Here is a 41,025-nt window from a genome sequence, read left to right as displayed (position 1 = left end):
TAAAATATGATGTAATTTTTGACAATATCTGTTAGACTATCTTCAGTTATGTTTCTCCACTTATTAAGATAGAAGGTTTCAGACTTGAGAACAGAGTGAAACCATCCGATACAGCCATTATCTGCTATTTCGCCTCTTTTCTGAGAATTCTTACACTCCTGTTTCCAGCGATAAAGGTGGAGCGTTTGACGCCGAAACATTCTAAAATAATCGATACAGGGCACGTTTTCTTATACTCTTCTACTAGCTTGATAAGACTTACTTTGTCGATTCTCTTATCAAGTTCTGATACTTTTTTAGTAATTCTACCTGCAAACGTAACTGTTCTACTTCAGATAATTGTTTCATCCCTTTACCATAAGTATATTGTTTCCCCACAGGTTGGTGGAAACGGTACAATTCATCATTCTGATACCATTGCCACCAAGTCTTGGCCTGACTAACATTTTTGATACCGAGGGTATCCATGATAAACTTGTTTGATTTGCCTGTCTTCTTCATTTCGATACAGGCTAGCTTAGTTTCTACCGAATATGCTTCTTTGACCATAACAAAACACTCCTGTTTCTAGTTTACCAGATTTCAACAGGAGTGTTTTTCTTGTGTCTCATTTTATGGGTGCAGTGCCGACCCTAGGGATTCTTTCGTTCTCATATATACGTCATTAGTATAGGCTAATTTGATTTAAATTCCAAGAGAAATAACATTTTACATAAAAATCAGTGGGTATTTTACAATTTTTGCATATAATAGAGCTAAAAAACAACTGGTTTTAAGAATTCTTATCTGAAACATTCGGAAATTCCCCTTAACCGTAGCGGAAAGTTGTTTTCTTCTCCTATTTATAATAGACTATCACTAACATTAGATGAAAAGGTGACTCTATGACTATAAATCAACTGCTTCAAAAGCTGGATCCTACTAGCCCTATCCTTCAAGCTAACTTTGGAATTGAACGAGAAAGTCTTCGTGTCGATAGACAGGGAAAATTAGCACATACGCCTCACCCTTCCTGCCTAGGAGCTCGAAGTTTCCACCCTTATATTCAAACAGATTTTTGTGAGTTTCAGATGGAACTCATCACACCAGTTGCTAAATCTACCACTGAGGCTCGTCGATTTCTTGGAGCCATTACCGATGTAGCTGGACGTTCCATCAGTAAAGATGAACTTCTCTGGCCCTTGTCCATGCCTCCTCGTATCAACGCCCAAGAAATCCAAGTTGCCCAACTGGAAAATGAATTTGAACGCCATTATCGTAACTACCTGGCCGAAAAATACGGAACTAAACTACAAGCTATCTCAGGTATCCACTATAATATGGAACTAGGGAAAGATTTGGTTGAAGCCCTATTCCAAGAAAGTGACCAGATTGATATAATTGCTTTCAAAAACGCCCTCTATCTTAAGCTGGCTCAGAACTATTTGCGCTATCGTTGGGTGATTACCTATCTCTTTGGTGCTGCACCTGTTGCTGAGCAAGGCTTCTTCGACCAAGAAGTGCCAGAACTCGTGCGTTCCTTCCGAAACAGCGACCATGGTTATGTCAATAAGGAAGAAATACAAGTATCTTTTGCAAGCCTAGAAGACTATGTCTCTGCCATCGAAAACTATATCGAACAAGGTGATTTGATTGCGGAAAAGGAATTTTACTCGGCTGTTCGTTTCCGTGGACAAAAGGTTAATCGCTCCTTCCTTGACAAGGGAATCACCTACCTAGAATTCCGTAACTTCGACCTCAACCCCTTTGAGCGTATCGGTATTAGCCAAACTACCATGGATACCGTACACCTACTCCTTCTAGCCTTCCTCTGGCTGGATGCCCCTGAAAATGTTGATCAGGCTCTGGCTCAAGGTCACGCGCTGAATGAAAAAATTGCCCTCTCTCATCCTTTAGAACCTCTACCTTCTGAAGCTGAAACTCAGAACATTACGACAGCTCTAGACCAACTGGTGCAACATTTTGGGCTTGGTGACTATCATCAAGGTCTGGTCAAACAAGTTAAAGATGCCTTTGCAGATCCCAGTCAGACACTAGCTGCTCAACTTCTTCCTCATATCAAAGACAAGTCCCTTTCTGACTTTGCCCTTGACAAGGCGCTTGCCTATCATGATTACGACTGGACTGCCCACTATGCCCTTAAGGGTTATGAGGAGATGGAACTTTCTACCCAGATGCTGCTCTTTGATGCCATTCAAAAAGGGCTTCATTTTGAAATCCTAGATGAGCAGGATCAATTCCTTAAACTCTGGCATAAAGATCATGTTGAGTACGTCAAAAATGGTAACATGACCTCAAAAGACAACTATGTAGTTCCTCTTGCCATGGCTAATAAAACCGTGACCAAAAAAATCCTGGCTGATGCTGGCTTCCCTGTCCCTGCCGGCGACGAATTTACCAGTCTAGAACAAGGTCTAGCCTACTATCCTCTTATCAAGGGCAAGCAAATTGTGGTTAAACCAAAATCAACCAACTTCGGTCTGGGCATTTCCATTTTCCAAGAGCCTGCCAGCCTTGATAACTATAAGAAAGCTCTCGAGATTGCCTTTGCAGAAGATACAGCTGTTCTTGTTGAAGAATTTATCCCAGGAACCGAATACCGTTTCTTCATTCTGGACGGGCGTTGTGAGTCTGTCCTCCTTCGTGTCGCTGCTAATGTTGTCGGTGATGGCAAACACACCATTCGTGAATTAGTCGCTCAGAAAAATGCCAATCCATTGCGAGGCCGTGACCACCGCTCACCTCTGGAAATCATTAAGCTAGGAGACATCGAACAATTGATGTTGACTCAGCAAAGTTATGCACCTGATGATATTCTCCCAGAAGGGAAAAAGGTCAATCTCCGCCGTAACTCCAACATTTCTACGGGTGGTGACTCTATTGATGTCACTGAGACAATAGATTCCTCTTACCAAGAATTGGCAGCAGCTATGGCAACTAGCATGGGGGCCTGGGCTTGCGGGGTTGACCTCATCATTCCAGATAAAACTCAGCCTGCTAGCAAGGAAAAACCTCATTTCACTTGTATCGAGCTCAACTTCAATCCCGCTATGTATATTCACACCTATTGTGCTGAAGGTCCTGGACAAGCTATCACTCCAAAAATCCTAGACAAGCTTTTTCCAGAAGTTGCCACAAGTCAAACCTAAAACCTAATTCTTAGGAACAAACAAATCACCTTTATCTCGATGATATGATACCTCTTAAGTAGACAAGGTAAATACCTAAAATCTACGGCTCTTTGTCAACTTTAGTGGGTTGAAGAAAAGCTAAGCTCGAGAAAGGACAAATTTCGTCCTTTCTTTTTTGATATTCAGAGCGATGAAAATTCGCTTCTTGAAGTTTTCAAAGTTCCGAAAACCAAAGGCATTGCGTTTGATAAGTTTGATGAGATTATTAGTCGCTTCCAATTTTGCGTTGGAATAGGATAACTGAAGGGCATTGATGATTTTCCCTTTGTCCTTTAGAAATGTTTTAAAGACAGTCTGAAAAAGAGAATGAACCTTCTTTATATTGTCTTCAATGAGTCCAAAAAATTTCTCTGGTTCCTTATTCTGAAGGTGAAAAAGCAAGAGCTGATAGAGATTATAGTGGTATTTCAAGTCTTCTGAATAGCTCAAAAGCTTGTCTAGGATTTCTTTATTGCCTAAATTGTCAAATTAAGTTAGACTTTTCAAGTAACTCAGAAAAACTTGGTAGGGTGATTGAAATAGTTCTAATGGTAATTCATAAACCACACGCTGAGGGGCAATTCCTCCCTCCTCATCAACATAATAAAGATGATTACCATCTCTCCAGACATGCTGACCGTATCCTTTTACCTCTTCAAAATGGATAACATCTTCCCATTGTAGTCTTGTTGATTTTATTTTATACCTCTTTTACTTAAGTGGTGATACATAATCATCTGGAAGTTTGCCTTCAGATTCAATCCACTGTTTCTCCGCAATTGGAATCAATTCTTCAAGTTCTTCCTTAGAGAACAGTTTCCTATTTTTAGGGACATCTATCAAAGAAGCTGGATATTTACTTATAAATTTTCTTCTAGACTCTTTTCTCTCTTCTTCCGTCGGTGGCCAAGAGTCATTCTGAACTTTCCAGGAAACTTCTTGGAACGTTCTCTCCCCACTCTCTAATAGAGCAAATAATTCTTGTGGGAGTTCATAGATTACTAACCAAGAAGCTACGGTGCCTTCTTCTAAAACTAAATAATATTTGTCCTCATTTTTCCAAATGGATTTTCCATATCCTTCAATTTCCTCAAATTGGGTAACATCTTCCCATTCAAATTTTGTTGGTTTCATTTTATACGTTCCTTACTTAAGCTGCGATTCATAATCATCTGGAAGTTTGCTTCCTCAATCCACATTTACTTAGCAATCTGAATTATATAAATTATGAATGCTCTCTTTCGTACCATGATGTATATAATGGGCTGATCTTTTCAAATAATTCCTTTTCATATCTATATCTATTCTCTTTTACTTTCTCAACCAATTGACTAACTTTTTCAAATTCATTATTTTTGATCAATTTATCAATTAAATCTACATCTTTTTCATCAATGTTATGTGATGAAATATTTTTAATGATTATCTTTAAAATTTGATAAATTACCTCGTTATCATCTAATTTAGAAATCTCAGATCTTATTTCCCCTCGTTCAGTAAAAGCCAGATTATATCTTCCATTTCCATCCTCTATTACAGAAATTCCTTCTGGAAAGTAGGGAGGTTGTTCGGAAAAATAAATTCCAAATTCATCTAATTTTAAATTTCCAATTTTTGCAACTTCGGATTCAATTTTGTTTTTTTAATTTTATTATCATTTTATTATTTCTATTTCAATCTAAGTAAAAATCTACTTTTTTAATTCATAAATCGAGTTCTAATTTTAATGGCTTTACATAATTCGTTAATATCAGCAAAGGTTACCGTTCCAATAAATAATTAGCAATAATCATCGTTAATTCAGCAATAGTCTCGTTAGTCTGTTTTCTTATTTCAATATCATTATTCCAATAGTAAATGTCAGATAATCCCCCATGTGGTGGAAAAAGGGCTTGATAAATTGTCAATTTATCCCTTAAACTCATTTCTTTATTAGTATTTACATATTCTTTCAAAATATGTAGCTCATCCACTTGTGGACCAATATTTTTAATATTATATTTGTCAATGATAGACAACAAATGATCGATCGCTTCTAAAAAAGTTTCTTTCATACTACTGTTCATCATTAGAAAAACCTCATTAACTACTGCTATTTTTCATACAACAGTTAAGTTAAATTTCTTTAATCTCACTTTTGTTTAAATCCTATTCTACCAAAATATGGCCATGAATTCATACTAAAACAAAAAGAGAGCAGCAAACTGAACTGCTCTCCTTTTTGTTTATTTTTCGACCATACCGCCCTTGATAAGACTGTCTTTCGTTACTGAATAACTGACTGTTTTGTCATCTAGGGGATTAAAGCCTGGGACGATTTCTTTTAATTTATTAAAATCGATTTTTGTGTAATCAATGGTATTGCGGATATAAAAGATTCCGTCCTTGTATTCTGATGTCAGTTCAAATCCATGGCCCATCAGATCTTTGAATTTTTCTTGGCTCTTAGCAACGGCTTCTTTCATAGATTCAAGAGGGTTCTCACCAGGCACTTTTGAGACGTCGTAATCATCAACTTTTTCTTGTAATAACAAGGTATCTCCCTTGTAATACAAGGTTACAGTGGACTTACCTGCTTCATCACTCGTTTCGAGAACGGTTTTTTGTGCACCTGCTAGTGCATCCTCTTTTTTACTTTCATCAGTTGATGACTCTTTTGTCTTTTCTTTAGCGGATGATTTGCTTGTTGCTTTACTCGTCGCTTTAGTGGACGATGGACTAGTAGATTTCGTACTCTCTTTTTGTCCGCAACCAGCTAAAAGAAGACCCGCTGTCAAGAAGACGGCTAACAATTTTGTGGTTTTATTCATTTTGAATCCCTCACTATTTTATGATGGTTAAGGAAATGACTGACGTCTGAAATGAGTCATGTAGCAAGATCAACTGTCGTTTTAGATGTTATTAGAAAAGCCTCAAAAATGATGGTCGCAGTCCCCTCCTTATCGATCATTGTAGCCATCTGGGTGGCTGGAATGCCATGCCCAGGCTGTTTGGATGATGGTTTCGATATTATCAAATTTTGGTTGCCAGCCGAGAATTGCACGCGCTTTCTCAGAGGATGCGATTAAGGTATCTGGATCTCCTGGTCTGCGATCGGCCAGCTCAAGTAGGATCGGATGTCCTGTCACCTTGCGGGCTGCTTCAACGATTTGAAGATTGGAGAATCCAGTCGATGAGCCCAGATTAAAGGCAGTAGATGGGTTGCCATTTCGGAGATACTCCACTGCTAAAAGATGGGCATCTGCCAAGTCAAATGGATGGACATAGTCCCGAACATTGGTGCCATCTGGTGTCTTGTAGTCATCCCCAAAAATAGCGATCTTCTCGCGTTTGCCTTGGGCTACTTGTAAGACGATCGGCAAGAGATGGGTCTCTGGTCCATGGTCTTCTCCGATGGATCCATCTGGCTTAGCACCCGCTACATTAAAGTAACGAAGGGGCACGTACTTGATGCCGTAGGCTTGATCAGCCCAGCGCATGATGGTTTCCATCATGAGCTTGCTTTCCCCGTAAGGATTAATCGGCTTTTGTGGAGTGGTTTCAAGAATCGGAATTTCTTCTGGAATGCCGTAGGTGGCAGCAGTTGAAGAAAAGACGATGTAGTGCACCCCACATTCATGCATGACTTCCAAGAGTTTGACCATGCCTGCTGTATTGTTATCAAAATATTTCAATGGATCGGCCATGGACTCAGCAACCAGTGAATAGGCCGCAAAGTGGATGACCGCATCGATATCGGCATGTTCCTTAAAAACAGTGCGCATAAAGTCTTGATCCGCCAGGTCTCCTTGGTAAAAGACGGCATCTGGATGCACCGCTGCACGGTGGCCTGTGACCAGACTATCAACCACGACGACTTTTTCCTGTCCTTCATTGACCAAGCGGTCCACCATGTGGGAACCGATATAGCCAGCTCCTCCGAGTACGAGTATTGCCATTTGTTTTCCTTTCGCTTCTTGTCTTCTCTCTTATTGTACCAAATTTCTGCCGCTTCTCCACACTTAAAGTGTCGCAACAAAGCGTCTAAAGGCAGCTTGTCCTTCTGCTGTTCTCTTGTAGACTCCAGCATCTTCCAGCACGCGCGCAAAGATCTGGCCAACCGATTCACGGACAAGGGCCTCTGCCTCTGCTTCTTCTGTGATGGCTGGGTGAGTGGCTTTCAAATCATCTGCCCAAGCCTGGTGGTAGGTTGCCACTGTATTCTCACGTCCAAGCAAATATTCTTGAACCTGCTTGAGCTCTTCCTTGAGGCGAGGTGGCAAAATGGCCAAGCCCATGACTTCGATCAGGCCGATATTTTCTTTTTTGATGTGTTGCACATCCGCGTGCGGGTGGTAAATGCCATCGGGATGCTCTGGTGAGGTTTGGTTGTCACGGAGCACCAAGTCCAATTCATAATGCCCATCACGAATCCGTGCAATGGGGGTAATGGTATGGTGGGGCTGACCATCGGATGCTGCTAAGACCTGAACAGCTGGATCCGAGTAGCCTCGCCAGGCTGTGAGGATATGGTCTGCCAGGGCAATCAATTGCGCCTTGTCATCTGATTGCAGACGAAGAACTGACATGGGCCAGTTGACAATCCCTACCGATACAGCCTCAAATCCCTCAACGCTAAAGCTTTCCTCAACAGGAGCCAGCTCCATAGGGAAGGTATGTCGTCCGCCTTGGTAATGATCATGAGTCAGAATGGACCCCCCTACAATGGGCAGATCTGCATTGGACCCTGCAAAATAGCCTGGAAAAGTCTCGACAATGGTCAAGAGTCGCTCAAAGGTCTTGCGGCTAATGGCCATGGGAACATGCTGGCTATCGAGGAAAATGCAGTGTTCATTGAAGTAGGCATAAGGGGAATATTGAAAGCCCCAATCATGACCGTCCATATCAAAGCGAATAATCCTGTGATTAGCCCGGGCTGGATGGTCTAGGCGACCTTGATAGCCTTCATTTTCAAAACACAATTGGCAGGCTGGATAATGACTAGCTTTGGCAAGCTTGGCCGCCGCAATGTCTTTAGGATCTTTTTCAGGTTTTGACAGATTGATGGTGATTTCAAGAGAACCGTAGGGAGTTTCTGCCTCAAAGGCAATGTTTTGCGCAATCGCTTTGACCTTAATGTAATCATTGCGCATAGAGAGGGCATAGAAATCTGCAATCGCGTCTTCTTTGGACTGACGGTAGGTCTCCCAAAAGCGATGGTTGACCTGACTAGGGCTAGGGGTGATCCAATCCATCAACTCCGCACCCAAACTGTCTTTTGCGGCCATACCATCCTGGATCTTGCTATTTGCAACAGCGATCTCTACCAGCTGATCTTTGAGTGCGATCAACTCTTCTTTTTGGGCTGGAGCATCTAGCCCTTCTTCTCCAACGCGACTCATGATGCGATTTTTTAGATAAATCCGATCCATCTCTTCGTAGTCACTTGCCGCAATGACGGCTGTGACAAATGCATCTAATACCTGTTCTGTCATCCTATCTCCTTTTTAATCAAGTACCCGTGTTCCTGCCGCAACTTCTGCAATATAAAAGCTAGGCGCATAGCCAACGACTTCTTCATAGCGTTTGCCGACAGCTTCTTTAAATGCTTCAACCTTATCTTTGTTTACGAGGGCAATGGCGCAACCACCAAAGCCTGCTCCTGTCATACGAGCGCCCAAGACGCCTTCTTGTTCCCAGGCTGTATGCACCAAGGTATCCAATTCTAGACCTGTCACTTCGTAGTCATGCTCCAAGGATACGTGGGAAGCATTCATGAGACGGCCAAAGCCTTCCAAATCACCTGCTTCAAGGGCCTTACGAGCTTGGAGAGTTCGTTGGTTTTCAAGTACAGCATGGCGAGCTCGTTTGATGCGATTTTCATCCTTGATCAAGTAGCTGTAGGCATCAAAAGCCCAGAGATCCAGTTCCCCTAAGGTTTGGATATCCAATTTTTCTTGGAGTTCAGAGACGGCGGTTTCACATTCTGAACGACGTTCATTGTATTTTGAATCCGCTAATTCCCGGCGTTTGTTGGTATTCATGATGACTACGACATTGTCTTTGAGGTCCAGCGGTACCAGATCATACTCTAGGGTGTTGGTATCGAGATAAATAGCCCGTTGATCAGCTCCCATACCGATGGCAAATTGGTCCATGATCCCAGAGTTAACTCCGATGAAGTGATTTTCGGTTTGTTTTCCGATCTTGACCAGATCTAGACGATCTAACTGAAGATCATATAGTTTCTCAGCGATGACGCCAATCAAGAGCTCAAGGGAAGCTGAAGAAGAAAGACCGGATCCATTTGGAATATTGCCGTAGACATAGACGTCCATTCCGCTATCAATGACATGACCAGCTTCTTGCAAGAAGTGGAGTACGCCTTTTGGATAGTTGGTCCAGTTGTGTTCTTTTTCAAAGTGGAGGTTTTCAAGCGGAACTTCAATGATCCCCTTGTCTTCAAAGTTTCCTGAGAAGAAACGCAAGACCTTGTCCTCACGCTTTCTTGCCGCTCCGTAGGTACCAAGTGTAATGGCTGCTGGGAAGACATGCCCACCATTATAGTCCGTGTGTTCACCGATCAAATTAATCCGTCCTGGTGAAAAGAAGGTATGATCAGCCTTCTCGCCAAAGACAGCCTGAAACTTTTCTTGTAGATCTTGAGACGTGATTGATGTAGTCATGAGAAACTCCTTTTAGTTTTGTAAACGTTTTTATACTTTTATTATAATCGATTAAAAGTAAAACTTCAAGTATTTTTAGTAAAATTTTATTTAATTTTTATTTTATATTTAAAAAGCCTACAATATAGGTTTTTAAACATATTTCATTTCCAACTAACTTGCTATTGTTCGAGTTGATTTTAGTAAAACTTTACCAAAAAATCTCAATTGGGTCACTCCCAATTGAGATTCTTCATTCCTTAGTTTTTCTTTCTTGGATAGACAAAAGATCCAAGGAAGGTTAAGAGGCTGACACCCATAAGGGCTAGGAGGTTCTCGGTTTGACCGGTCTTTGGCAATACCGATGAAGCAGGACTAGCGGATATACTTGCAGGAGCCTGAGCAGTGTCATGTGACACAGAGACCGGAGTAACTTGTGGACCACCAAGAGAGCTTGCGTTTTCTTGCTTGCTAAGAAGGACCTGTGTCTCTGTGTTTCCAACCACTACTGGTTTTGTCTGATGGGTTGGATCTAGAACTGGTGAAGTTGGGTCTTGGGCTTCTGGTGTTGGTAATGGTGCTGGTAATGGAGCCGGTGCTGGATAGAAGAGACCATGACCAATACGGTAAGCGTACTCTGTTTCCGACATTTTTCCATCTACAATTTTTGGAATATCCACCGGTAAGGTACCTAGGTGTTCCTTGCCATTGAAGATGACTTCCACTCCTGCAGGAATATTAGGACCGAAAGCATTATCTGGTTTGAGGGATTCTGTTGGATCCATTCCCTTATTCCCATAGACTGCTAGAATAGCTTTGGCTGCTGGATAGTTGGCTACATCATAAGGTTTCGAGATGGAAAGGACAGCTGCCTTCTTATGGTTGGTGTTGGCATAATGGACGATTTCTGTTGGGATTTTGGTCCGCCAGAAATCTTTATCCAGTTGCCCTTCATAACCGATCTCTGAAATCACTACGATGTGAGTAGCTTTTTCGAGGTCTTCTTTTAGACTATCAAGGGTAGATTCTTTAGTGAAGTTCTTGGCCACAAAGGAGGTATCTTTTGGAAGCACTCCATCCGCGATTAAGCGACGCATGCCCAAATTTAGTCCAGGGACTTCATTTTCAAAAGCTCCTAGGAGGAGGACATGATCTCCTTTTTGCACCTTAAATGGCAAGGTTTGGTCTTCATTTTTTACAACCGTCACCGCTGCTGCCGCAATCTTGCGTTCCAAATCACGATTAAGGGTAGAGCCGACTGCTTCTTCTGCTTTTTCAGGTGTCCGAGCACTCGGATCAAAATTCAGGACCCCCCGTTTTTCTTTGAGGGTGAGAATCCGACGAACTGACTCATTTAAACGTTCTTCTGAGATGTCACCGGTTTTCACGGCATCTACCACTGCATTGACAATGGTATCAATCTTGCTTAAATCGGTTTTACTGCGAAGGGGCGTTGGCATCAAGACTAAATCAACTCCTGCTTTGATGGCCATTTTTACAGCCTCGACTTCACCGAAGTTCTTAGCGATAGCATCCATTCCCATGGCGTCCGAAACAATCACGCCCTTATAGCCGTATTTCTTCCGTACCAAGCCCGTTAAAATATCATCAGAGAGTGTCGCTGGAACATAAATTTTCTCACCGGTTTCTTTTGACACAACCTGATCTTTTTCAATTTGTGGGTATTGGATATGGACCGTCATCAAGAGGTCTACGCCAGCATCCATGGCTTTTTTGAATGGAAGGAGTTCCAATTTTTCAAGCTCGGTAAGAGATTTATCCACCAATGGGAGACCTGTATGGGAATCGACCGCTGTATCTCCATGACCTGGGAAATGCTTAGCAGCTACAGCGACATTGTAGTCTTGAATCCCTTTCATCATTGGAATACCTAAGTAAGCAACACGGTTTGGATCAGAAGAGAAGGAACGAAGCCCAATAACAGGGTTTTGAGGATTGTTATTTGTATCCAATACAGGTGCGAAGTCCACATTCAAACCTAGTGCAGAAAGTTCACGTCCGATGATTTGACCTGCCTCTTTAGCTAGTTTAGGATCATTGGTTGCTCCAATGGCCATATTTCCGGGGAGAGCTGTACCGCTACCCAATCGATAGACGATACCCCCTTCTTGGTCAATCGCTAACAAGAGCGGAATCTTCCCGTTATTGGCCTTGTTTTCAATCGCTGCCTTTTGCATATCTTGGGTCAGAGCCAGTGTCTGCTTGGTTTCTTTGACGTTTTCAGCAAAAAGAATGACGCCTCCAAAATCATATTTATCGATCGCATCTGCTACTTCAGCATTGACCTTGGTGAGATCCTGTGGCGACTCCTGACCTGCCTCCTGCCACTTACGGAAGTCCGGCATGATCATTTGCGTAACCTTTTGCTTGAGAGGCATGTCTTCAAGCAGTTTTTCCACTTGAGGAGATGCCGTCTCCGTTGTTGTTTCCGTTGGAGAAGCTGCTGGGACTGCTTGACGATCAGTCACAGTTGGCGTTTCTGCCACTTCTTCCTGATTTTTTGTGGTGGTTTCCGGCGTTAGAGAAGCCACAACCTCTTCGACTGTCGCTGCCGGTTCATTGCCTTGATCCGGTGCTTGAGCTGTGTCTGCTTTTGCCGTTTGGACGGACAATAGAGCAAAAGCTGTTAATAGGGCCGCAGATGGATACATGATTTTTTTCATAAAGCGACCTCCTTTCTTCATAGATATTGTACCATTGTTTTATAGTTTTGTAAACGGTTGCAATTTCTGAAATAAAAAATAGGATAAGCGCTTTTTCACTTATCCTTTAGTTCATTCATATGTTTCTAAAACACAATGTTTTGACCGTTTTCTGTCACTTGGTAAGTCCCGTCAGCAAGATTGATTCGGGCTACTGCTGTGGCGGTCTGGTCCTTGTTTTGGCGCGTGATGACAATGGTATGTTCATCTGGTGTTTCCACTTCAATGCTTCCTTCTAGATCAAAAGCTTGCGAGTTGTTCCGGAAACTAAAGAGCTTGAGAAGGGATTGCACAACTGGACGCTCTACTTCTTGAGCAATTTCTTCATTGCTATAGTAATGACGGTTGATATTGCGGCCTTCTTTGGTGTTTTCTAAAAGTTCCAAATCATTCTTCCCAGCTAGAAATCCAACATAATAGACTTGTGGAATACCTGGCGCAAATGCCTGAATCAAGCGGGCTAGGAAGTACTTGCTATCGTCATCTCCAAGCGCTGAATAGTAGGTCGAATTGATTTGGTAGATGTCCAAGTTGTTGTACTCTGCTGTTGAATATTTGCGTTTCACATTTGCTCCTACCTTGTAGAGCTCATTTGATGCATAGTCAATTTCTTCATCTGTCAAGATATCCTTGACATCAACCACTCCAATCCCGTCATGGGTATCGAGTGTCGTGAATAGCTTCATCGGACTCATCTTCAACCACTTAGCAAGGCGCTCCACTTTTAAACTATAGAGGGTATAGAGGGTTACCATTGGAAGGGCGAAGTCATAGACATAATAGTCGTGATCGGCAATCTTAAATTGGATGGAATAGTGCTCATGAATCTCTGGAAGAAGCTCAGCACCGTAGCCTGCCGCCATATCGCGCACCTTATCCAACAAATCCCAAATGTCTGGCTCCACGAAGAAATCATTGGTGTCCAATTTCTTGACTGCATAGGCAAAGGCGTCCAAACGAATGAGGTCACAGCCATTGCTCGCCAGGTGTTCGATGGTCTTGCGAATAAAGTCCATGGTCACGTCCTTGGTCACGTCTAGGTCAATCTGCTCTTCCCCGAAGGTATTCCAGAGATGCTCGGTCGTCCCATCCGCAAAAGTGATGGCTTGTTTAGGAGCTCGGTCTTTGCGCTTATATATTAAGTCAACGTCTGCTTGAGTCGGACGATTCTCCGGCCAGAACTTGTCCCAGTTCAGGAAGAGATCTTTGTAGGCACTTTGGTCGTGCTTTTCTTGGTAGTCCTTGTAGTATTTAGATTGACGAGAAATGTGATTGATCATAAAGTCAAACATAAGATAATACTTGTCGCCCAAGCGTTTGACATCTTCCCAATCCCCAAAGGCTGGATCCACTTGGTCATAGTCCACAGGCGCAAAGCCACGGTCACCAGTTGATGGGAAAAATGGCAAGAGGTGAACTCCACCTACTGCATCTCCAAAATATTTCTCCAGATTTTCATAGAGATCCTTAAGGTTATTTCCTAAGCTATCTGAGTAAGTAATTAACATGGTTTTGTTTTGAATTGGCATAATGGTTCCCTTTCTTTTTTGAAAGCCAAGTCTTTGAGGACCTGGCTTTCATGAGTTTTTATATTTTAGAATTACTTCCTAGGATACGATTGAAATCAGTAAGCTGAATCGTCCCTTTGTATCTGGAATTGAACACGCCCTAAGCTCTGTGTGAAAAAGATGAATCTTCCAAGAAGCCAAGGCTTCTTATTCAGATTCCCTATTTTCACTGTGAGCTTTTGACGGGCTTTGTATCTTGTTATTTCACTGCGCCGTTGCTCATTCCTGCGATGATATGGCGTTGGAAGAAGAGATAGACAATGGTGATACTGATAATACCGACCACGTAAGAGGCAAAGCTTGGTCCGTAGTCGTTGAAATATTGGCCTGCATAGTTGTATTGGAACAAAGGCAAGGTCCACATTTTGGAATCCCGGTTCAAGACAAGGAGTGGCAACATGAAGTCATTCCAGAACCAAAGGGCATTGATAATCATGGTTGTCGCATGCATCGGTTTCATCATTGGGAAGATGATGCGGAAATAGGTTGTGAATTTATTAGCCCCATCGATCTCTGCTGCTTCATCCAAACTTTCTGGAATCGAGATTTTGATATACCCTACATAGAGAAAGAGGGTCTGTGGAATCGCATAGGTCAAGTAAAGCAAGATCAATCCAAAGGTATTAGCCAAACCGAGTTTACTCATCATAACCGTAATCGGAATCATGATGACTTGGAAAGGTACAAAGATCCCAAGGATCAAGAGGGTGTACATGATGGTAAAGGCTTTTCTCTTACTCATATTGCGAGCGATAGAGTAGGCTGCCATGGGGATAAAGATCATTACTGCAAGTAAAGACAAGACAGTGATGACGACTGAGTTCCAATAATAGCCTCCGATTCCATCAGCCAAGAGACGGCTAAAGTTGTCCCATGTGAAGTTCGTCGGGAATCCAAAGAAATTATCTACAATATCTTTGGTGGGTTTAAAGGAACTAAAGAGGGTGGCAAGGAGTGGCACTAAAATCAGAACCGATCCTAGAATCAATAGAATATATTTGCCAATCAAGGCTTTTCTTTCATCTTGTTTCATCGTGCTTCTCCTCTTAAATTTCAAATTTCTTAGATACTCTCAATTGGATGATCGAAATCACTACAATCAAGAAGAACAAGATTACGGCAATGGCATTGGCATAACCGAATTGGTTGTTTTTAAAGGCGTAATTATAAACCAAGAGCCCAAGTGAGGTTGTGGCATTGTTTGGACCACCACCAGTCATGGCAAAGACTTGGTCAAAGGCGGTAAGCCCACCTTTTAGGGCTAGGATAAAGACCATAGAGACACTTGGTAGCAAGTAAGGCAATTCAACATTCCAGAAGACTTGCTTGCTCGTTGCACCATCGATTCTGGCTGCTTCTGTAATCTCAGTTGGAATAGATTGCAGACCTGCTAGGAAGATAATGATAGGCATAGCCACCCCTTGCCAAAGAAGGACAAAGACAGCCGCAAAGATCGCTCCCCACTTAGTCCCTAAAAGACTAGTTTGAAGAAACTCGATATGAAGGGCATTCCCAATCGCTGGTAGACCGTAGTTGAAGACTTGTTTGAAGATCAAAGCCACTGTCAAACCAGACAAAACAGCTGGGAAGAAGAACCACGCACGGAAGAAGGTTTGGCCTTTGATTTTAGAGTTCAAGACACGCGCAATGAAGATCCCAAGGGCAATCTCACCAACTACCATAGCAATCGTGATGATCGCAGTAAAGCCAATAGCATTCATGAATTTTGGATCCATAAAGAGGAGCTTAAAGTTGTTCAAGCCAACAAACTTGTAGTTATAGGTCAAACCTGTCCAGTTGGTAAAACTGTAAAAGGCTCCTTGGAACATTGGCACATAGAAGAAAATTGCTTGTAATAAGAGGGGAATGACCACAAAAGCCCATGCCCAATATTTTTGTAATACTTTTTTCATTGTCTCTCTACTCCTAATCCACATCCGCTTTCATCGGGTTAAAGAAGGCATTCAAATCATTGACCATTCCTTGTTTATCACCTGTCAAGACATAGTTCATCGTCAAGGTATGGAAGTCTGCTTCACTGGTCCAGTATTGTTGCAACCACACCAAGTGACGATCCGTAAAGGCATATTTGGTCATCCCAGCAAGCGGTGAATCCTCTCCTGCTTGTTTGACCCCTTCGATCGCTGTTGGAGATCCGTCCACATCATAGTACTTTTGCATGACTTCTGGACGGGTCATGTATTCCACAAAGGCATTGGCTTCTTTTGGATGTTTGGTAGTAGCGGAGATAGACCATGCTAAGTCTCCCGCACCAACGGTTAAGCTTTGTCCTTTTTCTTTCCCTGGAATCATGAAGGTCCCAATCTTAAATTTCGGTTTTTGTTCATTGATCGCTGTTATAGCCCAAGACCCATTTGGTGTCATGAGGACATCTCCACGCGCGAAGGCTCCGATAACGTCTGTATAGCCAGCGCCTTCCCAGTTCTTTTGCTTCGAACCTTTAATGCGAAGAATATCCATCACCTTGATGTCATCTTTCATAATCGGATCAGTCAATTTAATAGCATTTGGTTGAGAATAACGAAGGTATTGATTGGCTTCTTTTCCTCCACCTGCTGCTGTCGCAAAGGCTAATTGATTATACCCATTGAGTGTCCAAGCATCTGCACCTGCAATTCCAAATGGTGTTTGTCCTTTGGCAACGATGTCTTTGACTAACTGTTCAAATTCATCCCAGGTTTCAGGAACCTTCAAGCCCAGTTCTTCGAATTTATCTTTGTTGTAGTAGATTCCGTAAGCATTGGCTGTGAAAGGAACGTTGTAGACTTTTCCGTTCACGGCATATTTTTCAGCGTAACCGTTTTTCACGCGTTTGAGATAGTCTTTATTGCTTAAATCTTCGAAGACACCCGCTTTTGCCCATTCTTGCAGTTCGATAGACTGTGGGTAAATATTAACCACATCTGGCACATCTCCTGCGAGGACACGTGTTTTCAATACTTCACCACCGTTCGGTACATTGACAACTTTGACCTTGACCTTTGGGTTTTCCTTTTCAAAATCACGCGCGATTTCTTCTAAAGTTTTGGTCATTTCTTTTTTCTGGTTGAAATACTCGATGGTCACTGTGCCATCCGCAGATTTTCCATCGTTGGAGCAAGCACCGAGCCCAAACAAGGCTAGGCCTGTAGTCGCAAGAAGTCCGATTTTTTTATACCATTTCATTTGGCTGTCTCCTTTTATTTTTTGACAAAAACATATTGTTTGCTGAGGAAATCTCCCTGAGGAAGAACGACGGTTAAGCCGGCATACATGAGCTCAGCTCCTGAATAGACTTGGTTCGTCCCTTCTAAGCGATAGAGCGCATCTTCTTCCAATCCTTTGAGTTTCAGGGTCGGCTCGATCTCCTCAACCGTTGATAAGACCCGTACATAGGTTACAACCGTGCGGTCTTGATAAGTGAACTGGACGGCTGCTTGATTGCTACCTTGGCTTGGATTGATCAAGCGGCAGTGTTTTCCGAACTGAACAAGTGGTCGAATCGTTTTGTAATGAGCGACTTGAGCTGCGATCCGATCCAACTCTTCTTGCGGAAGACTGGTTAGATCTAATTCATAGCCCAGATTTCCCATCATGGCTACATGACCTCTCGTTTCAAGTGGTGTCATCCGTCCCATCTGGTGATTTGGCACCGCTGATACGTGAGCTCCCATAGAAATGGTTGGATAGAGATAACTAGATCCATACTGGATGGGAAGTCTGGCCATGGCATCCGTATTGTCACTTGCCCACACTTGAGGGAAGTAACGCATCATACCAAGGTCATTGCGACCACCACCACCGGAGCAGGACTCAAAGAGGATGTTGTCGTACTTCTCCGTCAAGTAGGAAACCACTTCATAGAGGCCCAAGATATACGCATGGGATTGCATCTTGGTTTCAAGGTAGGTTTTCCCATTTCCAAGCTTGGTGATATTGCGGTTCATATCCCATTTGATATAGTCGATCTCATGGTTTCCAAGTAAGTCATCCAAGACCTGCTTGATATAGTCCACTACTTCTCTATTTGAGAAATCGAGTACCAGTTGATTTCGTGAATAGGTGTGTTCGTAGCCTGGGACTTGAATAGCCCAGTCCGGATGAGCCCGATAGAGGTCGCTATCAACAGAAATCATTTCTGGCTCCACCCAAAGGCCAAATTGAAGTCCCTTGTCGTGGATGCCTTGGATCAATTCTGCTAGGCTTCCCCCTAATTTTTCTTCATTAACGGTCCAGTCACCGAGGGCCCGATTGTCATCATACCGATTGCCAAACCAACCATCATCAAGAACAAAGAGTTCGATGCCCACTTTTTGAGCTTCGTCTGCTAGCTCCAATAATTTGTCTTTTTTGAAATCAAAGTAGGTGGCTTCCCAGTTATTGATCAGGATCGGACGTTCTTTATAAGCAAACGGTGCTGGAATAATATGGCTTTGAACAAAAGCTTGGCTCTCTTGGCTAAGACCGGTCAATCCCTGATGGGAGTATGTGATCATGGCCACTGGCGTATCAAAACTCTGATTTGCTTCCAATTCCCAGGCGAAGTTTTCAGGATTGATTCCTAGTCCAACCCGAACTTCATTGAGTTGATTTTTCTGAACAAAAGCTTCAAAATTTCCACTGTAGAGCAGTTGGAAGGCAAGAGCAGAACCCGCATCTTCTGTCACTTCATGATCAGCGAGAATAAGGGCTGGGGTCTGGGCGTGTCCAGAAGCACCACGGTTAGAGCTGATGGAGAAGATTCCTTGCTCCACTTGCTGACGGCGGACTGTTTTTTCTCTCGCATAGGCCCCTTGAAGGGTGATGACATCATAGTCACCTGCTGGGACATCTGCCATCACACTAAGAGCCTTGTGAATCACGACGGTTTCGTCACCATAGTTTTCAATCTTAGAAAAGCTAGTGATAGTAGCCTGATCCTCGTAGGCGGTGTAGTAGAGGGTCAAACGAAGGGCTGCTTGATCATCTTCAAAGACCAAGGCCAAGGTTTCAGCCTGATCTCCTGTATGTGGATTCGGAAGACCGGTCGCCTCGACACTACCAGAGTAGATATTGGCTCCGACATAGAGGAAATCCGTCACCTCTGTGGCTCCGTGCTGGATCTGGATAGACGGTTTTCGAAAATCTCCTAGTCCGTGCTGGCCCAAGACCTGTCGCTGGGTATCCAAGCTAAAGGTTCGATTGTCAGGTGTGAGATTTCCTGAGAAAGCATGGTCCTTCTCATGCACTGTATTGGAAAAATGATAAGACGGGATCGGACGCCCCAGATGCTTAAGCATCAGGTAGCCATCGCGATTTTCAAGGATCAGGCTCAGTCCCTTACTTTCTACATAGAACAAATTTTGTTCGATACGAATTGCCATATCTTCCTCCATTGGATCCTATAAAATATCACTATGTATTTTTAAATTCGGTTCCAATAACTTTCTTTTTTAGCATGTCTTTATTTTACTCATTGTAAACGCTTCCGAAAATAGAATTTTGTTGCACATATATGGTAAAATGTTAGGTAGGAGGTTCAACCATGTCAGTCTTTTCTGAATACCAAACCGATACCATTGACCTAGCCCTTGATTTTTATGGCTACGAAGATTGCCCGAAGAACTATGAATTTGGCCCTAGCGTCCGAGATAATTTTGTCCTGCATTTTATTACAGAAGGGAAGGGAGTCTTCCACTTCAATAAAAAAGAAATCCACCTAGAGGCTGGGGATCTCTTTCTCCTCCCTAAAAATATGGTGACCTACTACAAGGCCGATGCCGAAGAACCTTGGTCCTACTACTGGATTGGCATCAGTGGCACCAAGGTGAGTGATTTCATGCGTTTTTCAACCCTGCATGAAAAAGGTTTTCTAAAGAAAACAGAGGTGGAAACAGAAAAGATTGGCCAGTTTATGGAGCAACTCGTCCACAAAGCAGAGGCTTCAAAGATGACTTCGCACTACCAACTCCACCTTCTCTCTCAGATCTATGAACTGCTATTTCTTATCAGTGAAGTGGCTCCCGATATCCATCGGAGCCATCCATCTCCCACCTATCAGCTCTATCTGACCTGCAAGCATATGATTGAGACGCATTACAATAAAGATCATCTAAGTATTCAAGAGATCGCCGATGACCTCAATGTCCATCGGTCTTACCTAACAACTGTTTTTAAGGAGTTTCACCAGATCTCTCCCAAAGAATTCCTGCACTCGGTCCGCATGCAGCGAGCCCAGCAATTGCTGGCCAACACAGACGAGAGCATCAAGATTGTAGCTTACTCAGTGGGTTTTTCAGATCCCCTCTATTTTTCAAAGGCTTTTAAGGCCTATAGCCAACTGACTCCTAGCCAATATCGTAGCAAACATAAAATTTAGTAAAATTTTATTTCTTTTTACTAGTTTTTAGAGTATACTGGAAGTAGAAATCAATAAAGGATGAACTATGGCAACGATTAAAGACATTGCGGAAAAAGCAGGCGTTTCTCAGGCAACGGTCTCTCGCGTCCTCAACCAGGATGCAACCTTATCGGTCGGTGAAGACACGCGCAGTCGGATTCTTCGCATCGCTGAAGACTTGCATTACCAAAAGAAAAACCGCAAAACAGGGCCTCAACCAGTTGAGGATTTTCATAAAATCGTCATCTTTGAATGGTACACGCGTGAAGAAGAATTAGATGACCTCTACTACTATGCCATTCGGATGGGGTTGGAAAAACAAGCCCAGGAATTAGGCTATGAGATCTTTCGTATCTTCAATAATGACGATTGGTCCTTGATTCAAGAGGCAGACGGCATTATCGCTCTTGGGAAATTCAGTCCCAAGACCATTCGAGATCTAGAAAGCTACGGCAAACCCCTGATCTTTGTCGATAGCAATACCCTCTATTTAGGGCATTCCTGTGTGACGACCGATCTAGAAGATTCTGTCATCACCGCTCTCGAGTATTTCCTTGAGCATGGCCACAAGGAGATCGGGCTCTTGGTCGGGCAGGAAGAGACGGCAGATGCGACACCGCTACAGATGGATCCCCGTCAACGGACCTTTCAACAGTTTCTCACGGAAAAAGGACTTTATGAGGAGCGCTTTGTCTCTGTTGGGCAATTCTCGACCGAGTCGGGTTATCAGATGATGGAGCAACTGATTCAAGCATTGGGCGACGACTTGCCAACTGCCTTTTTCATGGCCAGTGATGCCTTAGCTGTCGGAGCTCTTCGGTCCCTTCAGGAGCATCAAATCGCAGTTCCTGAGCGCGTCAGCCTCATTTCCTTCAATGATACTTCCATCGCCAAGTACGTCTTTCCTGCCCTCTCTACAGTAACCGTCTATACAGAAGAAATGGGTAAGCAAGCCATTCAAATGTTGCGACAGACCTTTCAAGGGAATCAACCAAGTGTTCCCTATATGGTCAAATTAGCTACCAAACTAACTATTCGAGACAGCAGTCGCTAGGAGGTACTATGAAAACACATGAAATCCTCTTTCAAACCCTTTCTCAGGCAGATGATTATGTCAACGGGGAGCAGCTGGCGCAAGAACTAGGCGTTTCCCGTACCTCTATCTGGAAGGCCATCCAACGACTAGAAAAAGATGGGGTCGTCATCGAGTCCCTCAAAAAGAAGGGCTACAAACTGGTCTCAGGCGATATTCTGCTTCCTGAAGTGATCGCAAAAAATACCCAATTGACTGTTTCCTTAAACGAACAATGTAGCTCCACCCAATTGGATGCCAAATTAGGCATAGAAAGCCATCAAGAAGGCAAGGCGCTCTATCTGGCCAATTCGCAGGCTGCTGGAAAAGGCCGCTTTGGTCGGGACTACTACTGTCCCGATCAAGGGGGCATCTACATGTCCCTTCATCTCAAGCCTCAACTGCCCCCTGCAGAGCTCCCTCCTTATACCCTCATGGTCGCTGGAGCCATCTACAAGGCTATTAAAAACCTGACCCTGATCGATATCGATATCAAATGGGTCAATGATATTTACTACCGCCATAAAAAAATTGGGGGAATCCTCACCGAAGCTATCACCTCGATTGAAACCGGTCTTGTCACGGATGTCATTATCGGAGTCGGTCTCAATTTAGCCATCCCTACTTTCCCAGAAGAGCTAGAAAGTAAGGCTGGTTCCTTATTTGAAGGACCTTGTCCCATCACCCGCAATGACCTCATCAGTGAGATCTGGAAAGAATTCTTCCAAACGGATGTCGATGAACTGGTCTACCTCTATAAAGAACGCTCCTTGGTCTTAGGACGAACTGTCACTTTTGAGCAGAACCAACAGACCTATCAAGGCCTTGCCAAAGACATCTCTGATACCGGCCAACTCTTGGTCCAATTAGACAATCAAGAAGAAATCTGGCTCAATAGCGGAGAAATCTCCCTCAAGCAGTGGAATCTATAAAACAGAGATCACAACTCACAAAAGAGTCTGAGACAAAACGCTGTCTCAGACTCTTTTGTGTGAAGAAATATCAAAAATTTTTAAACCAATTCTTGATAAATTCTAAGCATATATCTAGTAGGAATTTGATAAATAATAATACAATTCCAATCTTCACAAACATGTAATATTTAAATGTGGTGTCATCAAATTCACTAACAAAAATCGGAAAGGTGAGAATTTTAGATGGACTGATAAGAAAATAAAGTGAGATACAAATGGATAAAACCAGCGCTACTATAAAAATTTTTTTATGTATTTGCATTTTTTACCTTTTCCTTTCTTGGTTTACAACATTAAATACCAATCACCAATTTTATATAGCCTGATTAATTCTTTCATTCCCCTTTCTAACAGGCTATTTTATAGTTCTTACACCTTCATCATATACAAATTTCAAAATAATACAAGTCTGTTTTTCTAATTATTTTCATGACATAATAATAAAGTTTGAATATAAACAAAAAAACTCAGTAACTATTCCAACAAACTCTATAAAATTAACTTTTTAGATAGCGCCATGATATATTTAAGCTACTAAACAGTTCACTTCAGTATGTTTTTTGCCCTACTTTTTAATCATGATATTGTAAATACCTAAAAGCGCCTTCCGAAATTCAATTAAATTTCAACATTTTTAATTACTCTCAATATGAAAGTTCTTTCCAAATCCATGCAGGGGGCATCTAAATCAACAGGAAAAGCCTTGAAATCAAGGCTTTTTTTTCTTGTCTATAGCAGATTTATTTTTGTATTCATTAACAATTAATAATTGAGAATCAAATTGAACACAGTAAACAAATACGATTCCTTCATACTCTACCAAACACCATCCCCCTATTATCCCTCCACTTATGGTATGATGATAGAGTATGTTTAGGTGCCAAGCTACTTGAGCACCTCCGTGCTAAAAGGAGAACGAATATGAAAATCGCATGGAATGAAATGAAATACCAACCCAAGAAGTTTATCCTGACTGAACTCCTCATTACCATCCTCATGTTTATGGTGGTGTTCTTGTCCGGTCTGACAAATGGACTGGGGCGTTCAGTATCGGCCCAAATCGATAACTATGGGGCCCTGCACTACATCCTTTCGACGGATTCAGAAGGGATTATCCCCTTTTCAACTATTACGGCGAAGGATTTAGATGAGGTCCAAAAGATAGAGGGGATGGACTATTCGGGTTTGTCCATCCAGCGGGCAACCGTCTCAAAATCAGAGGATTCCAACACTCTGGATATCACCTACTTCGCGACCGATCACAATGAAGAAGAAATCCTCAATCCAATCATGGAAGATACAGACCTCAAGATCTCCGACTTAAAGAAAAACGAGGTCATTCTGGATAGTTCTTTCAAAGAGGACGAGGGAATCCAAGTCGGCGATCAAGTGATCGATAAAACCTCTAAGCAAAAACTCAAGGTCGTGGCCTTCGCGAAAAATGCCAAATACGGCTACAGCGAGATTGGCTTTATCAGCTCTGAAACCTACACAGGCCTGCGGCAAAAAACAGATCCAAGCTATCAATGGCAAGCCCAAACCCTTGTGACCAAGAAAAGCATCCCTTCTAGTGATCTAGCCAGCAATTTGATGGTGGCGGATAAGAAGCAGGTGATCGATAAAATCCCTGGCTACAAGGCTCAAAATCTGACGCTACGGATGATCACGTGGGTGCTCTTACTCGCTTCTTCTGCTATCCTAGGGGTCTTCTTCTATATCCTCACCCTGCAGAAGTTGAAACAGTTCGGTGTCTTGAAGGCTATTGGCATGTCCATGAGCCAGATTACCTATGTCCAACTATCCCAGCTCACCATTATCTCCCTCATCGGAGTGCTGCTGGGACTTGGCTTGGCAACCATAATGGCGCCATTTTTACCCAATAGCGTCCCTTCCTTTATGACCCTGAAGGACAATCTCACCATCTCGGTTAGCTTTATCCTGACTTCTATTTTGTGTGGTGCCTTGTCCCTTGTCAAAATAAAAAAAGTAGATCCAATCGAAGTCATTGGTGGAAATGGAGAATAAGATGGCCATTATTGCATTAGAAAATATCAGAAAATCCTACGCCGATGGTAGCCAGATGCACCATGTCCTCAACCAGCTTAATTTAAGCGTCGAACCCAACGAATTCGTCGCCATCTTGGGCCCTTCAGGATCCGGTAAATCCACTCTCTTAGCTATCGCTGGCTTGCTTTTATCAGCGGATGAGGGGCAGATTCGTATCGCTGGCCAAGACTTGACCGGCCTCAACCAAGGCCAGTGGACGCAAAAACGGCTGGAATTGCTCGGCTTTATCTTTCAAGACCACCAGCTCCTCTCCTATATGAAAATCGGTGACCAGTTAGAACTGGTGGCCAAATTAAAAGGGGAAAAGGACAAGAAAAAACGCCAAGAGGAAGTCAAAGCCTTGTTGGCAGATCTTGGCATCGAAGCTTGTTACCACCAATATCCGAATCAGATGTCCGGTGGGCAAAAACAACGGGCAGCCATTGCTCGGGCCTTCATCGGAAATCCACAGGTCATTTTAGCCGATGAACCAACGGCTAGCCTAGACCCTGATCGGGGACAAGAAATCGCCCAATTGATCCAAAATGAAGTCAAATCTAAAAACAAGAGCGCCATCATGGTGACCCATGACCGCTCCATCCTGACCTATGTGGATACCATTTATGAATTAAAACATGGCCAACTGCTAAAGGTAGAAAAGGTTGATTAAATACAAGAGAGTGAGACAGAAATCGGTCATTCGTTAGAATTCGATTTCGTCGTCCCACCTCCGCACAGTTGAGTAGGGCTGTAAAAGCTGATGAAATCAGCGTAGTAGAGCCCACTCAACCACTGCGTCTTGCTCAACAATCCAAAAATCAATTGAGAGGCTAGGACTTTTGTCCCAGCCTCTTTTTATTCTTGTGGATCTTTGGGCAACTCCATACGGAAGAGCAAGCCCATAGCCGTTTTATCAAATTGATAAGCTAGTTCTTCATGATCTAGCAAGTGTTGGACCACAAAGAGCCCTAGGCCACCTTCCTTCTTCTGGCGGCTAGCGGTCATTGGCATCTCAGCAGTCTCTACCATTTCCTGGCTGGTATTTTCAACCGCCAAGTGCGTCCCTTCCTCTTCGAGGCGGAGCTGGATCTCTCCACCGGCATCCGAATGCTTAACGGCATTACTGATGACATTTGAGAGGACCAATTTCAGAATCGCTGGGTCCATATAGACTGCTTTGTCAGGGATCTGATTATCAATCGTGAGCGCGCGGGATTGAGCCAAGACCTTGTACTGGTCGAGGATCTGCTCTACGACCTGATCCAGCTGGATCAACTCCTTGTCTCCGGCCAATTCTTGGACAGAGGACAGGGATAGGATTTCCAGGACGATCTGGTTCATCTCATCAACGATATCGAGGGAGACCGACAGGTAGCGGTCCCGGTCCTTGTAGCGACCGATCTTATCCCGCATATTTTCTAGGATAATCTTCAAGCTGGCTAGCGGCGTCTTGAGCTCATGTGAGGCCCCCCGTAGGAATTCGACCTTCATCTGCTCCAACTTCAGATTTTCCTGTTTCTGCTGCTCTAGATTGTCGATCACCTCTAGGAGATGGTGATAAAGGTCGTTGATCTGTTGCTTGAGGACGCCGATCTCATCCTGCGAATGAATGGGAAGACTGGCTGTCCGATCCAAGCGCTTCATCCGCTTGGTCATCTGCTTGATCTCCAGGATCGGAGCAGAAATCAGGCGGGCATAGAGATAGGAAGCAATCAGAGACAGGACAAAGGAAGCAAGAAGACTATAGGGAAGAAAGCCCAGACTGATGTCTCGCGCTTCCTTTTGGGAATCGACAGTTGCTAAGAATTGCAAGGTCAAGTCCTTCCCCTCTTTGGTATGGATCTTTCGCTCTTCAATGACCAGAGAATTGTTCTGGCTGTCAGGGTTCACGAGCAGATCATCCTTGACCTCTAGGGCATTTTGTTTTTCCTTGCCCTTGATCGAGACCTTGATATCATTGGTCTTAGAATAAAGGTCGATGACCGACTCAATGGTCCCTTCTTCCTGGCCCTGGAAACTCTTGGCCAGGGCCTGTGATTTCTTCAAAATCGTCTGGCGCTGGGACTCGATATAGGTCGATGGGAAAATAAAGTAAACCGAAGCATGTAGAAGGATGACTAAGCCACTAAAAAGGGCAAAGGTGATCAGAAAGATCTTTGCAAAGATACTCCGTTCGGTCATGGTCTCTCCAATTTATAGCCGACATTGCGTACCGTAACGATACAGTCCAGCTCTAGTTTTTTTCGTAGTTCCTTGATATAGACATCAATCACCCGGTCAAAAGGAATTTCCTCTGTCTCCTTCCAGACGGCATCGAGGATCTGAGAGCGAGTCCGGGCCTTGCCTTCATGCTGGAGCAAGTATTCCAAGATTTCCAACTCCTTGGCATTCATGGAGATAGCTTGACCAGCTAGGCTGGCTGTATAGCTCTCAAAATCCACTCGTGCCTCTCCATAGGTGAAGACCCGGGAAGGCTGAAGCTTTTTAAAAATAGCTTCGATACGGACCTTCAAGAGGGACAAGGAGAAGGGTTTTTCCAGGTAGCCGTCCGCCAACTCTCCAAAGGCCGTCAACTTATAGTCTTCATCATGGAAGGCTGTCAGCATGAGGACAGGAACCGAGCTGGTCTTCCGGATAGTCTTGAGCACTTCCAAGCCATTGAGAATAGGGAGCTGGATATCCAGCAAGACCAGATCCGGCGCTTCTCTGTGAAAGAGCTCCAGGGCCTCCTGCCCATCTCCTGCTTCAAAGACTTCATAACCACATTCCATGAGATAGTCGCTCATCCCTTCGCGAATCAGGACTTCATCTTCTACGATTAGTATCTTCATACACTTTCCTTTTATCTAAGAAACTTCTTCTACCTCCTATTATACCCTATTTCTATTTTAGGAAACAATCTCTTATTCGACATCCACCAAGAGATCTTTTGGTTTCTTATGCAAGAGCCATTGTGAAGAAAGAATGGATACCAGAATCAAGAGGAGGCCACCAACCAAAACAATCACCAACAATTGGCTCGGTTGGATGTCCATATGGAGGTCTGTCAGGGTCTTACTGAAGCTTTCTGCCTCAGCTCCACCACCAAGGTTGGCTGCAGAGGATTCTTGAGCCATTTGTTTGGCAATGCCACTGGTTACGTTCTTAAGCACCGTATCTCCCACTGCTTTGGCAAGAAGTCCTGCAACTCCATAGGAGAGGAGGAAGGCGGGGATGGAAATCATGACCAATTCTGCCACGAATTGTCCCGCAATCTGTACCTTGGAGAGTCCCAAAGCCAGCAAGATACCCACTTCTCTGCGACGGGCATTGAGCCACAGTACGAGGAGAAGGGTAATAAGCAAGCTAGCAAAGATGAGGCTACCGATAAACAAGTAGTCCGCCACTTGGAACATGCTGCTGATGGAATTTTGCAAGGCTGGGTAGTTGGAAGAGCTCTTAACCAGGTCATAGAGGTTCCAGTCGATATCGAGTGCTTTGATTTTTTCGATCAAGGCATCTAGGTCCTGATCCCCTTTGGCAAAGAAGGTCGCATCCTCATAGGTAGCTGTTTGGACAGTATTACCATAGAGCTTGGCAGCTGTATCTAGGTCAGAAATGAGCGTATCTTCATACAATTCTTGAGCGTAAGTTAGAGGAGCTTGGTTCTTCCCTGAGAACAGACCCTTAATGGTCACTTCGACAGTTTCATTGGCCCCTTTTTCATTGTCAGCATCGTAGAGATTGGACTTGAGACGCACCTTATCGCCTACCTTGAGGCCATTCTTTTTCGCCAAATCTTCATGCATGAGGATTTGGTTTTTATCATTGTCTGTCAGATGCTCCCCTTGGACCAGCTTGTAGGCTCCAGAGACAAATTTATCTTCTTTTGAAGAGTCATTGACCCCCGTCACCATCAAGGTATTCTTGAAGTATTTTGCCCGCTCTGGAGATTGATTTTGCAGGGTTTCTTCGGTCTCAATGATCTCGTGATCTAGGATATCTGCGATGGCATTGATCCGCTTGATGGAGGAGGTGATCCCCTCTACCTGGCTGATTTTTTCGATATCTTCTCCTCTGAGATTCCCAGCTCCCCGAGGGGTTCCCGGATTGGTCCTGCGGTTGATCTGCATGGAGAAGCTATTGGTGATGGATCCCAGGCTTTCCGATGAAGCTTTTTGGGTCGCTCCCTTCATAGAGAGTCCGATCAAGCTCAAGGTCCCCATGAGGAGAATGATGGCAAAGAGCAAGAGAGACTTGGGCCATTTACGTGTGATATAAGCAAAAGCATTTCGCAACATAGCATTCCCTCCTTACTTGCTCTTCTCAACAAGGCTACGGCGACTCAATTCCAAGACCACATCGGAGGCCTCTGCCACTTCCTTACTGTGGGTGACGACAATGACACATTTTTGGCGTTCCTTGGCCAACTTCTTCAAAATGGCAATAATGTCACCTGCTGTCTGTTCGTCAAGGTTTCCTGTCGGTTCATCCGCCAAGATGACAGGTGCTTCTGAAACGAGCGCACGCGCAATGGCCACCCGCTGTTGCTGCCCTCCAGATAGTTGCAGGACATTGCGTTTGATTTGCGTTTCGTCCAATCCCAACTCCAAGAGAATGTCTTTCCCAGCTTGTTTGTTGACCAGGCGGACATTTTCCAGTGGCGTCAAATAATCGATTAGATTGTAATTCTGAAAGACCAGGGAGACATGGTGCTTGCGGTGGTAGCTAGACCCTTTGGTCTGGATGTCCTCTCCATCAAAGAGAACCTGCCCCTTCTTGGGATTATCCAGTCCAGCCAAAAGGGAGAGGAGGGTCGATTTCCCTGCTCCAGACTGACCGATAATGCTGTAAAATGTCCCATTTGCGAACTGATAGTTCACGTCTGAGAAGATCTCTTCTTGGTAGCTTTGGTAACTATAGGATACATGTTTGAGTTCTAACATAGGTGTCATTTCTCCTTAACTCATTTTTGTTAATATTTCTTTTGGACTCTTGCGCCAGATCATGCTGGTCGTTACACCGAGCGACAGAAGGATCAAGCACAAGAGGCTAGCATAGGCGATTCCTAAGGAAAGGCCTTGAGGGACTTGGTTGAGCAATTCTAGGGTTTGCTGTTGACCGGTCTGTCCGACAAACTGCTCTAAGAAACGATGGCTGACCATCCGCCCGATGAGAAAGGCTGGGATCACTGCTAGTAAGGATACCAGCACCACTTCCAAGAGGAACTGTCTAAAGATCCGGCCCTTGCTCTTCCCAATGGATAAGAGGACGCCGATTTCATGAATCCGCTCTCGTGTCCAGAGACTGAGTAAGAGCGATAGGGCACCTGCTCCCGTCACCAGGAGGACGATCATCATGATCCGCACCAGGCCTTCTAGGGTCTGAGAGGATTCCTTCATCTGGTCAAAGGCCTTGCGATCTTCGACCACGCGTAGCGATTGCCAATCCAGATCCAAGCTTTTGACTTGCTTCAAGAGGGCATCGATTTTCTCAGGATCTTTGACCCCAAAGGTGACCTGGGTCACTTCTTGCTGACTGAGACCAAGAAGCTTGGTCGCATCCTCATAAGAAAGGTAGACTTGGTTTTCACTCAAATCAGAGGTCATTCCTGTGAATTTTTCCTGTTTCTTACCCGAAAAGATCCCAACGATTTTAAAGGTTTGCTCTTTGGCAGGAGTCTCTCCCATCTGAAAGCTGGATAAGGTCAAGGAATCTCCGACCTTTAGCTTATTCTTCTTAGCCAACTCTTGGTGAATCAAGATCTGCCCGCGAGCCTTGTCGGATAAGTGCTTGCCTTGCACCAGTTGAAAACTGCCACTGCGGAAATCTAGGTGCTGGTCTGTCTTCTGGGTAAAAACAGCGCCTAGCGCTTGCTTGGCTTCCTGACCCAAATCATCCCGCTCTACCGACTGCTGCCCAGTCACCGCTTCTTTACCAAGAATACGAACGGGACTTTCATATTGAGGAACCATGGCTCCCACCCCAGCTAGCTGCTGCACCTTTTTAGCCTCCTTTAGAGGAAAGGGAGTAGCCCCCTGCTTACTGGTCAGGGCAAAGCTGGTCCCAGCCGACTGCTTGATATGTTCCTCTAACCTTCCTCCCACTTGCATCAGTGAAAAACAGAAATACAAGCAAGAAAGGATCAAAAGGAGAATCAGAAAGAGAACCAGATTCCTCGTTCTTTTTCGAGAAATATAGGCGATTGCCTGTTGTAAGAGCATGATCTTACCCTCCATTTCAAGGTCCATAGCAATGCAATGTGGACGCTTTCATCATTTGTTATAGTTATTATAGAAAAGAAATGTGAAATGTTTATGAAATAGAAAAAGTTTCCTAGATTTTCTAGGAAACTTTATTCGATTTAAATAATATTAGGAAAATATGCGTCCCACTTGCTTGACCTTATTTTTCAAAGACTCCTCCTTCTTGGATCTTTGAAAAGATCTGATCGGTCAGTCGAACATTTAAGAAGCTCCACAAGGCGAAACCACCAAAGGTAAAGAGATAAATAGCTGTCAGTAACCGTTCCGGACTACTAAGACTGATATAAACTACTGCCAGATTGAAGAAGACAAGAAAGATGGTTTGAATAGGATTTAAGAGAGCAATGAGGAAACTATTCAGACAGACCTTTCTTGTAGGGTCTTCAAAGAGGCCGATATAAGGGAAGATCAAGGTCATCCCTCCACATAGAAGGACGAAAAAGGGAAGCAAGATCCAAATTCCATACTCACTTAAGAAGGCCGTATTTGAAAAAAGACAGTAATCCAGATAAAGAAGGGCTGATAGTCCTAGACAAGTCAGCCAAATCACCGTCGCTTGCTTGAAATTGGTGCGAAAGAGACGGAAAAAATGAAAGACGAGATCCGTATCTTCCCCTTTCAACAAGCGGTGCCACATGGTTGCTAAAGCCGTAAGCGACGCACCGATCGTGAGAACCGGAAGGCAGCAAACGATAAACAAGGTGTTCAAGATAATGATGTCTGTCAACCGGGTCAAGATCTTGACCAAGCGTCCATCCAATGAAAATAATTTTTGCATCTTCTTCTCCTTGTGCTTCATCTCAATTTCTGCTACTTCCTCTAGGGAAGCACTCAGGGGCCTTAGGCCCCTGAGTTACTTACTTGAATCCATTTAGACCCCTGTTACTTCACTTCTTTTTGGTAACGATCATAGGCATCCTGTTGAATCTTCATAAAGTCATCAATGCCCATCTTCTTCAAGGTTGCTTTGTAATCATCCCATTCTTTTTCGATGCCCCCTTCTACTACCCATTTAGAAGCTTGTTGGGTAACATAAGAGTTGATATCTACATAAATAGAGGATAATTTGTTTAATTCTTCTTGAGAGTAGATGACATTTGGATATGCTGGCAAAGCGTATTGTTTCAATTCTTTGTCCATCTTCAATTTGAGGCCATCACCCTGTGTTTGGTCGATGTCGACATGACTATTGATATCATCTGACACATATTTTGGTCCAAAGTCACGAAGGGAATTGATCCAAGCCCATTCATCGGCAGATTTACCATCTTTTGGAGCCAAGACCTTGTACTTATCGCCATCTTTTTCAGTCGCAATGCCAAAGGATCCATAGAAGTTTTGGATACTGGCATCATCCGTGTAGAATTTATCCAACCATTTGAGCAATTTTGCAGGGTCCTTGCACTTATTCGTGATCAGGATTTCATTGCGTCCATAGTTCAAATGATCTGGGTCAGAAATGACATATTGTTTGCCATCAGGGCCTTTTAATGCTGGGAGAGGAGCATATTCGCTGGCATGTTGGCCAAAGGTTGCATCTGCTGTCCAACCACTTGATACACCGACACGTGCCACTCCCTTGTCCATCCGTTTGGCAACAGACATAGAGGTATCTTCTGTAAAGAGTTCAGGGTCGATCAAGCCTTTCTTGTAGGCTTCATGCATCGCCGCTATCCCTTGTTTATAACTTTCTTCTGTTCGTAGATAGACCGGCTTGCCATCTTTGACGGACATTTCATAGGTATTATCTCCACCCAGACGGTTGTTGAATGGCAAGATATAAGAGAAGGTCGGATCAAAGTTACCAGAGCCAAATGGAATTTCATCATTGACATCCCCATTGCCATTGGCATCTTTGTCCTTGAAGGCTTGTAAAACAGTCACCAATTCATCATAGGTTTCCGGCATCTTCAAGCCAAGGTTGTCCAACCATTTCTTATTAATAAAGAGCTGATTGCCGACGATTGGCCGCATTGGCAATTTCTTAGGCAGGCTGTAAATATGACCATCTGGGTTGGTCACCATGGCTTTTAATTTCGGTTCTTTTTCAAAGGCCTTGTTCAAGTTTGGCATATTATCCTTGATCAAGTCTTCCAATGGAATGAACATGTTTTGGTTCTGAGCGATTTCAGAATCCGTGAAGGCATTGGATCCCAAGAATGCGTCTGGTAAATCTCCACTGGCTACAAGGACAGATTTCTTATCCGACCAGTCTGCAGCCACCATGGTATCCCATTTGATCTTGATACCTGATTCCTTGGCTGAATCATCTAGAAAACCTTTGTGATAGTCTTCCCCCCAATCCGACCAACGAACGGTCGTGATCTTGAAGGTATTTCCATCATTCTTGTCATTGCTTGATTTATTTGTGGAAGCTCCACAAGCCGTCAAGCCAGCTAAAGCAGCTGCTCCAAGGAGCAGATAGGCAAATTTCCTGTTTTTCATGATCTTCTCCTATTCTTTCAAGGCACCTATCATGACACCTTGATTAAAGTATTTTTGGACGAATGGATACAGCATCATAATCGGTGCTGTTGAGATAACGATGGCTGCATATTTCATCATATCAGCCTTAATACGGAGGTCAGAAGCTACCTCCCCTGTTGCTTGCGATTGCAACATTTGATTACTAATTAAGAGACGGCGCAGGATCAGTTGTAGAGGTTGGAGATTTTCATTTGTCAAATAAATCAAGGCATTGAACCAAGAATTCCAGATCCCTACTGCTGTCCAAAGTCCAATAACGGCAATAATAGCCTTGGACAAGGGGAGCACGATCTTTCTGAAGTAATGAATGGTTCCGCACCCATCTATCTGGGCGGCTTCCCACATCCCTTCTGGAATACTATTGTTAAAGAAAGTTCGAGCTACAACGATATTGTAAGGAGATACTGCAAACGGTACGACCATTACCCAGAAGGTGTCGACCAAGCCCAATTGTTTCACTGTCAAATAAATGGGAATCAAGCCCCCAGAGACAAACATGGGAACGATAAAGAAGACACTGACCCATTTCTTAGCAAAGAGGTCCTTTCGCGACAAGGCGTAACCAGCCGGGATATTAATGACCAGGGCAACGATGGTCCCTACAACCGTGTAGAGGATGGTGTTGAGATAGCTCTTTAGAAACAAAGGCTGCTCAATCAAGCGTTGATAGCCGTCTAGTCGCCATTCCCTCGGGATAAACCACACCTTACCAGTTGCCACATCAGACGGATTACTAAAGGAGGCAATAATGACAAACCACAAAGGGTAGACAATCAACAGAATCAAGCAAATCGCTAGACCATAGATAAAAATATCAAAGAGGATTTCTGACTTGGTCTTTCTCGCATGTTGAAATAATTTCACAATTTCTCCTCCTTCCTAGAACAATCCTGTCTTGGTATAGCGTTTCGCAAACCAGTTGACCGACAGTAAGATGATCAAGTTGACCAAGGTATTAAAGAGACCGATCGCTGTCGAGTAACTATATTGAAAATTAATCATCCCCACTTTGTAGACATAGGTCGAAATGATTTCACTTCCTGCCAGATTGAGTGGATTTTGCAAGAGCAAGACCTTTTCAAAACCAACACTGAGTAGACTTCCTGCTCTGAGAATCAGGAGAATCATCGCCGTTGGTAACAGTAAGGGTAAGTCAATATGACGGATCTTTTGCAATCGACTCGCTCCGTCCATAGTCGCTGCTTCATAAAAAGTCGGATCAATGGCTGATAAAGCGGCTAGATAGATGATACTATCCCAACCGATATGTTGCCAGACATCACTCCAGACATAGACACCCGCAAAGCTACCTGGTTTAGATAAGAGGGCAGGCATCTTTAAGCCGACTAATTTGAGGACATTGGCTAACAGTCCACTACTTGGAGAGAGAAAGAGAATAATCATCCCACACATGACCATGGTCGAGATAAAATGAGGCAAATAAGTCGTTACTTGAAAGATTTTTTTGAACTTGCCCACACGAATCTGGTTGCAAATGATGGCTAGAACAATCGGCAAGGGAAAACCAACCAGAATACTGTAAATAGAAATTTTCAAGGTATTCTTCATGGTTGTCGCAAACTGGAAGGATGAGAAGAACTGGTTAAAATACTTGAGACCAGCCCAAGGACTTCCAAATATCCCAGTAGCGGGAGAGTAATCTTTAAAAGCGATGACTAGACCTGCCATAGGGATATAGGCAAATAAAAGCAATAAAATAATCGATGGTAGGAGCAGCACATATAAAGGAATATTTTTCTTAAATTTACTCTGCTTCGCATTTACTTCACTTTTCATAAGGCCCTCCTTTTCTTTCTCCTCTATTTTATAGGAATCCTTTCCATCTTTATAGAACTTTTTCGTGCATCTTCATTCACTTTTCCGTTTTCACCACACAAAAACATGCACTTTCCCGATTTTTTTTACTTTACTATCGGTTTTGTCCATGAATCCGTTTTCAAATAGTGCTATAATATATGTGAGGTGCTCATTATGAAAGCTATTCACAGAAGTACACGAGATCACTCGATTCAATTTTTTTCGCGCCTACTCTTTCTCCTCTTAGTCGTCAATACCTTGATCAACCTTTTGATTGGTGGGATTAGCCGAAATTTTATTAAACACCAAAATATGCTCCATTTAGAAGACTCAATTCATATTTATGCGGATTCCTTAAATACAGAGCTTCACTCCGTTGAGCGTTTTATGTACAGTACTATTAGCCACAATGACTATTTGACAGAGCTCAATACCCCGCTTGATTTCACGGATTTTCATGAAAATCTAAAAAAATTGCGAATCGATTTCACGGAGTTTCAGTACCAGATGGATAGCCCCATTACCTTTTTCATAGAGACAAGAGATATCCCTCATTTTATCAATGCCTCCAGTCTTCAACTGCCTTACCTGGACTATGTACAATTGAAAGATCATCTTAAAACCTATGACAAAGAAACAGACAAGACCAGTCAAAAATGGCAACGAATCAGTCTGAACCAGCATGATTATCTCTTGAAATCTCTCCATTACAAGGGAAAGTCTATCTATGCCATCATTTCTACCCAGGATATTTTAAAACCCTTGCAAAAGCTCAATATTGGGAAAAAAGGACGCTTATCCATCGATCGTCCCAACCAGATCCATGCTACAGATTCCGTCATTCAAGCCGATAGCAATCAAACCCATCTGCCTTTTGATCTGTATGTGACGGTCGATTACGGGGACGTTTTCCGTACAAATATCGTACTGGAAACCCTTCTCTCCTTGGTCCCTTTGATCATCGCCGTTCTCTCTACCATTCTGATCCTTTATATTCGTCAACGGATGATCCAACCGATGAAACGACTCACCCAGCGTCTTTCTCAGCTAGATGCCGCTTCTACCAAGCTAGATGTGATCGAAGACCAAGGGATCTTAGAGATCGATCAGGCCAATCACAAGCTCAATCAGGTCCTAATCCATATGAAGGACCTCCAAATTCGAGCCTACCACGCGCAACTCAACCTCAAAAAGGTCGAACTCAATTACCTCAAAAATCAAGTCCGACCCCATTTTTACCTCAACATGCTCTCCATGATTCACAGCATGCTCCAAACCAAGGACTATAAAGAAATCGAGGAGTTGACCAAGGTGACTTCCAACTACTTGCGTCACCTCTTTCAAGCCAACCAAGATTTCAATCGCTTAGCAGATGAAATCCAACATATCCGAAATTACCTAGAGATCCAGAAAATCCGCTATGGGGACAGCATCCACTTTGACCTGGACTGGGATCCTGGTCTGAAAGATGCGGCCATCCCCCCTCTGCTTTTACAAACCTTTGTGGAAAATGCCATCAAACACGGCTTTTCTTTCCAAGATTTCTTCCACATCCAGCTTGCCATTCATGAAGAAGCAAACCAACAGCTTGCCATTTCCCTTCAGGATAACGGTCCTGGTTTTAGCTCCGCTATCTTACAAGATCTAGTAGAAAAGAAATCCTTAGTCACAGAAGATGGCCACCACATTGGTTTGACCAATGCACGAGAGCGACTAGATCTCCTCTATCCAGATCACTACACGCTTCAATTTTCAAATGGATCCCAAGGAGGTGCCCACATCCAACTGAGCCTTCCTTATGAACCCTACAAAGGAGACACACATGAATATCCTACTCGTTGACGATGATCGTTTTATCATTAAAGCCCTGCAGGAAACCATCCATTGGGAAGCCTTGGGCATTGAGCAGGTATATACCGCCTCCAGTCTGAGCCAAGCCCAAGCCATCATTCAAAGCCACCCAATCGCCCTCATGATCAGTGATATAGAGATGCCACAAGGCAGTGGGCTAGATCTCCTAGCTTGGGTCCGGTCAGAAAAATATGACATTCAAACGATCTTCCTCACCAATTATGCTGATTTCAATTATGCCCAAAAAGCCATTGAACTCCAAAGTTTTGAATACTACCTCAAACCGATTGACCCCGAACGCTTAGAATTTATCATTCAAAAAGCCCTCAATAAGATAAAGCGCCACAAGAGTGCGACCCAATTAGCCCAGCAAGGGCAAAAAGAAGCTGAATTTTGGCATGACTACTTGCGAAAACCGCGTCCATCTCAAGCAGAACTGCTCCTTCAAGAAGTAACAAAACGAGGCTATAGCCCCAAACCACATGAAGACTACCTCTTAGTCCTCATCACTCTCCACTTAGTTGAAGAAGACTTTCACCCCAGCGTCCCTTCTTGGCGCTTGCAGCTCCGCCATTGTATCAAGGATCTCTCCCTAGATTTTCCAGTCCACTACTGCGCCCTCAGTAAAATCGAAAGCCAGACCGATCGCTACCTCTGCCTCTTCAAAAAGAATCAGACTACAGAGTGTGCAGACTTCCTAAAGGCTATCCAGCAGAAGATCCAGCAAGACTTAGACCGATCCTCTATCCTTCTCTATTCAGATGCCATTTCCCTTGAGACGCTCTTGATGAAGGCTCTGCAACTCTGCCAATACAGTGAAGAACAAGTTTTCCATTGGAACAGTATCCACTCCTACACTTCCTCAAATCCAGCACCTCAAAAGCCCGCTCATCGAATATCGCTTGCTTTTACAAATCAACTAGAGACAGAACAGCTTCTCCAAATCATCCATAGCTTAGAGAATCAAGATCGCATTCCGCTCTCAGCTCTTAGTGAACTCCAGCTAGACTGGACCCAGCAAATTGGGATTTATCTGGATAAGAACGGCATTCTCGCCCACAAGTTATTTCAAAACAAACACCATCAATTTCTCTTCGAACGGCGGTTTCATGCCATCGAAGCATTTGAAGCCTATATTGGGGATTACTGGAGCTCTGCTCGCCATTATGTGATCGATCTAGAACACCAATCCAATCTCATCCAGCGGATCATTGACTACATCGATCACCATTACAAGGAGGATATCAGTCGCACTAAGTTGGCCGAAATGGTTTTTCTTAGTCCAGACCATCTAGCACGGATGTTTAAGCGCGATACCGGCGAAACCCTGGTGAAATACATCACCGATAAACGGATGGCCGCCGCAAAAGAGATGCTATCGCAAAGCAATACCCCCATTTACCAAGTCGCCCTCCAGGTGGGCTACGACAACTACTCTTACTTTACAAAGGCTTTTAAACAAAAGGTCGGCCTCTCCCCAGGAGATTACCGCAAACAATGCCAAAAAGCCTTTTAAAACAAGAAAAAAACCTTTGAAAAAGAATTTCTTTTCAAAGGTTTCATTTTCTTTTCTTCTTAATTTCTTTTTCAATGGCACTAGCAATCTTCTCCACCATATAGGCCATCTGGAGATTGCGCAAGATCAAGAGAGCCCAAAAACATGCAAAGAGCATTTGACCCGCCATGGTCGCTTCATTGAAAAAATATGTCTCCATAGCAGTAAAGACTGCTATCACTGCAAATTGTTTTCTATTCATAAAATTATTTTACCATGATTCAGTAAAAAATTCATGTATTAATCGTCTTGCAGGGTGATTTTATCGGATAAAAAGTGAAATTCCTCAGGGATGACACTTTCCTCTTCTTCCACCACTTCGGCTTTTTGTCCACGCGCCTTAGCCGAAAACTCTGCCCGAATTTGGGTCCATTCTTCCATCGAAACAGCTAAAATTTCTGGCGAGAAGCCAGCAGCATTGCTGAGGATATTTCCAAACATGGTATTGAGGTTGTCCCGCTTCATGGTCTGTTCGGCATTAAAGGCAGACTCAAAGGCTAAAATAGCGTGATTTTCATTGGCAGCTACTGGCTGGGATCCGATTAAGAGAGCCTTATCCGCACCTGCCAAACTTTCGATGATTTCCCCCCAAGCGTTCTGAAGACGGATCAAGTTGGTCCGTGCCAACTCTGGGTTTTCGACCGCCTCTTGCAAAATCGCGTTGACCTTGTTTCGATCTGCACGGTAGCCCTTGCTCGACTTGGTTGGACGAGCTACTGTCGGTTTTGAAGCAGGAAGACTGCTACCTGATTGCGCTAACTGTTGCTTGAGTTGAGCGACTTCCTTCTTCAAGTCTTCCAGCTGAGCTAGCACATTGGAAGGAACCTCCACAGCAGCTGAGTTAGAAACTTGGCCTGTGCTTTCAGCCAATTTAATGGTCATCATTTCAGTATAGATACGCGGTTGCAGACTATTTTTGATATCCGCTAGACTGGTCGTCGCCTGGTCAATCAGGGCAAAAAGACGGGCTTGATCAGCTTCCAGATTCGCCACAAACAAGTCACTAGCGTGAGTATTTTCTCCGCCTGTCTGGACAATCAGGAGATCTCTCAGATATTGAAGTAAGTCCGTGACGAAACGGGCCATATTCTTCCCATTATCAAAGATAATCGCCAGCTGATCCAGCGCTGCTGTCGCATCATGAGCCAGAATGGCAGCCACGTACTGATCGAGCGCAGCTAGGCTGATGGAGCCAGTAATCTCTTCAGCGATTGCTGTCGTCAACTCACTACCCGCAGTCAGACTCAGGGCTTGGTCCAAAATGGACAAGGCATCCCGCATCCCACCTTCAGCGCGCCGGGCGATGATTTGCACAGCATCTGCTTCATAGGCAATCCCTTCTGTAGCTAGGATGCTTTCCAAATGGTGAACGATATCCGGTAGTTTGATGGATTTGAATTCAAAGCGTTGCACCCGTGACAGAATAGTAGCTGGAATCTTGTGCAACTCCGTTGTTGCAAGGATAAAGACCACGTTTTCCGTTGGCTCTTCCAGCGTCTTCAACAAGGCATTAAAGGCCCCTGTTGAGAGCATATGGACCTCATCGATAATGTAGACCTTATGCTTAGCTAGACTTGGAGCATAGGTCGACTTGTCGCGAATATCGCGAATTTCATCGACCCCATTGTTGGAGGCTGCATCGATCTCGATAACATCTTCTAGACTCCCATTGGTGATGGATTCACAAATATAGCAGTCGTTACACGGCTCCCCATTGACTTGATTAGGACAGTTCATAGCCTTAGCAAAGATCTTGGCCACACTGGTTTTCCCAGTACCACGAGGACCCGAAAAGAGATAGGCATGGCTGATCTTCTCCTGCTCGACGGCCTGTCTCAATGTCCGTGCCACCACTTGCTGGCCGACCAATTGGCCAAAGGTCTGGCTACGGTATTTCCGATATAAAGCTTGATACATTAGTTCTTAACTCCAAACATCTTAAAGTCCCAGTTTGTCTTATCGATCAAGAGAGCGACAAACTTTTCCAAATACTCTTGATCCAGCTGATCATAGTCAGAGACACACTCTGAATCTAGATCTAAAACCCCAAGGAGCTGACCGTCCTTGACCATAGGCACCACAATCTCACTCATAGCCCGGCTATCACAGGAAATATAATTAGCGTGTTGGCGCACATCATCGACAATGATGGTTTCCTGCTTTTGAGCTGCTTCTCCACAGACACCCTTTCCAAGAGCGATATGGACACAAGAAACACCTCCCTGAAAAGGTCCCAAGATCAATTCCGTTTGATCATACAAATAAAAACCTGCAAAGACCGAACGTGGCAGGGCTTGATTTAAGAGAGCACTGGCATTGGACAGATTAGCCAAGGCATTGGTTTCTCCCATTAAGAGAGCATCTAATTGAGCCAGCAAGAGCTGGTATTGTGATTCTTTTTCCGAATGTTTCATACCTTCCATTATACCAAATCTTTGCCCAAAAATTAAGCTTCAAACAACGAAAGAAAAGAGAGTGGGACAGAAATCGGTA

General features: G+C 43.8%; 32 protein-coding genes and 3 pseudogenes. 8 read left to right on the top strand and 27 right to left on the bottom strand.

Annotated elements, in window-relative coordinates:
• Positions 1–294: 294 nt before the first annotated feature.
• Positions 295–549 (bottom strand): annotated as a pseudogene (locus HMPREF2926_RS08005) (IS3 family transposase); the annotation flags it as partial.
• A 335-nt stretch (positions 550–884) separates the two neighbouring features.
• On the opposite strand from HMPREF2926_RS08005, the gene gshAB reads away from it, so the two are divergent.
• Positions 885–3,149: a bifunctional glutamate--cysteine ligase GshA/glutathione synthetase GshB gene (gene gshAB, locus HMPREF2926_RS08000; RefSeq protein ID WP_070587235.1), complete on the top strand. Its 2,265-nt coding sequence runs from the start codon at positions 885–887 to the stop codon at positions 3,147–3,149.
• Positions 3,150–3,269: 120 nt separating this feature from the next.
• Here gshAB and HMPREF2926_RS07995 read toward each other — a convergent pair.
• The 14 genes and pseudogenes from HMPREF2926_RS07995 to HMPREF2926_RS07935 form a co-directional block, all read right to left on the bottom strand.
• Positions 3,270–3,653 (bottom strand): annotated as a pseudogene (locus HMPREF2926_RS07995) (transposase); the annotation flags it as partial.
• A gap of 228 nt (positions 3,654–3,881) precedes the next feature.
• Complete coding sequence (locus HMPREF2926_RS07990) at positions 3,882–4,304, bottom strand: hypothetical protein (RefSeq protein WP_070587234.1); 423 nt, start codon at positions 4,302–4,304, stop codon at positions 3,882–3,884.
• Positions 4,305–4,395: 91 nt separating this feature from the next.
• Positions 4,396–4,828 (bottom strand): annotated as a pseudogene (locus HMPREF2926_RS11445) (hypothetical protein).
• A 102-nt stretch (positions 4,829–4,930) separates the two neighbouring features.
• Complete coding sequence (locus tag HMPREF2926_RS07985; protein ID WP_081103057.1) at positions 4,931–5,239, bottom strand: ABC transporter; 309 nt, start codon at positions 5,237–5,239, stop codon at positions 4,931–4,933.
• Between the two features lie 156 nt (positions 5,240–5,395).
• A complete protein-coding gene (locus HMPREF2926_RS07980; RefSeq protein WP_070587232.1) occupies positions 5,396–5,980 on the bottom strand; it encodes a DUF1307 domain-containing protein in 585 nt (194 codons plus the stop codon).
• Positions 5,981–6,109: 129 nt separating this feature from the next.
• Positions 6,110–7,108, bottom strand: a complete 999-nt coding sequence (gene galE, locus HMPREF2926_RS07975) for a UDP-glucose 4-epimerase GalE (protein WP_070466171.1) — start codon at positions 7,106–7,108, stop codon at positions 6,110–6,112.
• 63 nt (positions 7,109–7,171) lie between these two features.
• Positions 7,172–8,644 (bottom strand): UDP-glucose--hexose-1-phosphate uridylyltransferase, encoded by a 1,473-nt coding sequence (galT, locus tag HMPREF2926_RS07970; protein WP_070466173.1) that lies wholly within the window; start codon positions 8,642–8,644, stop codon positions 7,172–7,174.
• Between the two features lie 12 nt (positions 8,645–8,656).
• A complete protein-coding gene (locus tag HMPREF2926_RS07965; RefSeq protein ID WP_371106517.1) occupies positions 8,657–9,835 on the bottom strand; it encodes a galactokinase in 1,179 nt (392 codons plus the stop codon).
• A gap of 239 nt (positions 9,836–10,074) precedes the next feature.
• Positions 10,075–12,498 (bottom strand): glycoside hydrolase family 3 N-terminal domain-containing protein, encoded by a 2,424-nt coding sequence (locus tag HMPREF2926_RS07960; RefSeq protein WP_070587230.1) that lies wholly within the window; start codon positions 12,496–12,498, stop codon positions 10,075–10,077.
• A 125-nt stretch (positions 12,499–12,623) separates the two neighbouring features.
• Positions 12,624–14,066: a sucrose phosphorylase gene (gtfA, locus tag HMPREF2926_RS07955; protein WP_070587229.1), complete on the bottom strand. Its 1,443-nt coding sequence runs from the start codon at positions 14,064–14,066 to the stop codon at positions 12,624–12,626.
• 238 nt (positions 14,067–14,304) lie between these two features.
• On the bottom strand, positions 14,305–15,138 hold the full coding sequence (locus HMPREF2926_RS07950; protein WP_021153463.1) for a carbohydrate ABC transporter permease: 834 nt from the start codon (positions 15,136–15,138) through the stop codon (positions 14,305–14,307).
• 13 nt (positions 15,139–15,151) lie between these two features.
• Positions 15,152–16,018: a carbohydrate ABC transporter permease gene (locus HMPREF2926_RS07945; RefSeq protein ID WP_023022883.1), complete on the bottom strand. Its 867-nt coding sequence runs from the start codon at positions 16,016–16,018 to the stop codon at positions 15,152–15,154.
• 13 nt (positions 16,019–16,031) lie between these two features.
• On the bottom strand, positions 16,032–17,291 hold the full coding sequence (locus HMPREF2926_RS07940; protein ID WP_070587227.1) for an extracellular solute-binding protein: 1,260 nt from the start codon (positions 17,289–17,291) through the stop codon (positions 16,032–16,034).
• Between the two features lie 14 nt (positions 17,292–17,305).
• Positions 17,306–19,468 carry an alpha-galactosidase gene (locus HMPREF2926_RS07935; protein WP_070587225.1) on the bottom strand — a complete coding sequence of 721 codons (2,163 nt, stop codon included), beginning with the start codon at positions 19,466–19,468 and terminating at the stop codon, positions 17,306–17,308.
• 161 nt (positions 19,469–19,629) lie between these two features.
• On the opposite strand from HMPREF2926_RS07935, the gene HMPREF2926_RS07930 reads away from it, so the two are divergent.
• From HMPREF2926_RS07930 to HMPREF2926_RS07905, 5 genes are all read left to right on the top strand, one after another.
• Entirely contained in the window at positions 19,630–20,463 is an 834-nt protein-coding gene (locus HMPREF2926_RS07930) for an AraC family transcriptional regulator (RefSeq protein ID WP_070587223.1), read from the top strand.
• 67 nt (positions 20,464–20,530) lie between these two features.
• Positions 20,531–21,538: a LacI family DNA-binding transcriptional regulator gene (locus HMPREF2926_RS07925; protein ID WP_070587222.1), complete on the top strand. Its 1,008-nt coding sequence runs from the start codon at positions 20,531–20,533 to the stop codon at positions 21,536–21,538.
• 8 nt (positions 21,539–21,546) lie between these two features.
• The gene (birA, locus tag HMPREF2926_RS07920) at positions 21,547–22,488 is read left to right on the top strand and encodes a bifunctional biotin--[acetyl-CoA-carboxylase] ligase/biotin operon repressor BirA (protein WP_070587220.1); all 942 of its coding nucleotides are present in this window, start codon (positions 21,547–21,549) and stop codon (positions 22,486–22,488) included.
• Positions 22,489–23,451: 963 nt separating this feature from the next.
• Positions 23,452–24,555: an ABC transporter permease gene (locus tag HMPREF2926_RS07910; RefSeq protein ID WP_070587218.1), complete on the top strand. Its 1,104-nt coding sequence runs from the start codon at positions 23,452–23,454 to the stop codon at positions 24,553–24,555.
• 1 nt (position 24,556) lies between these two features.
• Entirely contained in the window at positions 24,557–25,246 is a 690-nt protein-coding gene (locus HMPREF2926_RS07905; protein ID WP_070587216.1) for an ABC transporter ATP-binding protein, read from the top strand.
• A gap of 185 nt (positions 25,247–25,431) precedes the next feature.
• Here the strand turns inward: HMPREF2926_RS07905 and HMPREF2926_RS07900 are convergent, their stop codons facing one another.
• The 9 genes from HMPREF2926_RS07900 to HMPREF2926_RS07860 form a co-directional block, all read right to left on the bottom strand.
• Entirely contained in the window at positions 25,432–26,757 is a 1,326-nt protein-coding gene (locus HMPREF2926_RS07900; RefSeq protein ID WP_070587215.1) for a sensor histidine kinase, read from the bottom strand.
• A complete protein-coding gene (locus HMPREF2926_RS07895; protein ID WP_003019030.1) occupies positions 26,754–27,407 on the bottom strand; it encodes a response regulator transcription factor in 654 nt (217 codons plus the stop codon). The genes HMPREF2926_RS07900 and HMPREF2926_RS07895 overlap by 4 nt, the downstream gene beginning before the upstream one ends.
• A 72-nt stretch (positions 27,408–27,479) precedes the next feature.
• Positions 27,480–28,856 carry an ABC transporter permease gene (locus tag HMPREF2926_RS07890; protein WP_070587213.1) on the bottom strand — a complete coding sequence of 459 codons (1,377 nt, stop codon included), beginning with the start codon at positions 28,854–28,856 and terminating at the stop codon, positions 27,480–27,482.
• A 12-nt stretch (positions 28,857–28,868) separates the two neighbouring features.
• Positions 28,869–29,510, bottom strand: a complete 642-nt coding sequence (locus HMPREF2926_RS07885) for an ABC transporter ATP-binding protein (protein ID WP_061591156.1) — start codon at positions 29,508–29,510, stop codon at positions 28,869–28,871.
• Between the two features lie 6 nt (positions 29,511–29,516).
• Positions 29,517–30,779: an ABC transporter permease gene (locus HMPREF2926_RS07880; RefSeq protein WP_049506179.1), complete on the bottom strand. Its 1,263-nt coding sequence runs from the start codon at positions 30,777–30,779 to the stop codon at positions 29,517–29,519.
• Positions 30,780–30,960: 181 nt separating this feature from the next.
• Positions 30,961–31,599 (bottom strand): YesL family protein, encoded by a 639-nt coding sequence (locus HMPREF2926_RS07875; RefSeq protein WP_049506181.1) that lies wholly within the window; start codon positions 31,597–31,599, stop codon positions 30,961–30,963.
• 104 nt (positions 31,600–31,703) lie between these two features.
• A complete protein-coding gene (locus HMPREF2926_RS07870; RefSeq protein WP_023918475.1) occupies positions 31,704–33,266 on the bottom strand; it encodes a type 2 periplasmic-binding domain-containing protein in 1,563 nt (520 codons plus the stop codon).
• 9 nt (positions 33,267–33,275) lie between these two features.
• Positions 33,276–34,172, bottom strand: a complete 897-nt coding sequence (locus HMPREF2926_RS07865; protein ID WP_014713543.1) for a carbohydrate ABC transporter permease — start codon at positions 34,170–34,172, stop codon at positions 33,276–33,278.
• Positions 34,173–34,187: 15 nt separating this feature from the next.
• Positions 34,188–35,105, bottom strand: coding sequence for an ABC transporter permease (locus tag HMPREF2926_RS07860; RefSeq protein WP_049488399.1), 918 nt, complete (start codon positions 35,103–35,105; stop codon positions 34,188–34,190).
• A 195-nt stretch (positions 35,106–35,300) separates the two neighbouring features.
• On the opposite strand from HMPREF2926_RS07860, the gene HMPREF2926_RS07855 reads away from it, so the two are divergent.
• Both HMPREF2926_RS07855 and HMPREF2926_RS07850 read left to right on the top strand, forming a co-directional pair.
• Entirely contained in the window at positions 35,301–36,968 is a 1,668-nt protein-coding gene (locus HMPREF2926_RS07855; RefSeq protein ID WP_049488401.1) for a sensor histidine kinase, read from the top strand.
• Positions 36,949–38,493, top strand: a complete 1,545-nt coding sequence (locus tag HMPREF2926_RS07850; protein ID WP_049488403.1) for a helix-turn-helix domain-containing protein — start codon at positions 36,949–36,951, stop codon at positions 38,491–38,493. Before HMPREF2926_RS07855 ends, HMPREF2926_RS07850 begins: the two co-directional genes overlap by 20 nt.
• 43 nt (positions 38,494–38,536) lie before the next feature.
• Here the strand turns inward: HMPREF2926_RS07850 and HMPREF2926_RS07845 are convergent, their stop codons facing one another.
• From HMPREF2926_RS07845 to HMPREF2926_RS07835, 3 genes are read right to left on the bottom strand one after another with little or no spacing between them, the layout of a single operon-like run.
• Positions 38,537–38,734: a DUF3272 family protein gene (locus HMPREF2926_RS07845; protein WP_014713547.1), complete on the bottom strand. Its 198-nt coding sequence runs from the start codon at positions 38,732–38,734 to the stop codon at positions 38,537–38,539.
• A gap of 38 nt (positions 38,735–38,772) precedes the next feature.
• A complete protein-coding gene (dnaX, locus tag HMPREF2926_RS07840) occupies positions 38,773–40,449 on the bottom strand; it encodes a DNA polymerase III subunit gamma/tau (RefSeq protein ID WP_049488404.1) in 1,677 nt (558 codons plus the stop codon).
• On the bottom strand, positions 40,449–40,946 hold the full coding sequence (locus HMPREF2926_RS07835; RefSeq protein WP_041826548.1) for a GAF domain-containing protein: 498 nt from the start codon (positions 40,944–40,946) through the stop codon (positions 40,449–40,451). Before HMPREF2926_RS07835 ends, dnaX begins: the two co-directional genes overlap by 1 nt.
• Between the last annotated feature and the right edge of the window lie 79 nt (positions 40,947–41,025).

Source organism: Streptococcus sp. HMSC078D09, from assembly GCF_001813675.1.
Taxonomy (GTDB): domain Bacteria; phylum Bacillota; class Bacilli; order Lactobacillales; family Streptococcaceae; genus Streptococcus.
This window is presented reverse-complemented; position numbering and strand designations above follow the sequence as displayed.

Bases quoted from the DNA above. Each gene is read 5' to 3' on its own strand.
- gshAB (WP_070587235.1), top strand. From the start codon at position 885: ATGACTATAAATCAACTGCTTCAAAAGCTGGATCCTACTAGCCCTATC.
- HMPREF2926_RS07990 (WP_070587234.1), bottom strand. From the start codon at position 4,304: ATGAAACCAACAAAATTTGAATGGGAAGATGTTACCCAATTTGAGGAA.
- HMPREF2926_RS07985 (WP_081103057.1), bottom strand. From the start codon at position 5,239: ATGATGAACAGTAGTATGAAAGAAACTTTTTTAGAAGCGATCGATCAT.
- HMPREF2926_RS07980 (WP_070587232.1), bottom strand. From the start codon at position 5,980: ATGAATAAAACCACAAAATTGTTAGCCGTCTTCTTGACAGCGGGTCTT.
- galE (WP_070466171.1), bottom strand. From the start codon at position 7,108: ATGGCAATACTCGTACTCGGAGGAGCTGGCTATATCGGTTCCCACATG.
- galT (WP_070466173.1), bottom strand. From the start codon at position 8,644: ATGACAGAACAGGTATTAGATGCATTTGTCACAGCCGTCATTGCGGCA.
- HMPREF2926_RS07965 (WP_371106517.1), bottom strand. From the start codon at position 9,835: ATGACTACATCAATCACGTCTCAAGATCTACAAGAAAAGTTTCAGGCT.
- HMPREF2926_RS07960 (WP_070587230.1), bottom strand. From the start codon at position 12,498: ATGAAAAAAATCATGTATCCATCTGCGGCCCTATTAACAGCTTTTGCT.
- gtfA (WP_070587229.1), bottom strand. From the start codon at position 14,066: ATGCCAATTCAAAACAAAACCATGTTAATTACTTACTCAGATAGCTTA.
- HMPREF2926_RS07950 (WP_021153463.1), bottom strand. From the start codon at position 15,138: ATGAAACAAGATGAAAGAAAAGCCTTGATTGGCAAATATATTCTATTG.
- HMPREF2926_RS07945 (WP_023022883.1), bottom strand. From the start codon at position 16,018: ATGAAAAAAGTATTACAAAAATATTGGGCATGGGCTTTTGTGGTCATT.
- HMPREF2926_RS07940 (WP_070587227.1), bottom strand. From the start codon at position 17,291: ATGAAATGGTATAAAAAAATCGGACTTCTTGCGACTACAGGCCTAGCC.
- HMPREF2926_RS07935 (WP_070587225.1), bottom strand. From the start codon at position 19,468: ATGGCAATTCGTATCGAACAAAATTTGTTCTATGTAGAAAGTAAGGGA.
- HMPREF2926_RS07930 (WP_070587223.1), top strand. From the start codon at position 19,630: ATGTCAGTCTTTTCTGAATACCAAACCGATACCATTGACCTAGCCCTT.
- HMPREF2926_RS07925 (WP_070587222.1), top strand. From the start codon at position 20,531: ATGGCAACGATTAAAGACATTGCGGAAAAAGCAGGCGTTTCTCAGGCA.
- birA (WP_070587220.1), top strand. From the start codon at position 21,547: ATGAAAACACATGAAATCCTCTTTCAAACCCTTTCTCAGGCAGATGAT.
- HMPREF2926_RS07910 (WP_070587218.1), top strand. From the start codon at position 23,452: ATGAAAATCGCATGGAATGAAATGAAATACCAACCCAAGAAGTTTATC.
- HMPREF2926_RS07905 (WP_070587216.1), top strand. From the start codon at position 24,557: ATGGCCATTATTGCATTAGAAAATATCAGAAAATCCTACGCCGATGGT.
- HMPREF2926_RS07900 (WP_070587215.1), bottom strand. From the start codon at position 26,757: ATGACCGAACGGAGTATCTTTGCAAAGATCTTTCTGATCACCTTTGCC.
- HMPREF2926_RS07895 (WP_003019030.1), bottom strand. From the start codon at position 27,407: ATGAAGATACTAATCGTAGAAGATGAAGTCCTGATTCGCGAAGGGATG.
- HMPREF2926_RS07890 (WP_070587213.1), bottom strand. From the start codon at position 28,856: ATGTTGCGAAATGCTTTTGCTTATATCACACGTAAATGGCCCAAGTCT.
- HMPREF2926_RS07885 (WP_061591156.1), bottom strand. From the start codon at position 29,510: ATGACACCTATGTTAGAACTCAAACATGTATCCTATAGTTACCAAAGC.
- HMPREF2926_RS07880 (WP_049506179.1), bottom strand. From the start codon at position 30,779: ATGCTCTTACAACAGGCAATCGCCTATATTTCTCGAAAAAGAACGAGG.
- HMPREF2926_RS07875 (WP_049506181.1), bottom strand. From the start codon at position 31,599: ATGCAAAAATTATTTTCATTGGATGGACGCTTGGTCAAGATCTTGACC.
- HMPREF2926_RS07870 (WP_023918475.1), bottom strand. From the start codon at position 33,266: ATGAAAAACAGGAAATTTGCCTATCTGCTCCTTGGAGCAGCTGCTTTA.
- HMPREF2926_RS07860 (WP_049488399.1), bottom strand. From the start codon at position 35,105: ATGAAAAGTGAAGTAAATGCGAAGCAGAGTAAATTTAAGAAAAATATT.
- HMPREF2926_RS07855 (WP_049488401.1), top strand. From the start codon at position 35,301: ATGAAAGCTATTCACAGAAGTACACGAGATCACTCGATTCAATTTTTT.
- HMPREF2926_RS07850 (WP_049488403.1), top strand. From the start codon at position 36,949: ATGAATATCCTACTCGTTGACGATGATCGTTTTATCATTAAAGCCCTG.
- HMPREF2926_RS07845 (WP_014713547.1), bottom strand. From the start codon at position 38,734: ATGAATAGAAAACAATTTGCAGTGATAGCAGTCTTTACTGCTATGGAG.
- dnaX (WP_049488404.1), bottom strand. From the start codon at position 40,449: ATGTATCAAGCTTTATATCGGAAATACCGTAGCCAGACCTTTGGCCAA.
- HMPREF2926_RS07835 (WP_041826548.1), bottom strand. From the start codon at position 40,946: ATGAAACATTCGGAAAAAGAATCACAATACCAGCTCTTGCTGGCTCAA.